Below are 56,059 nucleotides of genomic sequence, written 5' to 3'. Positions count from 1 at the left end.
ACGTCATCCACGCCGGCGCCGCCGGCACGTTCGGCTGGATGGCGCTGGTGCTGCCGTTCATGCTCTTCACCGGTGCCGTGCGCCTGTTCCGCTACCCGGAACGCCACCGCGCCAACAGCCGGATCAGCATCGGCCTGGTGATCATGCTGCTCGCCGGGTCGGGCATCACCCACATTGTCGGCGGCCTGCCCTCCCTGACGGACGGCTTCGAACGGCTCTGGGTATCCGGCGGCATTGTCGGCTTCCTTGTATCCGGCCCGCTCTCCGCCGCGTTGACCAAGTGGCCGGTGCTCATCCTTCTGTCCTTCCTGGTGTTCGTGAGCGTCCTGATCATCACCGCCACACCCTTCCGCCACATTCCCGCACGCCTGCGCGCCCTGTACGAGCACCTCATGGGCCAGGACCTGGCCCCGGATGATCCCGAGGCGCATGACCAGAGCTACCTCTACGGCAACCCCAAGCCCGAGAAGGTCAAAAAGCCGCGCAAGACCCGCCGGGAGAAGGAAGCCGAGGCGGCCGCAGCCGCTGCGCAGGACGGTTTCGCCGGCGATGAAGCCTTTGAACGCGCCCTGTTGGCCGATGAAGAGGAAGAAGCGGCTGCTGCCGCAGCAGCAGCGCCCGTCGTCCCGCCGGGCGTCCGCCGTCCCACCCAGGCCGAACTGGCCACGCAGAAGATCCGCCGCAACCAGGGCCTGCCGGTCGACGGCGACCTGGACCGCGGCATGGACAGCGCGGAACCGCCCACCGAAGCCATCAGCATGGTCCCGGGCGCCACCGAGGTGCTGAACCTTCCCGCGGTTGCCGCTGCCGTTCCTCCGGTCCCGTCCCGCCCGGTGGCGCACACCCCGCCGGCTACCCCCATCCCGCAGCGGACCGAGCAGCTGCAGCTTTCCGGCGACATCACCTACACGCTGCCGCCGTCGGACTTCCTGCCGCCGGGCCCGCCCGCCAAGGAACGCTCCGAAGCGAACGACGCCGTCGTCGCGGCCCTGACGCACACGCTGGAGCAGTTCAACGTGGACGCCAAGGTCACCGGCTTCTCCCGCGGCCCCACGGTTACCCGGTACGAGATCGAACTCGGCGAGGGTACCAAGGTGGAACGGGTTACGGCCCTTTCCAAAAACATCGCCTACGCCGTGGCCAGCTCCGACGTGCGCATCCTTTCGCCCATTCCCGGCAAGTCCGCCATCGGCATCGAAATCCCGAACGCGGACAAGGAAGTCGTGGCCCTGGGCGACGTGCTTCGCTCCAACTCCGCCCGCAAGACCGAACACCCCATGGTGATGGGCGTGGGCAAGGACGTTGAGGGCGGGTTCGTGGTGGCCAACCTGGCCAAGATGCCGCACCTGCTCGTGGCCGGTGCCACCGGCGCCGGTAAGTCCTCGTTCGTGAACTCCATGATCACCTCCATCCTGATGCGCTCCACGCCGGATGAGGTGCGCATGGTCATGGTGGACCCCAAGCGCGTGGAACTGACCGCCTATGAGGGCGTTCCGCACCTGATCACCCCCATCATCACCAACCCCAAAAAGGCTGCCGAAGCGCTGCAGTGGGTGGTCCGGGAAATGGACACCCGCTATGACGACCTCGCCAACTTCGGGTTCAAGCACATTGACGACTTCAACAAGGCCGTCCGCAACGGCAAGGTAGTGCCCCCGGCCGGATCCAAGCGGGTCATCCGCGCCTACCCGTACCTGCTGGTGATCGTGGACGAGCTGGCCGACCTGATGATGGTCGCCCCGCGGGACGTGGAAGACTCCATTGTCCGCATCACCCAGCTGGCCCGCGCCGCCGGCATCCACCTGGTGCTGGCCACCCAGCGGCCTTCCGTGGACGTGGTGACCGGCCTGATCAAGGCGAACGTGCCCTCCCGCATGGCCTTCGCGACGTCGTCGGTCACCGACTCCCGCGTGGTCCTGGACCAGCCCGGCGCTGAAAAGCTGCTGGGCCAGGGTGACGCCCTGTTCCTGCCGATGGGCTCCAACAAGCCCATCCGTGTACAGGGCGCCTGGGTCACCGAGTCCGAAATCCACCGTGTGGTGGAGCACGTCAAGAACCAGCTGCAGGCCGTCTACCGCGAAGACGTTGCGGTCACGGCGCCCAAGAAGCAGATCGACGACGACATCGGAGACGACCTCGACGTGCTGCTGCAGGCCACCGAACTGGTGGTGACCACCCAGTTCGGCTCCACCTCCATGCTCCAGCGCAAGCTGCGCGTGGGCTTCGCCAAGGCAGGACGCTTGATGGACCTGCTTGAGTCCCGCGGCGTCGTCGGGCCCTCCGAAGGTTCCAAGGCACGCGATGTGCTGGTGAAGCCCGACGACCTGGCGGCCACCTTGGCAGCCATCAGCGGCGACGAAGCGCCTGCCCCGTCCGGGGGAGCGGACGCCGCAGCCCTGGCCGAGAACGCCAACGTGAACCACGGGTTCGACGCCGGCGGTCCCGTGGACCTGGTTGCCGCCGACCTGGATGGCCGGCCGCAGGCTGCGGAGTACCACGACGGCGCCGACGACCCGGAGTCCGAGGACGCATGGAACCTCACCGGCCGGTGAATGTTCGCTAGGCTGAAGCTGTGAGCAATTCTCCTAGCGAGAGGGTACCTACCCTCAATATCGCCAATGCACTGACGGTGGTGCGGATCCTGATGGTTCCGCTCTTCATCTGGTTCCTCGCTGCCGACGACGGCCGCGGCGGGCTCTACCGATGGCTGGCGGTGGCAACATTCGCCGTCGCCATCTACACGGACAAGCTCGACGGCGACATAGCCCGCAGCCGCGGCCTGATCACCGACTTCGGCAAAATCGCCGATCCGATCGCGGACAAGCTGCTGATCGGTTCCGCACTGGTGATGCTGTCGCTGCTGGGCGAACTGTGGTGGTGGGTGACCATTGTGATCCTGGTCCGCGAACTGGGTATTACCCTGATGCGCTTCGTGGTGATCCGCTACGGCGTGATGGCAGCCTCCCGAGGGGGCAAGCTCAAGACGGTGGTACAGACCTTCGCCATCTTCGTGTTCCTGCTGCCGCTGGGCAGTTGGCTGGGCAGCTGGGCCTGGTGGATCGGCGCCGTCTTTATGGCCGCCGCACTGGTGATCACCGTGGTGACAGGCATCGACTACGTCCTGCAGGCCGTCCGCCTGCGCCGCAGCGCAAAGAGCGTATGAGCCCGGAGACCGGGGCGGGCGCCCCTGTGGAGGAGAGCTCGGCCGCCCGTGTCCTGCGCGCCGCGAACCGGGCCGGCAAAACCGTAGCCACTGCCGAGTCCCTGACCGCGGGAATGCTCTGCGCGGAGCTTGGATCCGTGCCGGGAGCGTCCACAGTTTTGCAGGGTGGCGTGGTCGCGTACCAAAATGGGATCAAGCATTCCGTCCTCGGGGTTCCGGCCGCGCTCCTGGCCGAAGCCGGGTCCGTGGATGGAAGGGTGGCGGAGCTTATGGCGGTCGGGGCGCGCAAGGCCCTGGACGCCGACGTCGCAGTATCAACCACCGGGGCGGCCGGGCCTGCGGCCCACGACGGCAAACCGGTGGGAACAGTCTTCGTAGGGATCGCCTCTGCCGGAGGATCTTACTTCCGGGAGTTCCTGTTCCCCGGAGACCGCACCGCCATCCGTGCCGCTGCCTGCCGCGAGGCACTCGCGATGCTGGCCGCAGAACTGGAGACCGCCGGTCCCGTTGGAGAAGGACAGTAACCGCCCCATCCGCCGCGGGAACAAAACCGTCAGGGCATCAGTTGTTAGTATCAGGAACCGCCAAGGTTCTTTAAGTACGATCTTTGAACAGTCTGCGGCAACTCGCCGCAGCCCGTACTCATAGGGAGCAGGACGATACACATGGTTAAACAACCCGTATCCGTGAACGGCGTGATCCGCTGGCGGGATGTAGGGTTGGCGGAAGACGCACACCGGGAGCCTAAGGAGCGCAAGATGGTAGTTCTTCGTCACGAGATTGGTGATGTCCTCCGCGACGTGCGCCAGCGCCAGGGCCGTACCCTGCGCGAGGTGTCGCACAGTGCCCGTGTATCCCTCGGCTACCTCAGCGAGGTTGAACGCGGACAGAAGGAAGCATCATCGGAACTCCTGTCTTCAATCTGCACTGCCCTCGATGTGCCCCTGTCCCTGATGCTCCGTGAAGTCAGTGACCGGGTGGCCAGCGCTGAAGGCGTTGCCATTCCAGATACCGTGCCCTCTGAGTTTTCGCGGGAATTCGCACGTGAATTTCCCGAAGACCTGGCCCGGGACCTGGCCCGCACATCCTAGGAACCCCGGCAGCGCCTCTTCGCTTCAGGCGACGGATGCGTTGCCCCCAAGATTTACCAGCTGAACAGCTAGTGACCCCCGCAGGTGCGGTGCCTGCGGGGGTTTGTTCTGTCCGGGGCTGATTTCAAAGACTGTCCCCGGTTCAAAGACTGTCCCCGGTTTCAAAGACTGTCCCCGGCCGGACGGACGGAGGCATTCAGCTTGTGCAGCAGCCGAACCAGGGCGCGCAGCTCTTCGGCCTCCCATCCGGTCCATGTCCGGCGGAAGTGCTCCTTTCGGGCCGTTGCCGTGCCTTCCAACTGTGCCGCCCCCACGTCGGTGAGGTTGATGGGTTGGGCCCGCCCGTCCACCGGGTCCGTATGCTTCTCCACCAGGCCCAGGCTTTGCAGCATCGCAACCTGACGGCTCAACGAGGGCTTACCCACCCCCACCGCCGCGGCCAGGTCCGTCAGGCGCATGGGACCCTGCTGGTGGAGCAGCACCATGAGGCCGTAGGCCGACGGTTCCATGTCGGGGTGGACTTCGCGGGCTATCTGGTGGGAGACGGAGCGCGCGCGGCGCCACAGGACACTCAGTTCCTGTTCCAGGTCCTCAATGGCGGCATCGTTGTCCGGGTCCCCGCCATCGGGCCGGTCCGCGGGACCGGTGGTCTCGGTCATGTCTCCATTCTAGGTTGGTTACTGCGGGGCGCTGCGTGCGTGCGAGAATTAAGCGATGCGTATCAGTGACTTCTGGCGGCTCATGGATGACGAGTTCGGTTCGGCCTATTCCCGGGTCTTGGCCGCGGATCTGGTCCTCGGCCAGCTGGGCGGGGTTACCGCTGCGGAAGCGCTCCGGAAAGGCGTGGAACCAAAAGCGGTATGGCTGGCCGTGTGCGAGATCCAGGACGTGCCGGCTGACCGCAGGCTTGGCCGGGACATCAAACCGAAGGCAACGTAGCGGCGGGAACGCCCGGGAGCCCGGACAGCCGGAACGGAACACGCCGGGGTGAATATTCGAATCTTTGTTCGGATAAAGATATGCTCCTACACAGGGGTCGGCCACAGCAGGCGCGGCCCGGGATATCCACAAGATAATGAGCAACAAGGTCCGGTCAGCCGTTTTGTCAGTGCCGCCGGATAGGGTCGTTACTAAGCAATGGACGACAGGCCTACGGGCCACTCACAACCACAACACGAGGTGAAGAATGGCTGCTCCAGCCGACCGCGCAAAAGCACTTGAGGCAGCGCTGGCCCAGATTGACAAGCAGTATGGCAAGGGATCGATCATGCGTCTGGGCGATGAGGTGCGCGCCCCCGCAGAGACCATCTCAACCAGCTCCGTCGCTCTGGACGTTGCCCTGGGCATTGGCGGGCTCCCGCGCGGACGCGTGGTGGAAATCTACGGTCCGGAATCTTCCGGTAAGACCACGCTGGCCCTCCATGTTGTGGCCAATGCGCAGAAGAACGGCGGCATCGCCGCATTCATCGACGCGGAGCACGCCCTGGACCCCATCTACGCCGCCAAGCTCGGCGTTGATACGGACTCGCTGCTGGTGTCCCAGCCGGACACCGGCGAGCAGGCCCTGGAAATCATGGACATGCTGATCGGCTCCGGGTCCGTCGACGTCGTCGTCATTGACTCCGTTGCCGCACTGGTGCCGCGGGCCGAAATCGAAGGCGACATGGGAGACAGCCACGTCGGCCTGCAGGCCCGCCTCATGAGCCAGGCGCTGCGAAAGATCGCCGGCCGGCTCAGCCACACCAACACCACCGCCATCTTCATCAACCAGCTGCGTGAAAAGATCGGCGTCTTCTTCGGCAGCCCGGAAACCACCACCGGCGGCAAGGCCTTGAAGTTCTACGCGTCCGTACGCATCGACGTCCGCCGCATTGAAACGCTCAAGGAAGGCACCAACCCGGTTGGCAACCGCACCCGCGCCAAGATCGTCAAGAACAAGATGGCACCGCCCTTCAAGCAGGCGGAATTCGACATCATGTACGGCGTCGGCATCTCCCGCGAAGGCGGCTTGATCGACATGGGCGTGGAGCACGGGCTGGTCAAGAAGTCCGGTGCCTGGTTCACCTACGACGGAGACCAGCTGGGCCAGGGCAAGGAGAACGCCCGCAACTTCCTGAAGGACAATCCCGACCTGGCCGACGAGCTGGACCGCCGCATCCGCGAAAAGCTGGGCATCGGCGTTCCGGCCGCAGAGGAACCGGCCGCACCCAAGCTCAAGGCTGTAGCCAAGGACTCCTAGGGCTTACCCCCTCAGGCAACAAGGGCAGCGCCTCCTCAGGAGGTGCTGCCCTTGGGGTTTGACCATCCAGGCAGCAGCTCATTCAACACTGACTCATTCAACCGGAACAGCTATGGCATCCCAAGAAACGCTCGAACAACTGAAGCAGCGGCTCGCCGACATCCAGGCGGGTACTGCCGTGCCTTCGGATACGACGCCGGCAGATGTGCCTCCGGCCTCCCGTGCGCGCTCCCGCCGGAAGCCGAAGGATGCAGGGGATACCTTCCAAGAAGGCGGTTTTGGCGAGGAAGCCCCGGCAGATGAACCGTGGGCAGAACCAGGCGCCGGAGGCGGCACCAAGAAAAAGAAGCGCCGGAGGAACAGCGCGGGGGAGGCGGATTCCGTTTCCGGGCCGGCGCCCGAGCTGACACCTGAGGAAGCCTACTCAGAGGCGAAAGCCATTGTGCTGCGCCAACTCACGGCATCACCCAAAAGCCGGCACCAGCTGGAAGCGAAGCTGGCCGAACGCGAGATTCCGGCGGATGCGGCCGCAGCAGTCCTGGACCGTTTCGAGGAAGTGCAGCTCGTGGACGACGCCGAGTTCGCCCGGTTGTGGGTCCAGAGCAGGTCGCAGGGCAAATCACTGGCCCGCGGTGCACTGCGCCGAGAACTAGCCGAAAAGGGGATTGCGCCGGATCTGGCCGAGGATGCCCTCGAACAGGTCAGCGCCGATGACGAACTTGAGGCCGCCAGGACCCTGGCCCGGAAAAAGCTGCAGTCCTCCGCGGATCTCGCAGACCGCACGGCAAGGGACAAACAAACGCGGCGGCTCGTGGGCATGCTGGCCCGCAAGGGTTACTCGCCGTCGCTGGGTTTCCGCGTGGCCGGAGAAATTATCAGCGAGGCACGCGAGGCCAGAGGCGACAGCGTCTAAAAGCGGACACCCTCGAAGGGCCGGTGTCAATTCGCCGCGCCGTGTCGTATGCTGTGCCAACTATGTTAAAGATGAGCTTGGTGGGGCCCAAGTTAAGGCGTTCCCCGCTGTTTGCCGTGGTGTTTGCCGGAATCCTGGCCTCCGCCGTGCTGACCGCTGGACCTGTCTCGGCTGCGGACCCGTACCCGTCCTGGGAAGATATCCAGCAGGCCAAGTCCTCCGAGGCCGCCAAAGCCTCTGAGGCTGACAAGCTCGAAGGGCTGCTCACGGAGCTGCGCACCGACGCCGGGCAACTGGGCGACGCTGCGGTTAAAGCCACCAGCCGCTACAACGCAGCGAGGGATGCCCTGGCAGAAAATGAGAAGCTCCTGGCCTCGCTATCCGCACAGCGGGAGGCCGCCGAGGCGCAGGCGGATGAAACGCTGCAGCGTGTGGCCGCATTGGCCGCGCAGACGTACAAGTCCGGAGGTGCCGCAGCGGACGGCTTGGGACTTTTGCTCTTGGATACGGAAGCGTCTGCCGACGCCCTGCACGGGGCGGACCTGATGGACCGCGTTTCCTCGCGGGCCGGAACCCTGTATGCGGCAGCGACGGCATCCGAACGGGTAGCGGCCGGCCTTGCCGATCAGGAACAGCAGGCCCGAGATGCCCGTGCAGACCTGCTGGCCGAGGCCAAACGGTATCTTGACGAAGCCGGGGCCTCTGCCACCGCGGCGGATGAAGCGGTCCGGGAGGAGGAAGCCCGGAAAACCGTTTTGCTGGCCCAACTGGCCGATTTGCACGGGACCACCGCCGACGTGGAAAACGCACGGCTGCGCGGAATTGCCGCTGAGCAGGCCTTCCAGGAACAGCAGGCGGCAGCGGAACGGGCGGCACGGAACGCCGGTACCGTGACGCGGCCTGCGGTCGGCTCACCCGTTGCTCCCGGCGCGCCGGAAACAGGGGTTCCGGCCGTGACCCTCCCCATAGCACCTGTGCCGGCACCTGCTCCCGCACCTGCGCCGGCGCCTGGCCCGGCACCCGTTCCGCTTCCGCCGCCGCCCGCCCAACCGGTGGACGATCCGGCCGGGGCCCAGAACTATGCCGCCGGCATGATGGGTGCCTACGGCTGGGACGGCAACGAATTCCGCTGCCTGGTCAGCCTCTGGAACCGGGAGTCCAACTGGCGCACTTCGGCGGCCAATCCGTCCAGCGGCGCCTACGGAATCCCGCAGTCGCTGCCCGGCAGCAAAATGGCCAGCCACGGCAGCGACTGGCAGACAAACTACCGGACCCAGATTAACTGGGGGCTCGAATACATCTCCTGGCGCTACGGCACACCCTGCGGCGCCTGGCAGCATTCCGAAGAGGTCAACTGGTATTAGCCCAATTGGCGGCAACGGTTTGCGGCTGCACGCGATGTCGGGGGAGTCAACGTCGTCGTTACCTTTTTGAGACTTTTCCCAGAAAACTCCGGTAGCGTCCTGCGCTTGTGACTTCACTTGACTCATCACGCCGCGAACAGACCCGCATCCGACGCGCCCTGCGCCGCCGCCGAAGGCTGCGAATGGGGGCCTCGGCAGCACTAGGCTCCCTGGCAATGCTGGGTGTGTCCGGCGCCGCGGTCGGCACTGCCGCAGGTGAGGACCTGCGCGCCGCAGCCGGACTGCAGCTGGTCAATATGGCGGTGCCGCTGCTCGCCACCCAAGAACCCGTCCGGGACGGTGCCACAACCGGGAATGTCACGGAAACCAAGGGTTCAACAGCTGAACAGCACCCCGCAGAGCAGCACCCCGCAGAACAGCAGCCCGCGGAGCAGCCGCCCGCCCGGGAATCCGACGAGCAGGCTGCAGCAGAGCAAGCCGCCGCGGAGCAGGCTGCGGCCCGCGCGGCGGATGAGGCCGCGGCCATGAAGGCCGCAGAGGAAGCAGCCGAGGCCGCGCGTGCGGCCGTGCCTGTGGATGACCCTGCGGCGGCCAAGGCCTACGCTGCTTCCATGCTCGCCTCCCGGGGGTGGGAAGCATCCCAGCTGACGTGCCTGGACCGGCTTTGGACCAAAGAATCGGAATGGCTGACCAGCGCCACCAACTCCAGCAGCGGAGCCTACGGGATTGCACAGTCCCTTCCCGCCGAAAAAATGGCGGCAACCGGAGCTGACTGGGCGGTGAACTACCGCACGCAGATCGACTGGGGACTTCAGTACATCTCATCGCGTTACGGCAGCCCCTGCAACGCACTGAATTTCCACCACGCCAATAACTGGTACTAGCCAGTAACTGGTACTAGCCAAGAACTGGTACTAAGGGCGGCAGCGGAATTGCGCCTCGGTGAGGGATTAGGCCTAGTGGGGGACGGCGGCTGACGTACCCTAGGAGGGTGAGCATGACTGTTTCCTCTCCTTCCCCCGTGCCTTCCCCCGTGGCCTCCGAGGCGACACCGCGTACCTATCAGGTCCGGACGTTCGGCTGCCAGATGAACGTACACGACTCCGAACGCATTTCGGGCCTGCTCCAGGACGCCGGATATGTGGAGGCCGACGGCGAGCAGGCGGACATCGTTGTCTTTAATACCTGCGCGGTCCGGGAGAACGCGGACAACAAGCTGTACGGCAACCTCGGCCTGCTTGCGCCCATCAAGGAACGCCGCCCGGGGATGCAGATTGCCGTGGGCGGTTGCCTGGCACAGAAGGACCGGGAAACCATCCTGCGCAAGGCACCCTGGGTGGACGCCGTCTTCGGCACCCACAACATCGGGTCCCTGCCCGCGCTGCTTGAACGCGCGCGGCACAATGCCAAGGCCGAGTTGGAAATCCTGGAGTCATTGGACGTGTTCCCGTCCACGCTGCCCACCAAACGGGACTCGGTGTACTCGGGATGGGTGTCCATCTCCGTCGGCTGCAACAACACCTGTACCTTCTGCATCGTCCCGTCGCTGCGCGGCAAGGAACGCGACCGGCGCCCGGGGGAGATCCTGGCCGAAATCAAAGCACTGGTCGACGACGGCGCCATCGAGGTCACGCTGCTGGGCCAGAACGTGAACTCCTACGGCGTGGAGTTCGGCGACCGCGGTGCCTTCGCCAAGCTGCTGCGCGCGTGCGGCGACATCGAGGGCCTGGAACGGGTCCGCTTCACCAGCCCGCACCCGGCGGCCTTCACTGACGACGTCATTGACGCCATGGCGGAAACCCCCAACGTGATGCCGCAGCTGCACATGCCGCTGCAGTCGGGCTCGGACAAGGTCCTCAAGGACATGCGCCGCTCCTACCGCTCCAAGAAGTTCTTGGGGATCCTGGACCGGGTGAGGGAACGGATGCCGCACGCCGCCATCTCCACGGACATCATTGTCGGATTCCCGGGCGAGACCGAGGAGGATTTCGCCGCCACCCTCGACGTCGTGGAAAAGGCCCGCTTCGCCAGCGCCTTCACCTTCCAGTACTCCAAGCGCCCCGGCACCCCCGCCGCCGACCTGCCCGGCCAGCTGCCCAAGGCCGTGGTGCAGGAACGCTATGAGCGGCTCACTGCCCTCCAGGACCGGATTGCCGCCGAGGAGAACGCCAAGCAGGTGGGCACCACCGTAGAAGTCATGGTCACTGCCGGTTCGGGCCGGAAGGCTGAAGAGACCGGCCGGCTCTCCGGGCGTTCCCGGGACCAGCGGCTGGTGCACTTCTCGGTGCCCGACGGCGCCCCCGCACCGCGGCCGGGCGACCTCGTCACCGTCCCGGTCACCGCTGCCGCCGCCTTCCACCTGATTTCCGATCCCGCCACAGCCGCTGACTATTCGCTGCGCCGGTCCCGCGCCGGAGATGCCTGGGACCGTTCGCAGGCTGAATCCTGCGGCGTGCCTGCCGCACCGGCCGGCACCCGCACGGGTGTTTCGCTGGGCATGCCCGCGCTGCCCCCGCGTTCCTAAGGGCGCTGCAGCATGAACCCTGCACGTGAGCGTCCGGTGATTGCCGTCGTCGGGCCTACCGGATCCGGCAAGTCGGACCTCGGCGTGAACCTTGCCCTGGAACTGGGCGGGGAAGTCATCAACGCGGATTCCATGCAGTTCTACCGCGGCATGGACATCGGCACGGCGAAGATCCCGGTTGCCGAACGCCGCGGCGTTCCGCACCACCTGCTGGACATCATGGACGTTACTGAAGAGGCCAGCGTCTCGGCGTTCCAGACCCAGGCCAGGGCACTGGTCGAGGACATCCGGGGCAGGGGCATGTTCCCCATCCTCGTGGGCGGTTCGGGGCTGTACGTACGGGCGGCGCTGGACGTACTGGAATTTCCCGGCACCGACCCCGCTGTCCGCGCGGCACTCGAAGCCGAACTGGAAACCGCCGGGCTGCCCGCGCTGATGGCCCGCCTGCGGTCCGCGGACCCGGTCTCGGCAGAACGGATTTCAGATGCCCGCCGCGTGGTGCGGGCCCTTGAAGTCCTCGAACTGACGGGACGGCCGTTCAGCTCCTTTATGCCCGTCCGCCAGTACTTCCAGCCTGCCGTGCAGATCGGCCTGGAGGTGGACCGTCCCGTGCTGCACCAGCGCCTGGCCGGCCGTGTTGACGCCATGGTGGAACAGGGCCTGCTCGAGGAAGTACGGCGGCTGGAACCGGCCGGGCTGCGGACCGGCCGTACCGCCTCGCGTGCGCTGGGCTACGCCCAGTTCCTTGCGGTCCTGGACGGGAAGTCCTCGGTGCGTGAGGCCGCGGAGGCCACCGTTGTTGCCACCCGGCAGTTCGCCCGCCGCCAGCTGACCTGGTTCCGCGCCGACCCGCGGATCACTTGGCTGGGCTTTGACGATCCCGCCCTGGTTGCCCGAGCGGCCGACGCCGTCCGTGCCGCCGTGCGGCCCAGTATCCTTGAAGGGTGACCAACACTTCTGCTTCGACGGCATCTGCCGCGTCCCTGCCCGCCTCCGGCCTGCCCGCTGCCGTTGCCGGCCTGCCCTTCGCCAAGGGCCACGGCACCGGCAATGACTTTGTGCTGCTGGCCGATACAGACGGATCCCGTGACCTGGCTGCCGCAGACGTGGCGGCTGTATGTGACCGGCACCGCGGAATAGGTGCGGACGGGTTCATCCGCGCCGTCCGCTCCGAGTACGTCCCCGAAGGCCGTGCGCTGCTGCAGAACGCACCGGAAGCCGAATGGTTCATGGACTACCGGAACGGGGACGGAAGCGTTTCCGAAATGTGCGGCAACGGTGTGCGGGTTTTTGTGCATTTCCTGCTTGAAGAGCACCTGGTGGAACTGGGAGAGGGTGAAAGCCTGGTTATCGGCACCCGGGCCGGGCTGAAGACCGTCACCCGCACGCCCGGAGGCTATGCGGTGGACATGGGCCCGTGGGAGTTCATCTACCCGGACCACGCTGCCGCCAAGTCCATGGACACCGTGGTGAACGCCGGGGGCCTGGAAGTGCCCCGTCCCGGGCTGTCGGTCAGCATGGGCAACCCGCACACGGTGGTTGCCCTGGCCGAGCTTGACGAACTGGCCGCAACTAATCTCACCACCGCGCCGTCGGTGCAGCCCGAACCCTCCAACGGAACGAATGTCGAGTTCGTTGTCCCGGCCGAGCCGCTCGTGGAGGACGGGGTGGGACTGGTGACCATGCGTGTGCATGAGCGCGGCGTGGGGGAGACCCTGTCCTGCGGTACCGGCGCCTGCGCCGCCGCCGTCGCCACGCGTTTCTGGGCCGGTGCCGGCGCACCCGATGCGTGGGCCGTGACGGTGCCCGGCGGCGTCGTCGGCGTCCGGTTCCTGACCGGTCCCGAAGGCCGCGAACACGTCGAACTCAGCGGACCGGCCGTGCTGGTGGCCCGCGGCATCCTGCTGTAGGAGAAGGCCCGGGCTAGGAGTGCGCGCGTTCCACCTTCAGGATCCGGAAGGACTTGGCGGTGCTGTGGCGGGACACCGCAAAGCCGGCGGGCAGTTCTTCGGCCAGCCAGCGCTGCAGCGAATCCGATCCGAGGTTCTTCTGGACCACCAGCCACGCGGTGCCGCCCGGAGCCAAGCGTGGCAGCCAGAGCAGCAGCAGGGCGTGCAGTTCATCCTTGCCGATGCGGATGGGCGGGTTGGACCAGATGGCGTCAAAGCGCAGCTCCGGATCCACGTCCTCGGGCCGGGCAGCACTAACGTTGGTGCATCCCAGCGAAGCGGCGTTGTCGCGGGTCAGGGCAAGGGAGCGCTCGTTGACGTCCACGGCGTAAACCTGTGCGGCGGGGGACTTCAGCGCCAGGGTGAGGGCCACCGGGCCCCAACCGCAGCCGATGTCCAGGAGATTACCGGTTGCGGGCGGGGCGGGAACTTCGTCCAGCAGTACTGCGGTGCCCTTGTCGATGCCGTCCGGGCTGAAGATGCCGCCCGCGGTCTGGAGCGTCCGTTCGGAGCCGTTGAGCGTGACGCGCAGCGGCCGTCGGACCTCGGGTCCGGACGGTGTGGAAGAGAAATAGTGGTCTGAACCCATAACAGTCCAGATTAGCCGGAACCCGGGCGCGGACAGGAATTTAAGCGGGGCCCGCGGGGTTGGAACAGGTGGAAGTCGGGACAGGAATCCATTGCGCAGACGGTCGGTCTCGCCGGAGAATGTCAGTTCACTGGCCTACCATGTTAAGTACGTTCTCATAAGGAGATTATGACCATCAACAACTCCCGTTCCATGGGTTCCGTCAACGGTGCCGGCTCCGCTTCGGAGCTCAGCGCTTCGGACATCCAAGGGGTCATCGACCGGATCCTTGCGAAGGACAGCGCAGTTGAAGCCAAAACGGTGGAGACCAAGCCGCTGACCCGCACCGGAGTCAACAACGGACGCGCCCAGGCGCTGTCCGACAACACTGAGCATTCCGTCCACGACGGCGAGCAGCAGGACCTCGAGGAGCGGCGCGCGCTGCGCCGCGTCGCCGGCCTGTCCACCGAACTCGAAGACGTCACCGAGGTTGAGTACCGCCAGCTGCGCCTGGAACGGGTTGTCCTCGCGGGACTGTGGAGCGAAGGCACGGCAGAAGATGCCGAAAACTCCCTGAAGGAACTGGCCGCCCTGGCGGAGACCGCCGGATCGGAAGTCCTGGACGGAATCATCCAGCGCCGCCTCAAGCCGGATCCCGGCACCTTCCTCGGCTCCGGCAAGGCCCAGGAACTGAAGGACATTGTCACGGCGACCGGCGCTGACACAGTGATCGTGGACAGCGAGCTCGCTCCGTCCCAGCGCCGCGGACTGGAAGACATTGTCAAGGTCAAGGTCATTGACCGTACGGCCCTGATCCTGGACATCTTTGCCCAGCACGCCAAGTCCCGTGAAGGCAAGGCCCAGGTTGAGCTCGCGCAGCTGGAATACCTCCTCCCGCGCCTGCGCGGCTGGGGTGAATCCATGTCCCGCCAGGCCGGCGGCCAGGTGGGCAGCGCCAGCGCCGGCATGGGCTCCCGCGGTCCCGGTGAAACCAAGATCGAGCTGGACCGCCGGAAGATCCGCACCCGCATGGCCAAGCTGCGTCGCGAAATTGCGGGCATGAAGCCGGCGCGGGAGACCAAGCGTGCCAACCGGCAGCGCAACGCCGTGCCCTCGGTAGCCATTGCCGGCTATACAAATGCCGGCAAATCCTCCCTGCTGAACCGGCTCACCGACGCCGGCGTGCTGGTGGAGAACGCCTTGTTCGCCACCTTGGATCCCACCATCCGCAAGGCACAGACGGAAGACGGGATCGGTTACACGCTGGCGGACACAGTCGGCTTTGTCCGTTCCCTGCCCACGCAGCTAGTGGAGGCCTTCCGCTCCACACTGGAAGAAGTAGCGGACGCAGACCTGATCCTGCACGTAGTTGATGCCTCGCACCCGGACCCGGAAGGCCAGATTGCGGCCGTCCGCACCGTCCTTGCCGAGGTGGACGCCCGCAAGGTGCCTGAGATCATTGTGCTGAACAAGGCCGACGCCGCGGATCCGTTTGTCCTGGAACGGCTGCGCCAGCGCGAAAGCCGGTATGTGGTGGTTTCGGCCCGCACGGGCGAAGGCATCCCGGAGCTGCTCCAGGCGATCTCCGAAGGCATTCCGCGCCCGGGAGTGGAGCTGGAACTGCTGGTGCCGTATGAGCGCGGCGAGATTGTGTCCCGGCTCCACCAGCAGGACGCAGAGATCCTGTCCACGGACCATGTGGAGACCGGTACCCGGCTGCACGTGAAGGTCCGTGAAGGGCTCGCTGCAGAGCTGGAGCCGTTCGTAACCCATGGGTAGGAAGACGCAGCAGGTGTCGGAGCAGGTACTGGAGCTGCTGGACACGGCGGTCACGTCCATGGGCGGACAGAACCGGCCGGGCCAGCACGAGATGGCCCGGCAGGTGGCCGAGGCGATCGAGTCCGGCGAGCACCTGCTGGTCCAGGCCGGCACCGGCACCGGCAAGTCATTGGCGTACCTGGTTCCGCTGATTGCCCATGCCCTCGACAGCGACAAGCCTGCCCTGGTCTCCACGGCCACCCTGGCCCTGCAGTCCCAGATTGTGGGCCGGGACTTGCCGCGCCTGCTGAAGACCCTGGCGCCCAAGCTGCCCCGGGAAGTGGATGTCGCCCTGCTCAAGGGCCGCAGTAACTACGTCTGCGTCCACAAGACCGGCGGCGGGTTCCCCGAGGAAGACGAGGCGGGAACGCTGTTTATGCACGAGCAGGCGGTGTCCCACCCAGCGCCCGCCGGGGGACCCACCTCGGCACTGGGGCGCGACGTCGTCCGCCTGCAGGAGTGGGCACAGGAAACAGAAACCGGGGACCGCGACGAACTGCTGCCAGGTGTCAGCGACCGGGCCTGGCGCCAAGTCTCCGTGACCTCCATGGAGTGCCTCGGGGCGCAGAAGTGTCCCGTGGCGGAACTGTGCTTCAGCGAGCAGGCCCGGGCCAAAGCGGCCGTGGCGGACCTTGTCATCACCAACCACGCCATGCTGGCCATCGCCGCCTTTGAGGGTCTGGCCGTGCTGCCCGATTACGACGTGGTGGTCATTGACGAGGCCCACGAGCTGCAGGACCGCGTCACCGGCGCCGTCACCGGACAGCTGTCCGGGACCGTTATCTCCGCAGCCGTGTCCGCAGCCCGCAAACACACTTCCGCCGCCCTGGAGCCGCTGGCCGCTGCCGGCCGCGCGTTCGACCAGGTCTTCGCACCGGTCCCGTCCGGTCTGCTGGCCGCGGGACTGTCCGAGGACCAGGAGATGGTCCTGGGGCACGTACGCGACTCGGCCCGCACAGCGCTGTCAGATTCCAAGCCCGACGGCGAGAACGTGGACGGCGGGCGCCAGATGGCCCGTTCCCGGCTCATGGCCGTGCAGGAAATGTGCGACCGCATTCTTGATGCCGGCAACTCCGGTGAAGTGGTCTGGGCATCGCGCCCCAGCACGTTCTCTCCCGGCGCCGGATACACGGCGCCCGAAGAAGACTCACCGCCCACCATCAACGTGGCCCCACTGTCGGTGGCCGGCCGGCTGCGCGAAGGGCTCTTCGACGGTCACACCGTGGTCCTGACCTCCGCCACCCTGGCCATCGGAGCAGAATTCGGTCCGGTGGCCGGCGCCCTGGGACTCCTGGGCAGCGGTGCCCCGAAATGGAACGGCACCGACGTCGGCAGTCCCTTTGACTACCCCCGGCAGGGTGTCCTCTACGTAGCCAAGGACCTGCCTAAACCGGGGCGGGGGACATCCCCGGAGCAACTGGACGAGATTGAGGCGCTGATCAAGGCCTCCGGCGGCGGCGCACTGGGTCTGTTCTCTTCCCGGCGTGCAGCCGAGGAAGCGGCTGATGCCCTGCGCACACGGGTGGACTTCCCGATCCTGTGCCAGGGCGAGTCCACCATGTCCGCATTGGTACAGCAGTTCGCCGATGACGACGCGACCTGCCTCTTCGGAACCATGTCCCTGTGGCAAGGCGTGGATGTCCCTGGTGCCTCGTGCCGGCTGGTCATCATGGACCGGATTCCGTTCCCGCGTCCCGATGATCCGCTGATGACGGCCCGCACCCGTGCGGTGGCCAAGGCCGGCGGCAACGGCTTCATGAGTGTTTCGGCAACCCACGCCGCCGTCCGGCTGGCGCAGGGCGCTGGCCGGCTGATCCGGGCCTCCGGTGATAAGGGGGTGGTGGCCGTCCTGGACTCCCGGCTCGCCACCGCCCGTTACGGCAGCTTCCTGAGGGCTGCCCTGCCCCCGTTCTGGTCCACCACGGACCGCGGCGTGGTGCTGCAGGCCCTTGAACGCCTTTCAGCTCAGCCCGCAGGCACCCGGACCTAGGCCGGGCCCCGTCCAGGGGGAAGCGCGAGGCAGGAACGCAGCAGCGCCGTCGGCAGGGAGCCGGCGGCGCTGTATTTAGTGGTGCTGTTTATTGGTGCTGTTTTTCTGCGTGCAGCCCTAGAGAGAACGCATGACCGATACAACCTTGCCCATGATGGTGGCTTCGTCGCCGAGGATGGGCTCATAGCGGGTGTTCTGCGGCAGCAGCCAGGTGTGGCCGTTGCGCTGGCGGAAGGTCTTGACCGTCGCTTCGTCCTCCAGCAGGGCGGCAACAATATCGCCGTTCTCTGCCGTGGGCTGGCGCCGCACCACCACCCAGTCTCCGTCGCAAATGGCAGCGTCCACCATCGAGTCGCCGGACACGCGGAGCATAAACAGGTCGCCGTGGCCAACAAGCTGGCGCGGCAGGGGAATGACTTCCTCCACCTGCTGATCCGCCAGGATGGGCCCGCCGGCCGCAATGCGTCCCACGAGCGGAACCATGGCCGTGTCGATCGCGGTGGTGAGGTCGGAGACATGTGAGCTGCCGGCGCCGGATGCTGCCCCCGCCGTGGACCCTGAGCCGGTTTCCGCCGCTGAACCGTCCGGCGAACCGGATGCGCTGCGGCGGGTTGAAGGCGCGTCGCGAAGCAGCAGGGGGACCAGGATTTCCATGGCCCGGGGCCGTTTGGGATCCCGGCGAATGTACCCCAGCTTTTCCAGCTGGCTCAGCTGGTGGGTAACGCTCGAGAGGCTGGCCAGACCGACGATGTCTCCGATTTCCCGCATAGAGGGCGGGTAGCCGTTGGTACTGACCGAGCGCTGGATGGTCTCGAGGATCTTAGTCTGCCGGGCGGTGAGGCCCTTGGTGCGCACTGCCGGAGCGGGCGCGGCAGGGGCGGGGGTGCTGCCATTGGTAACACGGGCCACGTCGGCTTCCCTTCACGGTAGGCCCGCGGATGCGGACCCGATGGCTTCTTCTTTATGTGCCGGCCGTGCCTGCGGTGCTGGCCGTACCGTTTTGTCGCTTTTCCCGGTTTCCCGGTTTTCTCAGTTTTGTCAGTGCCGGGTGATTAGTTGGTATCACCGCTTTCCCGACAGGTTCAACGCTAAGGGAGCGCGGCAAGTTTTTCAAACATATATTCGAGCGAGTCTCGACAATGTTCGTAGATAAGTGCTAGAAATGTTCGAGTACAACTTAGAACGTATGTTCGAGTATGGTCCTGTGACACCTCGCAGGATCCACCAGATGTTCGAATGCAGTTTCTAGGCCCCGCGCAATACCCGGTCCTGCCGGGGATTGTCCGGACGGCGCGGGAGCTGCTCATCGGACCGGAAAGGTATTGACATGTCAGTACACGTACTTCCCAACGCTTCGGTGCGTCCCAGTGCCCCGGCCGGCGCCTCCGCTGCCGCGCGCAGCCAGGCACCGCTGCGCCTCACCCGCCGCGGACGGCTCGTCCTGGTGGGCGCACCCCTGATGTTCTCCACCGCTGCACTTCTGGTCTTTGCGGGTTTCTTCACCGCCCCTGCCATGGCCACCGGAAACTCACCGGAAACCACACGCACCCTGCAGGTATCCGTTTCCACCGGCGACTCACTGTGGTCCCTCGCCACCGAATACGCACCGGAGCGGGATCCCCGGGACGTCGTTGCGGACATCGTGGAACTGAACAACCTGGAAAACGCCACGGTCCCGGCCGGCCGGCAGCTCTACATCCCCGTCGCCTCCTAGCCTGGAACTTCATGCCGGGACACCGGATTCCGCGCCGGGTGCCGCAGCGCCTTAAGCTGTACGGGTGAGTGAACAGCTGGAAAACCTGAACCGACTTCCCCTGCGGGAAGACCTCCGCGGCCTGAGCCCGTACGGAGCTCCGCAGCTGGATGTGCCGATCCTGCTGAACGTCAATGAAAACACCCACGGGCTGCCCCGGCATGTAAGGGAAGCGATCGTTACCGAGGTCCAGGCGGCCGTTGCCGGCCTGAACCGGTACCCGGACCGCGAGTTCACCCAGCTGCGCGAAAACCTGGCGAACTATCTCGGCCACGGTCTCACCGCCGAAAACATCTGGGCCGGCAACGGCTCCAACGAAGTCCTGCAGCAGATCATGCAGGCCTTCGGGGGCCCCGGCCGGAAGGCCATGAGCTTCCCGCCCACCTACTCCATGTACCCGCTGCTCGCCAGCGGCACGGGCACCGCCTATGTCACCGGCACGCGGGAAGCCGACTTCACCATGGACCCGCAGTCCGTGGCGGAGCAGGTCCGGGCACAGGCACCTACCATCATCATTCTCTGCACCCCGAACAACCCCACCGGCACCGCCCTGGGACTGGACGCCATCGAGGCGGCCTACGATGCCGGCGCCGCCTCCAACGCAGTTGTCGTGGTGGACGAGGCCTACGCGGAGTTCTCCCACACGGAAACCCCCAGCGCCCTGCAGCTGCTGCCCGGACGCGAGCGGCTGATCGTCTCCCGGACCATGTCCAAGGCTTTCGCCCTGGCCGGGGCCCGGATCGGCTACCTGGCCGCGGCGCCGCAGATCGCCGACGCCCTGCGCCTGGTCCGGCTGCCGTACCACCTCTCCGCCATTACCCAGGCCACGGCCAACGCAGCCCTGACGCACGCCGATGCCCTCCTGTCCAACGTTGAGGACATCAAGGCCCAGCGCGACAGGATCGTCCGGGAACTCACCATTATGGGACTGGCCCCGGCGCCGTCGGATGCCAACTTTGTCCTGTTCGGCGGGATGGAGAATCCGCGGGCCGTCTGGGAAGGGCTGCTGGAAGCCGGTGTCCTGGTCCGTGACATCGGCATTGAGGGGCACTTGCGGGTTACCGCCGGTACTGAAGCGGAAACCACGGCGTTCCTGACCCGGCTGCAGGAACTGCTCGCCGCCTGAGCCGCCCGTCCGGCCCTGCATCCACCTCCCGGCCCCCGGTTCCAGTTCCGGGTGTTGCCCGCTTCGGGACTAAACTGATCACCTGCCGGGGCTTTGCCTATTGCTTCGGCTCCAACCTTCGCGAAGGAACCTCATGACTGTGGAGACCGCCACCGGACGCACCGCCCGCCTTGAGCGGACCACCAGCGAATCGTCCGTCGTCGTCGAACTTGATCTGGACGGCACGGGCCGCGCGGATATCAGCACCTCGGTGCCGTTCTACGACCACATGCTGACCGCGCTGGCCAAGCACTCACTGATGGATCTCACCGTGCGAGCCACGGGGGACACCCACATCGATGTCCACCACACGGTGGAGGACATCGCCATCAGCATCGGCGAGGCGCTGAAGACCGCGCTCGGCACCAAGGCCGGCATCCGCCGTTTCGGCGAAGCCACTGTTCCGCTGGATGAAGCACTGGCGCAGGCGGTCGTCGATATCTCCGGCCGCCCCTACCTGGTGCACTCCGGGGAGCCCGCGGGGCAGGAATACCACCTGATCGGCGGGCATTTCACCGGATCCCTGACGCGGCATGTCTTCGAAGCGATCACGCTCCACGCGCAGATCTGCCTGCACATGCGGGTGCTGTCCGGACGGGATCCGCACCACATTGTCGAGGCCCAGTTCAAGGCCTTCGCCCGCGCCCTGCGCGCGGCGGTTGAATCCGATCCGCGCGTTGAGGGCATCCCCTCCACGAAGGGAGCACTGTGAGTCCCCGCAACGTCACCGTCCTGGACTACGGTTCCGGCAACATCCGCTCCGCCGTGCGCGCCCTTGAGCACGCCGGCGCCAACGTCACGCTTAGCGCCAAGCCGGATGACGTCCTGAACGCCGACGGGCTCGTGGTCCCCGGCGTCGGCGCGTTCGCCGCCGTGATGCAGGGCCTCAAGGACGTGGATGCCCTCCGCATGATCGGCCGCCGCGTGGCCGGCGGCCGCCCGGTGCTGGGTATCTGTGTAGGCCTGCAGGTGCTCTTTGATGAGGGCGTGGAGCACGGGGTCCGGACCAAGGGGATGGGCGAGTGGCCCGGCGTGGTTGAACGGCTCGCGGCCGACGTCGTGCCGCACATGGGCTGGAACACCGTAAAGCCCCCGGCCGGTTCGGCCCTCTTCGACGGTATCGAGGACGAGCGGTTCTACTTCGTGCACAGCTACGGCGTGCAGAAGTGGGACTTCGACGTCACCCAGCCGGCCATGCGACCGCCCCAGGTCACCTGGGCGGACCACGGCGGCCCGTTTATTGCCGCGGTGGAGAACGGTGCGTTGTCGGCTACCCAGTTCCACCCGGAGAAGTCCGGCGACGCCGGCGCAGCACTGCTGAACAACTGGCTTAAGACGCTGGGCTGAGCGCTATGTGGAGCATTCTTCTGATGGGCCTGGCCGGTCTCCTCATTGGCGGCGCGGTGTCTTTCCGCAGCCAGGGCATGTCCAAAATCATTGTCATCAGCTTCTGGGTCCTGGCCGGAATGGCCCTGCTGGGCGCCTACCTGCTGACCCTCGACCTTTCCTGACCCCACCACCGAAAGCACAAGAGATGCCCTTCAGCGAAACCCCCGTCCTAGAACTGCTGCCCGCCGTGGATGTGGCCGACGGACAGGCCGTGCGCCTGGTCCAGGGTGAAGCCGGCAGCGAGACCAGCTACGGCGATCCGCTGGAGGCGGCCCTGGCCTGGCAGAACGACGGCGCCGAGTGGGTCCACCTGGTGGACCTGGACGCCGCGTTTGGCCGCGGCTCGAACCTTGACCTGCTCAGCCGCGTGGTGAAGTCCCTCGATATCAAAGTGGAGCTTTCCGGCGGCATCCGTGACGACGAGTCGCTGGACAAGGCGTTGGAGCTCGGCGCAGAACGCGTGAACCTGGGCACTGCGGCACTGGAGAACCCGGAATGGACCGCCAGCGCGATTGCCCGCTACGGGCAGGCAATCGCCGTGGGCCTGGACGTGCGCGGAACCACCCTGGCGGCCCGCGGCTGGACCAAGGAGGGCGGCGACCTGTGGGAGGTGCTCGCCCGGCTCGAAGAGGCCGGTTGCCCCCGCTACGTAGTCACCGATGTCACCAAGGACGGCACCCTGCGCGGACCGAACGTGGACCTGCTGCGGGAAGTGCTCAAACGCACCGACCGTCCGGTGGTGGCTTCCGGCGGAATTTCCAGCCTGGACGACCTCGCCGCCCTGCGCGAGCTGGTTCCGCTGGGGCTGGAAGGAACCATTGTGGGCAAGGCCCTCTATGCCGGCGCCTTCACGCTGCCCCAGGCCTTCAACGTCGCCGGACACCCGGCCCGCTGACCATGGCATCGCGCGAACTCCCGGGCCACATTGCCGCCGCCCTGGCAGGAGCCGGCGGTCCCGCGGACTCAGCCGGCCGGTCCTGGTCCGGACGGGACCTGACCGGCGACGGGAATCCGCTGCATAACTTTGACAGCGACGACGGTCGGGCCGACGCCGGCTACGCCGCCGCCGTCGCGCGCCTCGTTGCCGGGACCGGCAGCGAACGGGAGGTTGTGGCCGCCCTGGCCACCGCCCGTGTGTTCGTGCCCATCGTCGCCGTGTTGGGGGAGGAAGCCGAATCCAACCACGGCCTGACTGCCGACAAACAGGCGGACATGGCGCTCGTGTCGCTGACGGCGCCGGACGGGCGGAAGGCGCTGCCGGTGTTCACCTCGGTGGACGCCCTGGAAAAGTGGCATCCGGAAGCACGGCCCGTGGCCGTTTACACGCCACGCGCCGCACTGTCCGCCGTTTCCGAGGACGCTCAGCTGCTGGTCATCGATCCCGGCGCCGATTTCACTTTTGTGGTGCGCCGGCCGGCCATGTGGGCGCTGGCCCAGCAGCGGGAATGGGTGCCCTCCTACGCCGACGCGGAACTGGTGGACTTTGCCCGGGCCGCCGCGGAAGCGGACCCGCGGATCCTGGGCATTACCCTCCAGCAGGGCCAGGGCACCGCGTCACGTACAGCCGCCGGTGAGCCGGTGGGCGGGGGAGGCGCCGGTCCTGAGCTTACAATGGTCGTTCAGCTTGCGCCCGGACTTGGTCCGCAGGACGTCTCTGCCCTGATGGCAGTCCTGCAGGAGCGCCTGACTGCCAACCCCGAGTTTGTTGAGCGTGTGGATTCACTGGATCTGTTGACCACGCGCTGACCCGTCAGGCGTAGCCCGCCAGAAGAGAACCGCCGTGAATTTTGGCCTGTACCGCGAGATGCTGCGGATTGCCCCCATCCGCCGACTTTTGCTGGTGGGAATGGTGGCGAGGTTCCCGCATTCCGCCGCAGGCGTGCTGCTGACGCTGCATGTGGTGAACACCATGGACAAGGGCTACGCGGCAGCCGGCGCGGTGGCCGCGGTGGTGACCATCGGCATTGCCGTGGGTGCGCCGTGGCGCGGGCGACGCGTGGATACCGTGGGGCTGCGCCGGGCGCTGATCCCGTCAGTGATCGCCGAGGCAACCATCTGGAGCATCGCGCCGCACGCCAGTTTCGAGTGGCTGCTGGTACTCGCGCTGATCGGCGGCGTCTTTACCCTGCCGGTCTTCAGCGTGGTGCGGCAGTCCCTGGGCGTGCTGGCCACCGGCGAGCAGCGGCGCACAGCCTTCGCCCTGGATTCAATTGCCACCGAGCTCGTCTTTATGGTGGGTCCTGCCCTCGGAGCCGTCATCGCCACACAGATCTCCTCCGTGGTGGGCCTCACCGCGGTAGGTCTGTCCGCTGCGGTGTCCGGACTGCTGCTCATCTGGTTCAACCCGCCAACGCGGACTGCCGAACCGAAGGACGCCGTGACCGCCGTCGACGAGCAGGAGGCCGCGGCCTCCGCCGTCATCAACGTCGCACCCGCAAATGTGCAGGACGCTCCCATGGAGCTCACCGGAGCCGGCCTCCCCGGCGGTCCGCAGAACCTCCTTACCCGGCTGGGCAGGGGACTGGCCGGCAACTTCGGCTGGCTAACCGCCAGTGTGGCCGTGGTGTTCGCCGTTGCCGTGGGTGCCGGGCTGCTGCTCTCCAGCACCGACGTCGGGATTGTGGCCCTCGTGGAAGCCGGCGGCAACCCGTCCGAGGTCGGCATTGTGTTTGTGGCCTGGTGCGCTGCCTCGGCCGTGGGCGGCGTCGTGTACGGCGCCATGAACAAGCGGATTTCACCCATGGTGCTCCTGCTGGCCATGGCGGTGCTGACCATGCCGATGGGGTTGGCGACCGGCACCCTCAGCCTCGCATTGCTCTCCATTCCGGCCGGGTTGCTCTGCGCGCCCGTGCTGTCCTCGGCATCCGAACGGGTCGCGGACCTGGTGTCCGAGGACCGTCGAGGGGAAGCCATGGGCTGGTACGGTTCGGCGATGACCGCCGGAACCGCACTGGGCGCCCCGGTGGCCGGACTGGCCATCGACGTGATCGGTCCGTGGGCCGGTTTCCTGATGGCGGGCGGCGCGGCCGGGGTGCTTGTCCTGGTGACGCTCTCGGTTCGCCGGCTCGTTCGCCGGCCGGCCGCCCTCTAGCGAAGACAAAAAGACCCGGAGCGCCTGCCGCAGGGGCAGGCGCTCCGGGTCTGTAGCGGTAGCCGGGCCTCTAGCTGACGGGGCCGGTGAACTTCTCGCCCGGACCCTTGCCGGGGGCATCCTGAATGACGGATGCTTCCCGGAAAGCCAGCTGCAGCGAACGCAGGCCGTCGCGCAACGGCCCGGCGTGCTGGCTGCCGATCTCGGGGGCTGCGGCGGTAACGAAGCCGGCCAGGGCGGTGATCAGCTTGCGTGCTTCGTCCAGGTCCTTCAGCTCTTCGGCGTCGTCGCCTTCAGCCAGGCCGCACTTAACGGCGGCGGCGCTCATCAGGTGGACGGCAGCGGTGGTGATGACCTCGATGGCCGGCACCTCGGCAATGTCGCGCATCTGCTCGGCGACTTCCTGCTGCGCTGCAGCGGCGGATTCGGTCTCTGCGGGTGTTCCCGGGAAGGAGTGGCGGGTTGCCTCGCCTGCCGGATTGCTCTGTGGGGTACTCATACTGGTAAGCTTGTCACAGACCGACTGGTTGTCGTTACTTTCAATGCCCCTTGCGGGCAGGATGAAAATCACACTTTCCTCCTGAAGGCGGCGTCACCGGTATGCAAGCGGAGACCCCTCCCACCCGCGTCAGCCTGACTGCCATTGTGGCGGCAGAGTTGCCGGGTTCAGGTCGGCCCCGGCGGGCCAGCAGCACGGATATTCCGCGCCTGCCAGCACTGCCGGGAGCTAACTGCCTTACGGGCAGTTGATGCCGACCCCTCACGGGCCTTCGATTGCGCTTGCAATTGGAGGCCTTCTTCATTTGCAGGCGGTAGCCGTTTTGAAGAACACAGGAGCTGCAACATTAGCGAGCCAAGAATCAATGATCGAATCCGCGTCCCTGAGGTGCGGCTGGTAGGTCCGGCAGGTGAGCAGGTAGGAGTTGTCCGTATTGAGGACGCGCTTCGACTGGCTGCTGAGTCGGACCTGGATCTTGTTGAGGTAGCACCGCAGGCGAAGCCGCCGGTGTGCAAACTAATGGACTTCGGCAAGTACAAGTACGAAGCCGCCGTCAAGGCACGTGAAGCACGGAAGAACCAGACGAACACCGTTCTGAAGGAAATCCGCTTCCGCCTGAAGATCGACACCCACGACTACGAGACCAAGCGCGGCCACGCCATGCGCTTCCTCGCCGCCGGGGACAAGGTCAAGGCCATGATCCAGTTCCGCGGCCGTGAGCAGCAGCGTCCTGAAATGGGTATGCGGCTGCTGAACAAGTTCGCTGAGGATGTAGCCGAGGTGGGTGTGGTTGAGTCCACGCCGCGCATCGACGGCCGCAACATGGTGATGGTCATCGGTCCGCTGAAGAACAAGGCTGAGGCCAAGGCCGAAGCCCGCCGCGCAACGCAGCGGGCAGATGCCAAGGCTGCTAACGAGGCGATCAAGAACGGCGAGGCACCTGCTCGGGTGGATACCTCGGCGGACAAGGCTCCCATGACGCAGAGCCTGGCGGATCTGCTGCCGGACGGCCTGCGTTTGGGTTCCTCCGCTGCCGAAGCCGATAAGGCCCGTGCAGAGCAGGAACAGGCAGAGAAGGAACAGGCCGCAAAGCGGGCCAAGGCTGCGGCTGCTGAAAAGGCCGCAACCGAAGCACGCCGTGTGGCTGCAGCCAGCAAGCCGGCCGCTGCGCCTGCCGCACCGGCTCAGCCTGCCAAGCCCGCAGAGGCAGCCGCACCGGCCGCAGCACCGAAGCCGGTGTCTGCACCCAAGCCGGCCGCGGTTCCGAAGCCGACTGCTGCACCCAAGCCCGCTGCCCGGCCCAAGCCGGCCGCGGCACCGAAGCCTGCCGGCAAGCCGTCCACCCCTCGGGGAACGTCCGGCCAGCCCAAGCCCGGAACCGCAGAGTAGTTCCACTGCACTGCGACGCCCCGGCGTCCAGTAACAATGCCCTGGCACCCAACGGGTGCCTGAAGCCCCGCGGGCCTGCCCGCGGAAACCTAAAGGAGATCGGTAGACATGCCGAAGATGAAGACCCACAGTGGCGCCAAGAAGCGCTTCAAGCTGACCGGTACCGGCAAGCTCAAGCGCCAGCAGGCTAACCGCCGCCACTACCTGGAGCACAAGCCCTCCACGCTGACGCGCCGCCTGGCCAACGACAAGCTCGTGGCACCGGCAGACGCCAAGGTCATCAAGAAGATGCTGGGCATCTAACTAATTCCCTGATGGCCGTCCCGTCCGGGCCGGTCTCACCCATCAAAGCTTTCCCCGCTCCTGGGCCTTCCAGGCGCAGTGACTTACCAAGTCGGGGAGATTTACCAAAAGGAGTACGCACGTGGCACGTGTGAAGCGGGCGCTTAACGCCCACAAGAAGCGTCGGGTTATTCTCGAGCGCGCCAAGGGTTACCGCGGACAGCGTTCGCGCCTGGTCCGTAAGGCCAAAGAGCAGCTGCTGCACTCGTTTGTGTACAGCTACGGTGACCGCCGCAAGCGCAAGGGCGATTTCCGCCGCCTCTGGATCCAGCGCATCAACGCTGCTTCCCGCGCCAACGGCCTGACCTACAACCGCCTGATCCAGGGCCTCAAGCTGGCCGAGATCCAGGTTGACCGCCGCATGCTGGCCGAACTGGCCGTCAACGACGCCGCTGCGTTCGCCGCACTGGTCCAGATCGCCAAGGATGCCCTGCCGTCCGACACCTCCGCTCCGGCTGTCCAGGCTGCTCCGGCCGCCAAGGCTGCTCCCGTTGCTGACACCAAGCCGGCTGCTGCCGTTGCCACCGCCAAGGGTGGCTTCAAGGCTTCCGAGGGCGACGCCCCCGAAGGTTTCGTTATCAAGGGCAACCTGGGCTCGGGCAAGTACCACGTCCCCGGTTCCACCTGGTACGAGCAGACTGTTGCTGAATACTGGTTCGATTCCGTTGAAGCAGCCAAGGCTGCCGGTCTGGAACCCGCTGGCGGAGAATCCCGCCAGAAGTTCCAGGGCTAAGGGAATCGGTCTCTAAAAGACGATGAACCTTGAAGGGCGCCCGCAGGCACCGCTGATGTCCAACCCCCGAGCTGATCGGGTCCGTGATGTTGCGAGACTTGCCGGGCGCTCTTCGCGCTTAAAATCCGGCCGTTTCCTGGCCGAGGGGCCGCAGGCCGTCCGGGAGGCGCTGAGCGCACACCGAGCGGCCGCGGCCAACGGCGGCTCCGCCGTCGTGCACGAGGTTTATGCCACCCAGGCGTGCCTGGACCGGCTGCCCGAGCTGGCGGATCTGGCCCGCGGCCTGACGTTGCGCCTGGCCACGGACGAAGTCCTGGCCGCTATGGCAGACACCGTGTCCCCGCAGGGCATCGTCGCCGTCTGCAACATGTCCACAGCGCGCCTGCAGGATGTCCTGGCCGGCGGAGCAAAACTGGTGGCCGTCCTGTGCGAGGTCCGGGACCCCGGCAACGCCGGGACCGTGCTGCGCGCCGCTGATTCCGCCGGCGCCGACGCGGTGGTGCTGACCGCTTCCAGCGTGGACATCTACAACCCCAAAGCCGTGCGCTCCACGGCAGGGTCCTTGTTCCACCTGCCGGTGGTCACCGGAGCCGACTTCGGCGCCGTCATCGAGGCCCTGGGCACAGCCGGAGTGACGGTCCTCGCGGCCGACGGCTACGGCAGCGTGAACCTCGACCGCCTGCAGGACCTCAGTGCGGTGCGCAGGCTTGCTCCTGCCGCTGACCGCCACAACGACGACGCCGGCCTGCCGCAGCTGGAGGCTCCTACCGCCTGGCTGTTCGGCAACGAGGCCCAGGGGCTTTCCGACGCCGAACTTGCCGCCGCCGACCACCGTGTGGCGGTCCCTCTGTACGGCAGCGCCGAGAGCCTGAACGTGGGCACAGCGGCGACTGTTTGCCTGTACGCCTCCGCCCGCGCCCAGAACCGGTAGGACCGGCTGCCGCCGTCGCTGCCGCAGCGCATACCCCGCAGTTAGCGGATCTTCAACCCCGCCGAATTGCGCAGCGTCGACTCCAACGCAACGTCAAAGGGCGTAGCCCGAACGCCCAGGGCTGCTTCGGTCCGGGCGGAATCTGCAGTGAACGACGACGTGAACTGATAGGACGAAGCACCGATCTCCCGTACTTCGGGCAGGAACTTCCCGCCGATTCGGAACAGCGCGGCGGGATAGGTGCGTACCCTGCCCGCGGAACCCAGCAGTTCGTTGACCCGGCGCGCAATGGTGAGCCGGTCCAGGTGCGAGGAATGCGGAACATGCCAGGCGGTCCCGGACGCGCCGTCAGCTGACGCAGCGGCCAGCGTTGCCGCGATGTCCGGCAGATAAGCCCAGCTATGCGCCAGCGACGGATTCCCCACCACCCAGGTAGTTTTCGAAGCCGCCAGCGGCTTGAGGAAACGCGGACCCAGATGGGCGTTGGCACCGGCGCCCGGGCCGAAGTAGTCGCTGGCCCGCACCTCCGTTGCCTGGATGCGTCCTGCCGTATGCGCCGCCAGCAGTTCCTCCCACATGCGCCGGCGTACTTCGCCCTTCCGGTCGGCCGGATTCAGCGGACTGTCTTCCCGCATGGGCATGTGCGCGCGGCCGTAAGCGTAGAGGTTTCCCATCAGGACGACCCGGGCGCCGGTGGCCTCCGCCGCGGAAATGACGGCCGCAGTGATGGGTGGCCACTCGCGCTCCCAGGCTGGGTAAGGCGGATTGCTGCAAACGTACAGCGCTTCCACGCCGCGCGCTGCCCGCGTGAGGGCTTCGGCGTCCGACGCCTGCAGGCGCACGGCCTCGGTGCCTGGCACCTCGGTTCCGGAACGGGTGCCCACCAGGACGCGCTGGTCCCGTTCGGTGAGATGGGCGGCCAAGGCCCGGCCGACGGCGCCAGCGCCAATGATGAGTGATACCGCCATGTTTCGTCCTTTTCCAGTCTGGTGGTCAGTGCGTGTTGCTTACCGGCTCGACGCTAGACCGCCATGCAGTCAAAAACAAGAGCACTGCTCACAATTGTGTGCACTGATTACTTGAGGCAGGATGAGTGGATGACGAGTTCCACTTCGCCCCAATCGGGGGAGGGGCCCCGGGCAATGGCCCGGCGGCTGCACACCGCCCGTATCCTCGACGCCGCTGAACAACAGCTGGCCGAGGGCGGTCCGGCAAATCTTTCCCTCCGGGCCATCGCCCGCGGCCAGGGGATGGCTTCGTCTGCCATCTACCGTTACTTCGCCAGCGCAGACGAACTGCTCACAGCGCTTATCCTTCGCGCCTATTCGGACCTGGGCGACGCCGCCGAACGCGCTGCATCGAATGCGGCGCCAGGCGAGAAGGGGTTTATGGCCGTCTGCCACGCAGTGCGGGACTGGGCACTGGCCCAACCCCACCGATATGCGCTGATCTACGGCTCACCGGTTCCGGATTACCACGCGCCCGAATCCACGGTGGAACAGGCCGCCCGGGTGCCGGTGGCGCTCCTGCGGCTGCTGCCGCCGGCAAGCGGCCAAGCCGGAGCCAACGGGCTCGACCTGCTGGATCCGGGACTCGTTGCCCTGGCCGAGGGCATCGGAGCCGACCCCCGGCAGCTGCCTGCCGGGGTAGCCGTTTGGAGCCAGCTCTTCGGGCTGGTCAACTTTGAGCTGTTTGGCCACTTCCGCAATGTGGTCGCGGCACAAAGGTCCTTTTTTGATGACACCCTGCGGGCGGCCTACCGCCGGATGAACGGCTGACTGCCGGCCTGCGGCACGTACGGCCCCTGCGGCGGATGTAGCGTATTGGTAACGGCCGCTTTCGGCGAGCCGGTCCACTACACCAAAGAGAAACGGGTTTTACATGTCTGCCAGCGGCGGTAATAAGGCGGTTGTCGCGGCACTGAGCGCCAATCTGGCCATCGCGGCCTTGAAGTTCATTGCTTTCGCCCTAACGCGCTCCTCCTCGATGCTCGCTGAGGCCATCCACTCCGTTGCCGACTCAGGCAACCAGGTGCTGCTGCTTTTGGGCGGCAAACGGTCCAGGCGCCAGGCCAGCCCGGAGCACCCCTTCGGCTATGGCCGTGAGCGCTACATTTACGCTTTCATTGTTTCCATTGTCCTGTTCAGCGTCGGCGGACTCTTCGCCCTGTACGAGGCCTACCACAAGTACCAGGACCCGCACCCGATCGAGGGCAAGTGGTGGTGGGTGCCCCTTGCCGTGCTTGTGGGCGCCATGATCGCGGAGGGCTCCTCCCTCCGTACCGCAGTCCGCGAGTCCAACCACACCCGCGGCAAGCAGGGGTGGGTGCAGTTCGTGCGGACCGCCAAGGCCCCTGAACTGCCCGTTGTCCTGCTCGAGGATTTCGGGGCCCTGCTCGGCCTGCTCTTCGCCCTGTTCGGCGTCAGCATGACCCTCGTGACCGGAAACGGCGTTTGGGACGCCTTCGGCACCGCCATGATCGGCATCCTGCTGGTGGCCATTGCCGCTGTCCTGGCGGTGGAGACCAAGTCGCTGCTGCTCGGGGAATCCGCAACGCAGGCTGATGTGCGCCGGATCGAAGAGGCCATCCAGGCCGACCCCGACACCCGCATCATCCACCTCAAGACCATGCACCTGGGTCCGGAGGAGCTGCTGGTAGCGGCGAAGATCGCCATCCCCAAGTGCGAGACCGGACAGGAGATTGCCGACGGCATCAACGCTGCGGAGGAACGGATCCGTGCAGCGGTCCCGGTCGCGCGCTCTATTTACCTGGAGCCGGATGTGTTTTCGGCGAAGAAGGCCGGCGATCCAGCACCCCGCTGATCAGGGCAACTGCCAAACCAAGCAGGGCGAGTACCGCTCCCACCACAGCGGGGGAGCGGTACCCCCAGCCCCAGGCAATGACGACGCCGCCCAGCAGGGCGCCCAGCGCGTTGGCAAGGTTCAACGCGGCATGATTCAGCGACGAAGCCAGCGACTGCGCGCCGGGCGACACGTCCAGCAGCCGGGTCTGCAGCGGCGGGGTGAGCATGGAACCGATCAGGCCGACCAGGAACACCAGCACCATGGCGGTCGCGGCGTACTGCACCGCCCACGCGTAGGCGAGCAGGACCACTACCGTCCCGCCCAGGACCGCGTAAATGCTGCCCATGACGTTGATGTCCGCAATCCGTCCGCCGGCAACGTTGCCGATCACCTGTCCCACACCGTAGAGGCCGACGACGACGGGCAGGACGTTCTCCGATATGCCTGCTACTTCGGTCATAGTGGGTGCAATGTAGGTGTAAACGGCGAAGAACCCGCCGAACCCTACCGTTCCCACCAGCAGTGCCAGCCAGACCTGAACCCGTCCCAGCGCGCTCAGCTCCGATTTGATGCTGGCTTCCGCCAGGGCGGGCTGGTAGGGAACAAACCGTGCCACGAGTGCCACTGTCAGCAGTGCAAGCGCCCCCACGAGGACGAACATCCAACGCCAACCGGCCTGCTGGCCCAGCCAGGTGGCAAAAGGAACACCCACCACATTGGCGATGCTCAGCCCCAGCATCACCATGGAGATGGCCCACGCCCTGCGGGTAGGTGCCACCAAGGAGGCGGCAATGACCGCGGCCACACCAAAGAAGGCGCCGTGCGGCAGCCCGGAAAGGAAGCGCGTGAACAGCAGCCAGGAATAGTCCGGGGCGAGGAAGGACGAGAGGTTGCTCAGGGCGAAGAACGCCATCAGCCCCATCACCAGCAGCTTCCGGGGCATGCGCGCGCCCAGGGCGGCGAGCACGGGGGCTCCGACAACGACGCCAAGCGCGTAGGCGGAAATCACGTGCCCGCCGGAGGGTACGGAAATGCCGAGGTCGTCGACCATCTCCTGGAGCAGGCCCATGATGCTGAATTCCGTGGTGCCGATGGCAAACCCGCCCACGGCCAGGGCAGTAATGGCCTTGGCAACAGTGGTGCGGCGGGAACCGGAGAAACGCTGGTTGGACAGTGGCATGGGCGCGGAGGTGCTGCGGGTCAAGGCTTCGCTTTCAAGTGGGGTGCGGCTGTGGAGTGCAGCTGCAGCGACGTGGTACAGCTGCGGATGCGGCGTTGCGGAGCAGCCGGCCCGGGGAAGTGATCCGCACGGGCCGAAGGCCGGGACGGCATTGTCCCCTCCAGCCTAGTGCAGGGCCGAACCGCGCGGGGCCCGGAGGAAACGACCCGGAGTGCACATAGACTTTTCCCGTGGCCAACAAACCAGCGCAGGACCAGCAGACGGTTATCCCCGCAGTACAGGAACACCCGGATCAACACCCGGTGGGCCTCAAGCAGGTGGTGGGGGCGGCCGTGGTGGACCGCCTCGAATCGCCCTCCCTGCTGCTGGCAGCACGCCGCAGCGCTCCTGTCGCCCTTGCCGGACTGTGGGAATTCCCCGGCGGCAAGGTCGAACCCGGTGAAGGATGCACTGAAGCCCTGCACCGCGAGCTGGCGGAGGAGCTGGGTATCCGGGTTCGGCTGGGTGCGGAAGTCGAGGGGCCGCTGGCCCAGGGCTGGCAGCTCAACCGGAACGCTGCCATGCGGGTGTGGCTGGCCGAAGTTACGCACGGGTCCCCGGAGCCGTTGGAGGACCACGATGAGCTGCGGTGGGTGGAGCTGGAGCGCAGCGCGTTGAGCCGACTGGAGTGGATACCCGCCGACCTGCCGATCGTGGGTGCGCTGCTGGATGCAGTTGCCGCCCGGCAGGACTAGGTTCCTAGAACAGGGCGGCCTGGTCGGCGGCCGCTACACCTGCCGGGGCAGCCGGCGAGGCTTTCGCTGCCGCGGGCCGCAGGAACCGGGCTCCGCCGGTAAAGCCGTACTTGGCCTTAAAGAAGCGGATGCGTCCGGCCAGCCAGTCCCGGTATTCCTGGGACGCATAGGTTCCCTTCCCGTACAGGCGTTGGTACCGGGCGGTGAGGTCCGGGTAGTGGCGTGCCAGGAATTCCATGTACCACTCCCGCGCGCCGGGGCGCAGGTGCAGGGCTCCGGCGGTGACGCCGGTGGCTCCCGCCTCGGCGAGGGCCGAGAACAGTGCGTCCAGGGACTCATCGCCGTCCGTCAGCCACGGCAGGATGGGCATGGCCATGACCGAGCAGGGCAGTCCGGCGTCGCGGAGGCGCCGAATCAGGTCCAACCGGGCACGGGGCGTGGGTGTTCCGGGTTCGGCCACCTTGGCCAGTGCGGGGTCAACCAGTGCCAGCGAGATGCCCATGCCGATTTCCGTGGACGCAGAGGCTTCCTTGAGCAGCGGGATGTCGCGCGCCAGCAGGGTCCCCTTGGTCAGGATGGAGAAGGGGGTGCCGCTGTCCGCCAGGGCGCGGATAATTCCGGGCATCAGCTTGTAGCGGCCCTCGGCCCGCTGATAGGGGTCGGTGTTGGTGCCCATTGCCACGTGGTGGTGCTGCCAGGACGGGCGGGCAAGTTCCCGGCGCAGAACCTCTGCCGCATTGACCTTTACCACCAGCTGGCTGTCGAAATCGGCACCGCTGTCCAGGTCCAGGTACGTGTGGGTCTTGCGGGCGAAACAATATACGCACCCGTGGCTGCAGCCCCGGTACGGGTTCACCGTCCACTCAAACGGCATGTTGGAGCCGCCGCCCACCTTGTTCAGCACCGATTTGGCGGCCACCTCATGGAAGGTCACGCCGGCGAAGTCGGGAGTGCGGACTGTGCGGACGAGTCCCTGCAGCGGGATCAGCGCATCGGCAGGCGCCGGTAGGAGCTGCGGGGCGGGTTCCTCCGCCGGTGCTGTAGTTGGAGCGTTCAGTTCCTGGCCTTGCCACCTCATTCCCTCATTAGAACATACGTTCTAATGCCGGGCTACCCTTTGTGGCCCCGGATACCTTCCGGGCGGTAGCCGCCGTCATGAAGGCCTGCCAACCGTTCAAAGGGATTCGCCGACGCCGGATCGCCGGCTGCCGCGCGCGACAGGACCGACGCGGCGGCATACAGGGGCAGGAAAAACGGGCCCAGCAGGGCGTACTGCGTGCTGTGCCGCATCTCGTGGCGGAGCAGGGGGCTGTTGTCCGCGGTGATGCGCCGGGCCGTGGACCCGGGGTAGAGGATCACGTTGCCAACCGTGAAGGCGGCGGCTCGGGGAAGGGCAAGCGGATATCCTTCGGCGAGCAGTACTCCATTGGGCCCGGGCCGTACCCGGCAGCCGGTGAACCGGGCTAGGGCCAGACCGGCAGGCGTGGAGAGGTTCACGATATTGGCCCAGCGGCGAACCCGCAGCGCCCTGCTCCGCGGTCCGGTGCGGCGGGGACGAGCCGAATGCAGTCGAAAACGCGGCATAGATTCAGACACGGGACCTCCTCAATGGCACCCGGACCGGTTGCATGACGGCCCCCGCAGGGGGCGTCTACTAGACTTGCCATGATAAGCCAGAACCCAACTAGGGCCGGAAACAGGTAAGAACCGTACATGTCTAACTCCACACCGGGGACTGGTTCCCCAGACACCTCCCCTGAGGGCGCCCTGCCCGAGCCGCCGAATCCGCTGGATGAAGCCGCAATTGCTGCTGCCGTCGAGCAGGCGCTCGCCGCCATTGCCGCTGCCGCGGACCTCGACGGCCTGAAGGAAGTCCGTATTGCCGTCACCGGCGAAAAGTCTCCGCTCAGCCTCGCCAACCGGACCATCGGCAAGCTGCCCAAGGACCAGAAGGCGGCAGCCGGAAAGCTGGTAGGCCCGGCACGCGGCCGGATCAATGCGGCGCTCGCCGCCCGGTCCGTTGAACTCGAAGCCGAGCGTGATGCGCGGATCCTCGTGGAAGAGGCCGTTGACGTCACGGCCGCCCCGCGCCGCCGCCGCATCGGCGGCCGCCACCCCATCTCCACGCTGCAGGACCGTGTGGCGGATGTGTTTGTGGGGATGGGCTGGGAGATCGCCGAAGGCCCCGAGGTGGAATCCGAGTGGTTCAACTTCGATGCCCTGAACTTCAAGCCGGACCACCCCGCACGCGAAATGCAGGACACCTTCTTCGTTGAGCCGCCGGAAGCCCACCTGGTGATGCGCACGCACACCTCGCCGGTCCAGGTCCGGTCCATGCTGGAACGCGACCTGCCGATCTACGTGCTGTGCCCGGGCAAGGTGTTCCGCACCGACGAGCTCGATGCCACGCACACCCCGGTCTTCCACCAGTTCGAGGGCCTGGCCATCGACAAGGGGCTGACCATGGCGGATCTGGTGGGCACCCTGGAGCACTTCACCCGTGTGCTGTTCGGCGACGAGGCGAAGGTTCGATTGCGGCCGAACTACTTCCCCTTCACCGAGCCCAGCGCCGAGCTGGACATCTGGCACCCCGGTGCCAAGGGCGGCCCGCGCTGGATCGAGTGGGGCGGCTGCGGCATGGTCAACCCCAACGTGCTCCGCGCCGCCGGGATCGATCCCGAGGTCTACTCAGGTTTTGCCTTCGGCATGGGCATTGACCGTGCCCTCATGTTCCGCAACGAAGTTTCGGACATGCACGAAATGATCGAAGGCGACGTACGTTTCAGCGAACACTTCGGGATGGAGATCTAAGTGAGAATCCCACTTTCCTGGCTGCGCGAGTATGCCCAGGTTCCGGCGGACGCAACCGCCGAAGACATCATGGAAGACCTTGTGAAGGTTGGCCTGGAGGAAGAGGACGTCCACCGTCCCGCCGACGAGCTGCAGGGTCCCATTGTGGTGGGCCAGGTGCTCAGTATGGAGCCCGAGCCCCAGAGCAACGGCAAGACCATTAACTGGTGCTCGGTCCGCGTGGTCCCCGAAGGCGCCGAACAGAGCCTGACCGGCAAGGGCATTGAGCCTACCGGTGTACAGGGCATCGTTTGCGGCGCGCACAACTTCAAGGTGGGGGACAAGGTTGTAGTCACCCTGCCCGGCGCCGTGCTGCCCGGAGACTTCAGGATCAGCCCGCGCAAGACCTACGGCCACGTTTCCGCCGGCATGATCGCCTCCGTGCGTGAACTGGGTATTGGTGATGACCACGACGGCATCCTGGTTCTTTCCACCCTGGGGCTTGATCCCGAGGTGGGCGCCGACGCCATGGAGCTGCTGGGCCTGTATGACCAGGCCGCGGAAATCAACGTCACCCCGGACCGCGGCTACGTCTTCTCCATCCGCGGCGCCGCACGCGAATACGCGCACGCCACCGGCACCAAGTTCACCGACCCGGCCGCCGCCGTCGCCGTGCCCATCGCCGACGGCATGGGCTACCCCGTCCGCCTGCAGGATGAGGCGCCCATATATGGCAAGCCTGGCTGCGACCGGTTCGTGGCCCGTACTGTGCGCGGTGTGGATCCGTCCCGGCCCACCCCGCCGTGGATGTCCTCCCGCCTGCGCCTGGCCGGCATGCGCTCCATCTCCCTGGTGGTGGACATTTCCAACTACGTGATGCTCGAGCTCGGCCAGCCGCTGCACTTCTACGACCTGGATAAGCTCACCGGCGAAATCGTGGTCCGCCGCGCCGCCGACGGTGAAACCCTGAAGACCCTGGATGAGAAGGAGCGCCGGCTATCTCCGGAGGACCTGCTCATCACCGACGGCTCCGGTGCCATCGGCATTGCAGGTGTGATGGGCGGAGCGACCACGGAGGTGTCCGGCAGCACCCAGAACGTCCTGATCGAGGCTGCGCACTTCGAGGAAGTGAGCATTGCCCGCTCCCGCCGCCGTCATCGGCTGCCCTCCGAAGCGTCCAAGCGCTTCGAACGCGGCGTGGACTGGAACGTGGCCGACGTCGCCGCCCAGCGCGCGGTGGACCTGCTGGTGGAACTGGCAGGGGGCACCGCCGATGAGTCCATTACCGACGTCGGCGCCGCTCCGGCGCCGCGCCGCATCGAGCTGCCGGCGGACTTCCCGTCCCGCTTGATCGGACTGGACTTCACCGAATCCCAGATCACCGGCACGCTGGAAGACCTGGGCGCCTCCGTGGAGAAGACCGACGCCGGTTACCTGGTCACACCGCCGAGCTGGCGCCCCGACCTGGAGACCCGCGAGGACCTGACCGAGGAAATCATCCGGCTGGTCGGTTACGACAAGATTCCTTCCACCCTGCCCGTGGCCCCTCCCGGGCGGGGACTGACCCGGCTGCAGCAGCAGCGCCGCCGGTTGATGCAGTCCCTGGCGGCCGCCGGGCTCACCGAAGTGCTGTCCTACCCGTTCGTCACCGAAGCGGAGAACAACACCTTCGGTACGCCGGAGGGCGGTGTGCAGGCACTGAAGCTGGCCAACCCGCTCAGCGCCGAATACGGCTACCTGCGCACCTCGGTGCTGCCGGGCCTGTTCGAGGTGGCCAAGCGCAACATGTCGCGCGGCTTCCGCGACTTGGCCCTGTTTGAATCCGGCACGGTCTTCCTGCCGGGCGAACACCTGGGCACCAAGAGCATCCCGCCGCTGGGGGCCAAGCCGTCCGAAGAGGTCCTGGACGAGCTGTACGCCGGCATCCCCGACCAGCCGCTGCACGTGGGTGTCCTGCTCGCCGGACACGAGTCCGCCCCGGGCGCCGGCAACACGCCGCGCACCTGGGACTGGGCCGACGCCGTCGACTTCGCCCGGCTGATGGGCGATGTCCTGGGTGTGGAGCTGGTGGTGGAGCAGGGCAGCCACCAGGCCTTCCACCCCGGCCGCACCGCCCGCATTGCGCTGCGCAGCGGTGGAACCGTGGGCTACGCCGGCGAGCTGCACCCGAAGCTGCTCGCAGAGCGGGACATGCCGGCCCGGACGGTTGCTGCTGAGCTGGATGTCGACGCTCTCTTTGATGCCGCGCCGGACGTCATTGTGGCGCGGCCGATCTCCAGCTTCCCCATCTCCACGCAGGACGTGGCGCTGGTGGTGGCTGAGGATGTTCCCGCCGAGCACGTCCGCGAGGCCCTGCGTGAAGGTGCCGGCGAGCTGCTCGAAGACGTGGCGCTGTTCGACGTTTACGCCGGCTCCGGCATCGAGCCCGGGCATAAGTCGCTGGCGTTCGCACTGCGCTTCCGCGCTGCTGACCGGACGCTGACCGCCGATGAGGCCTCGGAGGCACGTGCTGCCGCCGTCGCCCTGGCGGCCGAACGCTTCGGCGCCGTCCAGCGCTAGCCGCAGCCGCACCGCCTAGAAGGGCCCCGCCGGAGCACTCCGGCGGGGCCCTTCGCTGTTTAGCTAGGGCACCAGGATCACCTTTCCGGTGGTCTTCCGGCCCTCCAGATCAGCCTGGGCGCGTGCCGCTTCGGCCAGCGGGTACGTTTGGCCGATCCGTACCTTCAGCGATCCGGCCAGCACCGCCTCGAAAAGCTCCCGCGCCCGCCACTGCCGTTCTTCCTTGGTCAGGAGATAGTGCGCCAGCGTGGGACGGGTCAGGAACAGGGAGCCGGAGGAATTCAGCCGCTGGATGTCGAACGGGGGCACCTGCCCGGACGCACCGCCGAAGAGCACCAGCATGCCGCGGGGGCGCAGGCTGGCCAGGGAGCCGTCGAACGTTGCCGCGCCGACGCCGTCGAACACCACATCCACGCCGGTGCCGCCGGTCAGCGCACGGACCTGGCCGGGGAATCCGTCATAGCGCAGCACATGGTCCGCCCCGGCGCCGCGCGCCAGGGCTTCCTTCTCCTCGGTGGAGACCGTGGTGATCACGGTGGCACCCTTGGCCTTGAGCAGCTGGATCAGCAGCAGGCCCACCCCGCCGGCGCCGGCATGCACCAGTACCGTTTGCCCTACCTGCACGGGAAAGGTGGAGTTGCACAGGTAATGCGCCGTCATGCCCTGCATCATCAGGGCGGCCGCCGTCTCGTCATCCACGCCGGCGGGGACGGGCAGCGCGGCGTCGGCGTCCATCAGGGTGTACTGGGCGTAGGTCCCGCCGCCCTCGGCCGTGGCCACCCGGTCACCTTCCCGGAACCCGGATTCCAGACCTGCGGAAACAACCGTTCCTGCCGCCTCGGCACCCGGTATGAAGGGATATGACATCGGATAGACGCCGCCGCGCTTATAGGTGTCGATGAAGTTCACACCGGCGGCGGCCACCTTCACCAGGACCTCGCGCGGCCCCGGTTCGGGCAGGTCAACGTCCTCATAGCGCAGGATTTCGGGCCCGCCGGCCCGCGGGACAACAATGGCTTTGTGCATGGCAGAACCTCTTTGCTTGGCTCGTACGGGCTGGCTTGATGTGCTTCCTATCATACGGTTTGCATAATTATTGGGAGTCATGCATAAATGTGCTGTAGGGTGATGGCATGACGATTTCCGTAGCAGTATCCGGCGCCAGCGGCTATGCCGGCGGGGAAGTGCTGCGCCTGCTGGCCGGCCACCCGGAGGTAAGCATCGGCGCCATCACCGCGCACAGCAATGCCGGGACCCGGCTGGGCGAGCTCCAGCCGCACCTGCATTCGCTGGCCGACCGTGTACTGGCAGAAACCACCGTGGAGAACCTTGCCGGCCACGACGTCGTGTTCCTGGCCCTGCCGCACGGTGCCAGCGCCGCCATTGCCGCGCAGCTGGATCCGGACACCCTGGTGATCGATGCCGGCGCTGACCACCGGCTGGAGGATCCGCAGGCCTGGGAAAAGTTCTACGGCTCCGCGCATGCCGGCACCTGGCCCTACGGCCTGCCGGAACTGCCCGGGCACCGCGACCGGCTCAAGGGTGCACGCCGGATTGCCGTTCCCGGCTGCTATCCCACCAGTTCACTGCTGGCCCTGGCACCTGGTTTCGCCGCCGGGCTGCTGGAGCCCGACGACGTCGTGATCGTTGCCGCGTCCGGCACCTCAGGCGCCGGCAAAGCCGCCAAACCGCACCTGCTCGGCTCCGAAGTCCTGGGCGGCATGAGCCCGTACGGCGTAGGCGGCGGGCACCGGCACACCCCGGAAATTGAACAGGGCCTTTCCGCAGCCGCAGGTGTTGCCGTGGCAGTGTCCTTTACGCCCACCCTGGCACCGATGGCCCGCGGCATCCTGACCACCGCCACCGCCAAGGTCCGCCCCGGCGTCGACCCGGCAGCGCTGCGCACGGCCTGGGAAGCGGCCTACGCCGGCGAGCAGTTTGTCCGCGTGCTGCCGGAAGGGCAGTGGCCGGCCACCAAAATGGTGGTGGGCTCCAACTACGCCGCGCTGCAGCTGGCCTATGATCCGCACGCCAACCGCGTGGTGGTTAGCTGCGTCATCGACAACCTCACCAAGGGAACTGCCGGCGGTGCCGTGCAGTCCATGAACATAGCCCTCGGCCTGGATGAAGCCGCGGGACTGACGCAGCAGGGGATGGCTCCGTAATGAGTGCCGCAGCAACAGCAACCAGCACCGGCCGGGCCACCGGAGTCACCGCCCCGGCCGGGTTCCGTGCCGCCGGCGTGACCGCCGGCCTGAAGGACTCCGGCGGACGCGACGTCGCCCTGGTGGTCAACGACGGACCGGTGAAGTCCGCCGCGGCAGTGTTCACCCGCAACCGGGTAGCCGCGGCCCCCGTGCTGTGGTCCCGGCAGGCCGTCTCCGACGGACGGGCCGACGCCGTCATCCTGAACTCCGGCGGGGCCAACGCCTGCACCGGCGCCGAGGGGTTCCGGAACACCCACGCCACCGCCGAGAAAACCGCTGAACTGCTCGGGATCAGCGCCTCGGATGTACTGGTCTGCTCCACCGGGCTGATCGGCGTGCAGCTGCCGATGGACCGGCTCCTGCCCGGTGTCCAGGCCGCCGTGACGGAACTGGACGCCGACGGCGGGGCGGACGCCGCGCACGCCATCATGACCACCGACACCGTGGCCAAGCAGGCCGTCTTCACCGGCACGGACAGCTCCGGCCGCGGCTACAGCATTGGCGGAATGGCCAAGGGCGCCGGCATGCTCGCCCCGGGGCTGGCCACCATGCTGGTGGTGCTGACCACCGACGCGGAACTTGCCGCTGAAGAGCTGGACGCCGCGCTCCGTGCCGCCACCGCCGTCACGTTCGACCGCACCGACTCCGACGGCTGCATGTCCACCAATGACACCGTGGTCCTGATGGGCTCCGGCGCATCCGGTGCCGTGCCGGACCGGGAAGCGTTCATGGCCGGACTGGCCGAGGTGTGCCATTCCCTGGCGCAGCAGCTGATCACCGACGCCGAGGGCGCCAGCCACGACATCGCGATCACCACGGTCAACGCGGCCACCGTGGCCGATGCCGAAACGGCCTCCCGCGCCGTCGCCCGCTCCAACCTCTTCAAGACCGCCATCTTCGGCAACGACCCGAACTGGGGACGTGTGCTCTCCGCTGTGGGTACAACCGACGCTGCATTCGAACCGGACCGGATCGATGTAAGCATCAACGGGGTGCAGGTCTGCCGCGACGGCGGGATCGGCGAACCCCGCGAGGGTGTAGACCTGGCGCCGCGTGCCGTGAGCGTGCAGATCGACCTGCACGCCGGCACGGAAAGCGCCACCATCTGGACGAATGACCTGACCACGGACTACGTCCACGAGAATTCGGCCTACAGCAGCTGAGCGGGGGAGAACCATGAGCACACCAGCAGCAGCCGGGGAACGGCTGCAGGCACAGGACAAGGCGGCAACGCTGATCGAGGCACTGCCTTGGATCCAGCGGTTCGCCGGCACCACCATGGTGATCAAATACGGCGGCAACGCCATGGTCAACGAGGAGCTGCGCCGCGCCTTCGCCGAGGACATTGTTTTCCTGCACCATGCCGGTGTGCACCCGGTGGTGGTGCACGGCGGCGGTCCGCAGATCAACGCCTTCCTGGAGCGGCTCGGAATCGAATCGGAGTTCCGCGGCGGCCTGCGCGTGACCACTCCTGAAGCGATGGACGCTGTCCGGATGGTGTTGACCGGCCAGGTGGGGCGGGAACTGGTGGGACTGATCAATTCCCACGGCCCCTACGCCGTTGGGCTGTCCGGGGAAGACGCCGCACTGCTGCAGGCAACACGGACCGGCGTGGTGATTGACGGAGAAGAAGTCGACCTCGGCCTGGTCGGGGAGGTGGTGGGCGTCAACCCGGGGTCCATCCTGGACCTCCTGGCCGCTGGACGCATCCCGGTCATCAGCACCGTGGCTCCCGAGGTCAACGCCGACGGCGAACCCACCGGCCAGGTGCTCAACGTCAACGCCGATACCGCCGCTTCGGCACTGGCCGTTGCCCTGCGGGCCTCCCGCCTGGTGGTGCTCACCGATGTGGAAGGGCTGTACGAGCAGTGGCCGGACAAGTCCTCGCTCATCTCCTCGCTGACCACCGGGGAACTGCGGGCCATGCTGCCGTCGCTCGAATCCGGGATGATCCCCAAGATGCAGGCCTGTCTGGCCGCCGTGGACGGCGGGGTGGAGCGCGCCGCCGTCGTGGACGGGCGGATGGCGCACTCGATGCTGCTGGAAATCTTCACCGAGGCCGGAATCGGCACCCAGGTTGTCCCCGAGGAGGCGAAATGAGCAGCTCCGCAGACTGGCTGCACCGCTACGACACGGCCCTGATGGGTGTCTTCGGTGCCCCGCAGCGCGTCCTGGTGCGCGGCAGCGGCTGCTACGTGGAGGACGCCGATGGAAAGCAGTACCTGGACCTGCTTGCAGGGATAGCGGTCAACGCCCTCGGGCACGCCCATCCGGCCCTGGTTTCGGCCGTCTCCGGGCAGCTGGGAACACTCGGACACGTCTCCAACTTCTTCACCAGCCCGGCCCAGGTGCTCCTGGCCGAGCGCCTGCTGGAACTGGCCGGCGCACCGGAGGGCTCCAAGGCGTTCTTCGTGAACTCCGGCACCGAGGCCAACGAGGCGGCCTTCAAGCTGGCCCGCCGCAACGCGGACCCCGCGGCCGGCCGGACCCGCTTCCTTGCCCTGGAAGGCGCATTCCACGGCAGGACCATGGGGGCACTGGCACTCACCGCCAAGCCGGCCTACCGCGAGCCGTTCGAACCGCTGCCCGGGGGAGTGGAGCACCTTCCCTTCGGTGGCACCGACGCCCTGGTCAACGCGGTGGATTCCACCGTCGCGGCGGTGTTCCTGGAACCCATTCAGGGCGAGGCCGGCGTACGGATGCTCCCCGACGGCTACCTGCAGGCGGCACGTGAGGCCACCCGCGCCGCCGGCGCGCTGCTGATCATCGACGAGGTGCAGACCGGTATCGGCCGGACCGGCAAGTGGTTCGCCTCCGAGGGCGTCCAGCCGGACGCGATGACCCTGGCCAAGGGGCTGGGCGGCGGATTCCCCGTGGGGGCGCTGCTGACCTTCGGTGAACAGGTTTCCGGCCTGCTCAGCCCCGGCATGCACGGGACTACGTTCGGCGGAAACCCCGTAGCAGCCGCAGCTGCGCTGGCCACGCTCTCGGTCCTGGAGTCGGAGGAACTGCTGGCCAACACCGCGGCCACCGGCAAGTACCTGCGCCGGGAACTGGCCGCACTGGACGGTGTGGCTCAGGTGCGCGGCGATGGGTTCCTGATCGGCATCGACCTGGATGCCCCGATTGCTCCGGCTGCAGTTGCAGCGGCACTGGAAGCCGGGTTCATCATTAACAGCACCGGACCGGCAACGCTGCGCCTGGCACCGCCGCTGATCCTCACCGCCGAGCAGGCCGGGACCTTCCTGGCCGCACTGCCCGGCATCCTGCACCGCGCCGCCACCGTCCCCGGCCCGTCCGGCACAACCCCTGAAGGAAAACCATGACCCGTCATTTCCTGGTCGACACCGACCTCACCCAGGCGGAGCAGGCCGAGGTCCTCGATCTGGCTGCCGTCCTGAAAAAGGACCGTTACAAGTACCAGCCGTTCGCCGGCGAGTCCACCGGCCGGAAGACCGTGGCCGTCATCTTCGACAAAACGTCCACCCGCACCCGGGTCTCCTTTGCCGCCGGCATTTCGGACTTGGGCGGCGTACCCCTGATCATCGGCGCGGGGGATTCCCAGCTGGGGCACAAGGAAAGCGTGGCGGACACCACCAAGGTGCTCGACCGCATGGTCTCCACCATCGTCTGGCGCACCTACGCGCAGTCCGGCCTGGAGGAAATGGCCGCGAACTCCGCGGTGCCCGTCATCAACGCGCTTTCCGACGACTACCACCCCTGCCAGCTGCTTGCGGACCTGCTGACCATCCGCGAGCACAAGGGCACCCTCGCCGGACTGACCCTGACCTACCTGGGCGACTGCGCCAACAACATGGCCAACTCCTACCTGCTCGCCGGTGTCACCGCCGGCATGCACGTGCGGGTGGCCGGGCCGCTGGGCTACCTGCCGGATCCCAAGATTGTCGACGCCGCAGCCGCCCGCGCCGAAGAGACCGGCGGATCGGTGATGATCACCACCGACGCCGCCGAAGCGCTGGCGGGAGCCGACGTCGTCGCCACCGACACGTGGGTGTCCATGGGCCAGGAAGCCGAAAAGGCTGCCCGGCAGGAACTGTTCCGCAGCTACGCCGTGGACGGCGAGGCCATGGCACAGGCCGCGGACGACGCCGTCGTCCTGCACTGCCTGCCCGCCTACCGCGGTTACGAGATCTCCGCCGACGTGATTGACGGGCCGCAGTCCCTGGTGTGGGAAGAGGCCGAAAACCGCCTGCACGCGCAGAAGGCCCTGATGGTCTGGTTGATGGCGCGTTCGGGCCTGACCGGAACCCCGGAGGCACGCGCATGACCATGCCAGCCACAAAGACTGCGCGCCAGGCGCGCATCCGCACGCTGCTGACCGGGCTTTCGGTCCGGTCCCAGGCCGAACTCGCCGCGCTGCTTGCCGACGACGGCGTGCAGGTCACGCAGGCGACGCTGTCCCGCGACCTCGTGGAACTGGGCGCCGTGCGCATGCGCGGCAAGGACGGCGCCCTGGTGTACGCCGTCCCGTCCGAGGGCGGGGAGCGGGCCCCGAAGTCCGGGGTCACCCAGGAGGTGCTGGACGCCCGGTTGGCCCGGCTATGCGGGGAACTGCTGGTCACCGCCGAAGCGTCCGCGAACATCGTGGTGCTGCGCACCCCGCCGGGAGCGGCCAACTTCCTGGCCCTGGCGATTGACCACTCCGTGCTTCCGTCGGTCCTGGGCACCATTGCCGGCGACGACACCGTCATGATGGTGACGCGTGACCCCGACGGCGGACCGGATCTGGCGGCCCGCTTCCTGCGGATAGCCGACGAAGCCAGCAACAACGGCTCGGCACCCGAGAGCCGGATCCTGTAGCTGCTTCCCGGCAGCTGCAACCCCATACTTCAACCAACCAGCGGCCCCGCGGGCCGCGAACCAATGCAAGAGGAGCATTTCGTGAGCGAACGTATTGTTCTGGCCTACTCAGGTGGCCTGGATACGTCAGTGGCCATCGGCTGGATTGCCGAGGCAACCGGCGCCGAAGTCATCGCCGTGGCGGTGGACGTGGGACAGGGCGGCGAGTCCCTGGAAACCATCCGCCAGCGCGCCCTGGACTGCGGTGCCGTGGAAGCCTACGTGGCGGACGCCCGCGAAGAGTTCGCCAGCGAATACTGCATGCCGGCACTGAAGGCCAACGCCCTGTACATGGACGCCTACCCGCTGGTCTCCGCGCTGTCCCGCCCGGTGATCGTCAAGCACCTGGTTGCTGCAGCCCGCCAGTTCGGCGCCACCACCGTTTCCCACGGCTGCACCGGCAAGGGCAACGACCAGGTCCGCTTCGAAGTTGGCATCCAGACGCTGGGCCCGGACCTGAAGTGCATCGCCCCGGTCCGTGACCTCGCGCTGACCCGCGACAAGGCCATTGCCTTCGCCGAGGAGAAGAACCTGCCGATCGTCACCACCAAGAAGAACCCGTTCTCCATCGATGCCAACGTCTGGGGGCGCGCCGTGGAGACCGGCTTCCTGGAAGACATCTGGAACGGCCCCACGCCGGACGTCTACGAGTACACCTCGGACCCGGCGTCCGCTCCGGCGCCCGACGAAGTGGTCATCACGTTCAAGGAAGGTGTGCCGGTGGCCATCGACGGCAAGCCCGTCACTCCGTTGCAGGCCATCGAGGAAATGAACCGCCGTGCCGGCGCACAGGGCATCGGCCGGATCGACATCGTCGAGGACCGCCTGGTGGGCATCAAGAGCCGCGAAATCTACGAAGCGCCCGGCGCCATGGCACTGATGGCCGCGCACCGCGAACTGGAAAACGTCACGGTGGAGCGCGAGCAGGCCCGCTTCAAGAAGACGGTTGGCCAGCGCTGGACCGAACTGGTTTACGACGGCCAGTGGTTCTCCCCGCTGAAGCAGTCCCTGGATGCCTTCATCGGCGACACCCAGAAGTACGTTTCCGGCGACATCCGCATGACGCTGGATGCCGGCCGCCCGGTAGTGACCGGCCGGCGTTCGGATTCCTCGCTGTATGACTTCAACCTGGCCACCTACGACACCGGTGACAGCTTCGACCAGTCCATGGCCCGCGGCTTCATTGAGCTGTTCGGCATGTCCTCCAAGGTGGCCTCCGGCCGCGACCAGCGCCTAGCAGAAGGTAAGTAAGAAGATGACAGACGGCAAGTCGCCAGAAGAAGCAACGGGTTCCGGGTCCGCCGGATCAACCGTCCAGGGCGCGCTGTGGGGCGGCCGGTTTGCCGGCGGTCCGGCGGACGCCCTTGCCGCGCTGAGCAAATCCACCCACTTCGACTGGCGGCTTGCCGGCTATGACATCGCCGGTTCCCGTGCCCACGCCCGCGTGCTGCACAAAGCCGGCCTGCTCGACGACGGCGAGCTGGCGGGGATGCTCGCAGCCCTGGACCAGCTCGACGCCGACGTGAAGTCCGGCGCGTATGTCCCGGCCGCGTCCGACGAGGATGTGCACGGATCCCTGGAGCGCGGCCTGATTGAGCGCGCCGGTGCCCAGCTGGGGGGCAAACTGCGGGCCGGACGGTCCCGCAATGACCAGATCGCCACGCTCGGCCGGATGTACCTGCGGGACCACGCACGGATCATCGGCGCCGGGGTGCTGTCCGTGATCGATGCCCTGGTGGGCCAGGCGCAGGCGCACCTCGGGGTGGCCATGCCGGGCCGCACGCATCTGCAGCATGCCCAGCCCATCCTGCTCAGCCACCACCTGCTGGCCCACGCGTGGGCCCTGCTGCGTGATGTGCAGCGGCTGGCGGACTGGGACAAGCGTGCCGCGGTATCTCCCTACGGTTCCGGCGCCCTGGCCGGTTCCTCCCTGGGCCTGGATCCGAACGCCGTCGCCGCGGACCTCGGGTTCGACTCCGCGGTGTGGAACTCCATTGACGGCACCGCCTCGCGCGACGTGTACGCGGAATTTTCCTGGGTGGCGGCTATGATCGGCGTGGATCTGTCCCGGATCAGCGAGGAAGTCATTCTCTGGGCCACGAAGGAATTCTCCTTCGTCACCCTGGATGACGCCTACTCCACCGGCTCGTCCATCATGCCGCAGAAGAAGAACCCGGACGTGGCCGAACTGGCCCGCGGCAAGGCGGGACGCCTGATCGGCGACCTGACCGGGCTCCTAGCCACCCTCAAGGGACTGCCGCTGGCCTACAACCGCGACCTGCAGGAAGACAAGGAACCGGTCTTCGACGCGGCGGACACCCTGGAACTGCTGCTGCCCGCCGTCTCCGGCATGATCGCCACGCTCAAGTTCAACACCGGCCGGATGCAGTCGCTGGCCCCGCAGGGCTTTGCCCTGGCTACGGACATTGCCGAGTGGCTGGTCCGCCAGGGCGTCCCCTTCCGCCAGGCACATGAACTATCCGGTGCGGCCGTGCAGCTGGCCGAGGGACGCGGCGTCGAATTGTGGGACCTGACCGACGAGGATTACGCCGGGATCTCGCCCCACCTGACACCGGAGGTGCGTACCGTGCTCAGCACCGAAGGCTCACTCGACAGCCGCAGCTCCCAGGGCGGCACCGCGCGGTCCGCCGTCGAAGCGCAGCTCGCTGAGCTCCACCGGCAGCTGGAGGCAGTGCGCGGCTACGCCGGCTGACGCTGACAGGCTACGCTCGGCCCATGATCAGCGACTTCCGCGCCCAGCTGCGTGCCCTGCCGGACTTTCCAGACGATATGCCGTCCTTCGATCCGCAGACGGCGCCCGGGGATCCCGCGGAACTTTTCCGGAGCTGGCTGGCCGATGCACTGGCGGCCGGAGTGCGGCAACCGCACGCCTTTTCGCTGGCCACGGCCGACGCTGCCGGGCACCCCTCGGCACGGATGCTGATCCTCAAGGACATTAACGACGACGGCTGGCAGTTCGCCACGGCACGCACCTCGCGCAAGGGCGGGGAACTGGCGGAGAACCCGAACGCCGCCATGAATTTCTACTGGCCCGAACTGGGCCGGCAGGTGCGGGTGGCCGGCGGCGTAGTGCTGCTCTCCGCGCAGGCCTCGGCTGCCGACTGGCAGGCGCGGCCGGCGGCGGACGGCAGCCCGAATCCGAACTGGCAGCTGTACGCGTTGCAGCCGCGGGAAATCGAGTTCTGGCAGGCCCGCGCCGACCGGCACCATATCCGGCACCGCTTGGCCCGCTGATCTTGCTGCCGTGCCGATCTTGCTAACGTCGGAGTATGGCTTATGCGAGTGAAAGAGAACGGCTGGCCGTGCCGGCCACCGAAGCGGCACGCCACCTGCTGGGGGCGGTGCTGACCCACGACGTCGACGGAGAGCGCGTGAGCGTGCGCATTACCGAGGTTGAGGCCTACATGGGCGACGTGGACCCCGGCTCGCACGCCTTCCGTGGACAGACCGCACGGAACGCCACCATGTTCGGGCCGGCCGGGCACCTGTACGTCTACCTCACCTACGGCATGCATTACTGCGCCAACGTGGTCTGCGGCACCGAAGGCTTCGCGACCGGGCTGCTGCTGCGTGCCGGTGAGGTGGTCGAGGGGGCCGAGGCGGCGGCGCTGCGGCGCGGGAACCCGCGCACGCACCTGGATCTGGCGCGCGGCCCGGCCCGGCTCGCCCAGGCCCTGGGGATAGCACGGCCACTGGACGGTGCAGATGTCTTCGCCGATCCGCTGCGGCTCACGCTGCCCGACGAACCCGTGCCCGACGAGCTGGTATCCACCGGTCCGCGGGTCGGCGTCAGCGGCCCCGGGGGGACAGACGAGTATCCCTGGCGGTACTGGCTGACCGGGGATCCAACTGTCTCGAAGTACCGTCCGGCAGTGCCCCGGCGCCGGCCGGCAGCAGCTGCGCCGGCCGGGAATCCGCAAAACGCATAACGGCGTCCGGGATGGAATCATCCCGGACGCCGTTCGGCGGTGCTGCCCCTTAGGGGGTTAGCTGCTTCCCGCTACGAGCGGGGCAGGGGAGCGTGAGCGGAAATGAGCTTCTGCTCGAGCAGCTCGTCCCAGAACGCACCCGGGATGTCAGCCTTCATCGCGGCGATATCCTCCCAGACCCGTTCGGGCCGGCTGGAACCCGGGATGACCGCAGTTACGGCGGGGTGGGCGGTGGAGAACTGCAGGGCAGCAGCCTTCAGGCTCACGTCGTGCCGCCGGGCGATCTCAGTCATCGCGGCGATCTTCTGCTTGATTACCGGGGGGATGTCTCCGTAGTCGAAGTGGTCGCCGCCCAGCAGGGCACCGGAGTTGAAGGGGCCGCCGACGACGATGCCCACGCCCTTTTCCTGCGCAGTGGGCATCATGCGCTGCAGGGCACGGTCGTGCTGCAGCAGCGTGTACTGGGTGGCGGAGAGGCTCATCGTCGGTGCGGCCTCGTCCATGTCCATGGCCAGCTCGATGGGCTCGGTGGTGTTTACACCCAGGCCCCAGCCGTTGATGACGCCCTCATCCTGCAGCCGGGCGAGGACGCGGAAAGCGCCGGTTCGAGCCTCGTTGAACTTGGCCACCCACTCATCACCGAGGAAGTCCCGGGAGGTGTCGTGGATGAACACGAAGTCCAGCCGGTCGGTCTTCAGCCGTGCAAGGCTTTCCTCGATGGAGCGCAGCGTGGCATCGGCGGTGTAGTCCGTGGCGATCTTGTTCGAGCGTCCGTGGTTGAAGAGGCCGTCGCTCTTTTCCTCTTCTTCATCCAGGATCAGCCGTCCCACTTTGGTGCTCAGCACATACTCATCGCGGTTGTGCTGGGAGATGACCTCACCCAGCCGGGATTCTGCGAGGCCGGCGCCGTAGAACGGGGCGGTGTCGAAGTAACGGATGCCTGCGTTCCAAGCGGCCTCAACCGTGGCCAACGCTTCGTCCTGGGGAATGTCCCGGAACATGTTTCCCAGCGGGGCTGTGCCGAATCCGATCTTGTTCTTGAGCACTTCGTGCAGGTTAGACATATGTTCCAATCCTTGACTTCTTATCGAAAATCCGGGGCCCGGTGAGGGGCCCCTTATCTGTCGGCAACTGTCTTTAGGCACCCTTTATTCCGGCAACCTGCCCGGATATCCCCGCGAGACAAGTGCCACAGCGTGCCGGTCCGGTCAGGGGACGCCGGGCCTGAGCGGGTAAGGTGGACGCGTGAAAGATGCCCCGGCAGAACCGGTAAACAACGAGTCCATTGCACAAACCATCGAACGCCTGGGCGCTGTCATTCCCGATTACCCCAAGCCCGGCGTCGTGTTCCGCGACCTCACCCCGGTGTTTGCCGACGGTCCGGCGCTGCGCGGCGTGGTGGACGCACTGATCGCCCCGTTCGAGGGCCAGTTCGATTTCGTGGCAGGCGTTGAAGCGCGCGGCTTCCTCCTGGCCGCAGCTGCCGCCTATGCCTCGGGCAAGGGCGTCATCACCGTCCGCAAGCCCGGGAAGCTGCCCCGCGAGGTCTTCTCTGAGAGCTACTCGATGGAGTACGGCGAGAGCACCCTGGAACTGCACCGCGACGATATGCCCGCCGGCTCCCGCGTCCTCATCCTCGATGACGTGCTGGCCACCGGCGGAACCCTGGGGGCCGCGGCCCGCCTGATCCGCAAGGCCGGCGCGCAAGTGGCCGGGTTCGGCGTCGTGCTGGAACTGGGCGAGCTGGGCGGCCGCGAACGCCTAGGTGACACCCCCGTCACCGCGCTCGTCCGCTACTAACCGCGCCCGGCGCGGCCGCCGGCACGACACGCGTGGGAGCAGGCAGCAGCTGAGAGAGAAACCGCATACATTAGTGACCTGCAAAAGTCCAAATGCACTGTAAGATTGACGCTCTGCCTTTGCGAGAGGGAACGCGAACATGTCTGAAACACCTTCAGCTTCAAACGAGCTGGAACACGAGCGTCAGTACGTGGCCGGTCTATACCATCGGCTGGACGAACTGCGCGCCGAAAAGATGGAGCAGCTCGCCGCGATCCGGCGCAGCCACTCCGCGGGTTCCCACCAGAACCGGTCCGAGCGGGACGCCTTCGCCACTATGTACGAGGACCGCCTGGCGCAACTGAACGCCGTCGATGAACGGCTGGTGTTCGGGCGCCTGGACCTCGACGACGGCGAGAAGCGCTACATTGGCCGCATCGGTCTGTCCACGGAGGACCTGCAGCGGCTGATGGTGGACTGGCGTGCCCCCGAGGCAGGCACCTTCTACCAGGCCACCGCATTTGAACGCCAGGGCGTCCGGCGGCGCCGGCACCTGATCCTGAAGGGCCGCGATGTGCAGGCCATCGAGGACGACGTGCTGGATTACTCCATGCTGGAAGACGAGCAGGCGCTGCAGGGCGAAGGCGCGCTGCTGGCGGCACTGAACTCCAAGCGGACCGGCCAAATGTCCGACATCGTCGGCACCATCCAGGCCGAGCAGGACCGCATCATCCGTGCACCCCTGGCCGGGACGCTGGTGGTGCAGGGCGGGCCGGGCACCGGCAAGACCGCCGTCGCGCTGCACCGTGCGGCGTACCTGCTGTACACGCACCGCGAACGGCTGAAGTCCGCCGGCGTGCTGCTGGTCGGCCCCTCCAACGCCTTCATCCGCTACATCGAGCGGGTCCTGCCTTCGCTGGGCGAGACCGGCGTGGTGATGTCCAGCCTGGGCCAGCTGATGCCCGGCATCAGCGCCGCCCATGAGGAAGACGCCGCTGCCGCGGAGGTCAAGGGCCGGCTGTATATGGCCGACGTCGTGGCCCGCGCGGTGGCCAACCGTCAGCGCCTGCCCGCGGGTCCGCGGAAACTCAATGTCGAAGGCACCATCCTTACGCTGACGCCCAGGCAGGTCCAGCGTGCCCGGGACAAGGCCCGTGCCACCGGCAAGCCGCACAACGAGGCGCGCGTAACGTTCGTGAAGATCCTGCTGCGTGAGCTCACGGAGCAGCTGACCGAACAGCTCGAAGAGTCCGCAGGAGCGGGCAACAGCACCGACCGGGCGTACCTGGCCGAAGACGTGCGCAGCGCCCGCGACGTACGCGTGGCGCTGAACCTGTGCTGGATGCCCATGACGCCGGAGAAGCTGATTTCGGACCTGTTCAGCAAGCCCGGCCAGCTCGAAGCCGCCGCACCGGACCTTAGCGACGCTGAGCTGGACCTGCTGCGCCGCAGTGCGGATGCACCGTGGACGGAGTCCGACGTACCGCTGCTGGATGAGGCCGCCGAACTGCTGGGCGAGCTGGACGCATCTGCCGGACGGGAGAACGCCGCGCGGGAAGAACAGCGCAAGCGGGACCTCGCCAACGCCGAAAGCGCCATCGCGAATACCGAGGGGTTCCTCGAGGACTCCGGTGCCCATGGCATCCTGTCCGCCGAGGACCTCGCCGACCACAACGCGGTGGGGGAGCAGCGGCTCACCGCCGCCGACCGTGCCGCCGTCGACCGCACCTGGGCCTTCGGGCACATAGTGGTGGACGAGGCGCAGGAACTGTCCGCCATGCAGTGGCGCCTGCTGATGCGCCGGTGCCCGCTGAAGTCCTTCACCGTCGTGGGCGACATCGCCCAGACCAGCTCCGCTGCGGGCGCCACCTCCTGGCAGGGAGCGCTGGCTCCCTTTGTAGGGGAGCGGTGGACGCTGGAAGAGCTGACGGTCAACTACCGCACCCCGGCGCAGATTGCCGAGGCTGCCGTGCGCATGGCCAACGCCGCCGGACTGGTGGTGTCCGCGCCCAAGGCCGTCCGTGAGGGACGCTGGGCGCCGTTCATTGATGAGGTGCCCCACGGAGGGCTCATCGAGCGCCTGCTCGAAACCCTCCCATCAGACCTCGAAGCGCTCGACGGCGGATTGCTGGCAATCATTGCCGAGGATCACCGGCTCGCGGAGGTACGGCGTGCGGTGACTGAAGCCTACGGTCCGCGCGTGGGTTCCGGTGCCGGTGGCCTGGAGCAGGACATCGTGGTGACGTCGCCCCGGGAGGCCAAGGGCCTGGAGTTCGACGGCGTCGTGATCCTCGAGCCGTCGGAACTGCTGACGGCTGCCGCCGGCAAGGTCGGAGACCTCTACGTGGCCATGACCCGGCCCACCCAGCGGCTGCGCCTGATCGCCGCCAACGGTATCCCCGCAGGCATTCCCGAAGAAGAATCCTGATAATTTAGAAAGCGTGTCAGAAAACGTGAACTCCCGGGGCCTTGTAGCCCAGCAGAACGATCCGTCCTTTGCCAACATCTGGCAGGAGCTCAAGTGGCGGGGCCTGGTCCAGGTCTCCACCGATGAGGCGGAGCTGGAAAAGCTCCTCGCCGGGGGACCCGTCACGTATTACTGCGGGTTTGACCCGACGGCGCCGAGCCTGCACCTGGGCAATCTGGTGCAACTGCTGACCATGCGCCGTCTGCAGTTGGCCGGACACCGGCCGCTGGCGCTGGTGGGCGGATCCACCGGGCTGGTGGGGGATCCCCGGCCGACGGCCGAGCGCACCATGAACACCAAGGAAACGGTCAGCGAGTGGGTGGGCTACCTGCAGGGCCAGGTCCAGCGCTTCCTGAGCTTCGAGGGTGACAATGCCGCCCGCATGGTGAACAACTTGGACTGGACGGCGCCAATGAGCGCCATCGACTTCCTGCGTGACATCGGAAAGCACTTCCGTGTGGGCACCATGATCAAAAAGGAAATCGTCTCCTCCCGCCTGAACTCCGATGAAGGCATCAGCTACGCCGAGTTCAGCTACCAGGTGCTGCAGGGGATGGACTACCTGGAGCTGTTCCGCAACTACAACTGTGTGCTGGAAACCGGCGGCTCGGATCAGTGGGGCAACCTCACCAGCGGAACCGAACTGGTCCGCAAGGTTGAGGGTAAGACTGTCCACGCACTGGGCACCCCGCTGGTCACCAACAGCGACGGCACCAAGTTCGGCAAGAGCGAGGGCAATGCCGTGTGGCTCGACGGGGAAATGACCAGCCCGTACGCCATGTACCAGTTCTGGCTCAATACCTCGGACAAGGACGTGGTGGACCGTCTGAAGGTCTTCACCTTCATGAGCCGGTCCCGGATCGAGGAGCTGGAACGCTCGGTCGCCGAAGCGCCGCATAAGCGCGAAGCGCAGCGTGCCCTGGCGTTCGACGTGACTTCGCTGATCCACGGAGCGGAGGCAACCGAAAAGGTTATTGCCGCTTCCGCCGCGCTCTTCGGCCAGGGCGAAGTAAAAGACCTGGACGAGGCAACCCTCAAGGCTGCCACGGCTGAACTGCCGGCCGTGACGGTATCCGCGGACGGGCTGGGGATCATCGACCTGCTGGTCGCCTCCGGCCTCTCGGGCAGCAAGTCCGAAGCCCGCCGGACCGTTTCCGAAGGCGGTGCCTATGTCAACAACGTCAAGGTGGCCGATGCGGACACCGTGGTGGACCCGGCTGAGCTGCTGCACGGCAAGTACCTGCTGCTGCGGCGCGGCAAGCGGAACCTTGCAACGGTTGAAGTGACCGCCGTATAGTTTTATTGCCTCCTTCGGGAGGCGAAGATCTTCCGCTTCGCGTCCCCGGCAGCTGCCGGGGGAGCGTGCGGCAGGTCACCTCGGAACGGTTTGCAAGGACCGGGCCGGGTGTGCAAAGATAGACGAGTCGCCGCGGCCGGGACGCTGAAATAAGCGCCCGAAGCATGGCGGCCAAACCCACCAAAAAACAGAGTTCCTCTGGTGCGCCCTTCACGGGGCCGGCAGGAAAGACTCCGGCTTTTTGCTGGGCCGGAACGGCGGTAGACACGCCTTCCCGGGGCTTCCGATAAGGATAACCGGGAATTGCGGAAAACGCCGGAATGGAATAAGATGGAAAACCTTGCAGCGAAGAAGAAAAGGAAAACATTGTTTTCCTGAGTATTTTCGGATTGCGTCTGTTGTTTGAGAACTCAATAGTGTGCCAAGTTTATTGATACCAATTTATTTTAATTGGTTGAATCGACTGTTCCGCCCACCCCGTGGGCTGGAATGGTTTTTTTAGCTGGTTTCGAATTTAGTG

Annotated in this window: 54 protein-coding genes (1 of these 54 cut by a window edge); 44 read left to right on the top strand and 10 right to left on the bottom strand. The window is 66.8% G+C overall.

Going from position 1 to position 56,059, the window contains the following annotated elements; genetic code table 11:
• From QNN98_RS14595 to QNN98_RS14580, 4 genes are all read left to right on the top strand, one after another.
• Window positions 1-2,552: the 3' portion of an FtsK/SpoIIIE family DNA translocase gene (locus tag QNN98_RS14595; RefSeq protein ID WP_283998079.1), read on the top strand. 358 nt of this gene lie to the left of the window's left edge; only the last 2,552 of its 2,910 coding nucleotides appear in the window; the start codon falls outside the window, past its left edge; the stop codon is at window positions 2,550-2,552.
• Window positions 2,553-2,572: 20 nt separating this feature from the next.
• A complete protein-coding gene (gene pgsA, locus QNN98_RS14590; protein WP_227914015.1) occupies window positions 2,573-3,163 on the top strand; it encodes a CDP-diacylglycerol--glycerol-3-phosphate 3-phosphatidyltransferase in 591 nt (196 codons plus the stop codon).
• Complete coding sequence (locus tag QNN98_RS14585) at window positions 3,160-3,687, top strand: CinA family protein (RefSeq protein ID WP_283998076.1); 528 nt, start codon at window positions 3,160-3,162, stop codon at window positions 3,685-3,687. The genes pgsA and QNN98_RS14585 overlap by 4 nt, the downstream gene beginning before the upstream one ends.
• Before the next feature lie 141 nt (window positions 3,688-3,828).
• Window positions 3,829-4,254 (top strand): helix-turn-helix domain-containing protein, encoded by a 426-nt coding sequence (locus QNN98_RS14580; RefSeq protein ID WP_269437448.1) that lies wholly within the window; start codon window positions 3,829-3,831, stop codon window positions 4,252-4,254.
• Between the two features lie 161 nt (window positions 4,255-4,415).
• Here QNN98_RS14580 and QNN98_RS14575 read toward each other — a convergent pair whose 3' ends face one another.
• On the bottom strand, window positions 4,416-4,913 hold the full coding sequence (locus QNN98_RS14575; RefSeq protein WP_227914017.1) for a MarR family winged helix-turn-helix transcriptional regulator: 498 nt from the start codon (window positions 4,911-4,913) through the stop codon (window positions 4,416-4,418).
• Window positions 4,914-4,968: 55 nt separating this feature from the next.
• On the opposite strand from QNN98_RS14575, the gene QNN98_RS14570 reads away from it, so the two are divergent.
• The 8 genes from QNN98_RS14570 (at window position 4,969) to dapF (ending at window position 13,204) form a co-directional block, all read left to right on the top strand.
• On the top strand, window positions 4,969-5,193 hold the full coding sequence (locus QNN98_RS14570; protein ID WP_227914018.1) for a DUF3046 domain-containing protein: 225 nt from the start codon (window positions 4,969-4,971) through the stop codon (window positions 5,191-5,193).
• Between the two features lie 247 nt (window positions 5,194-5,440).
• Window positions 5,441-6,493, top strand: a complete 1,053-nt coding sequence (gene recA, locus QNN98_RS14565) for a recombinase RecA (RefSeq protein ID WP_227914019.1) — start codon at window positions 5,441-5,443, stop codon at window positions 6,491-6,493.
• Between the two features lie 112 nt (window positions 6,494-6,605).
• Entirely contained in the window at window positions 6,606-7,406 is an 801-nt protein-coding gene (locus tag QNN98_RS16490; RefSeq protein WP_331461481.1) for a regulatory protein RecX, read from the top strand.
• 80 nt (window positions 7,407-7,486) lie between these two features.
• Window positions 7,487-8,770: an aggregation-promoting factor C-terminal-like domain-containing protein gene (locus tag QNN98_RS16485; protein WP_331461482.1), complete on the top strand. Its 1,284-nt coding sequence runs from the start codon at window positions 7,487-7,489 to the stop codon at window positions 8,768-8,770.
• Between the two features lie 107 nt (window positions 8,771-8,877).
• A complete protein-coding gene (locus tag QNN98_RS14550; RefSeq protein WP_283998073.1) occupies window positions 8,878-9,654 on the top strand; it encodes an aggregation-promoting factor C-terminal-like domain-containing protein in 777 nt (258 codons plus the stop codon).
• A gap of 113 nt (window positions 9,655-9,767) precedes the next feature.
• On the top strand, window positions 9,768-11,294 hold the full coding sequence (gene miaB, locus QNN98_RS14545) for a tRNA (N6-isopentenyl adenosine(37)-C2)-methylthiotransferase MiaB (RefSeq protein WP_283998071.1): 1,527 nt from the start codon (window positions 9,768-9,770) through the stop codon (window positions 11,292-11,294).
• A gap of 12 nt (window positions 11,295-11,306) precedes the next feature.
• A complete protein-coding gene (gene miaA / locus QNN98_RS14540; RefSeq protein ID WP_283998069.1) occupies window positions 11,307-12,242 on the top strand; it encodes a tRNA (adenosine(37)-N6)-dimethylallyltransferase MiaA in 936 nt (311 codons plus the stop codon).
• 35 nt (window positions 12,243-12,277) lie between these two features.
• On the top strand, window positions 12,278-13,204 hold the full coding sequence (dapF, locus tag QNN98_RS14535) for a diaminopimelate epimerase (RefSeq protein ID WP_227927362.1): 927 nt from the start codon (window positions 12,278-12,280) through the stop codon (window positions 13,202-13,204).
• Between the two features lie 13 nt (window positions 13,205-13,217).
• On the opposite strand, the gene QNN98_RS14530 is transcribed toward dapF, so the two are convergent.
• On the bottom strand, window positions 13,218-13,832 hold the full coding sequence (locus tag QNN98_RS14530; RefSeq protein ID WP_283998067.1) for a class I SAM-dependent methyltransferase: 615 nt from the start codon (window positions 13,830-13,832) through the stop codon (window positions 13,218-13,220).
• 192 nt (window positions 13,833-14,024) lie between these two features.
• On the opposite strand from QNN98_RS14530, the gene hflX reads away from it, so the two are divergent.
• The gene (hflX, locus tag QNN98_RS14525; RefSeq protein WP_442860194.1) at window positions 14,025-15,590 is read left to right on the top strand and encodes a GTPase HflX; all 1,566 of its coding nucleotides are present in this window, start codon (window positions 14,025-14,027) and stop codon (window positions 15,588-15,590) included.
• Window positions 15,583-17,619 (top strand): ATP-dependent DNA helicase, encoded by a 2,037-nt coding sequence (locus QNN98_RS14520; RefSeq protein ID WP_283998064.1) that lies wholly within the window; start codon window positions 15,583-15,585, stop codon window positions 17,617-17,619. Before hflX ends, QNN98_RS14520 begins: the two co-directional genes overlap by 8 nt.
• A 117-nt stretch (window positions 17,620-17,736) precedes the next feature.
• Here the strand turns inward: QNN98_RS14520 and lexA are convergent, their stop codons facing one another.
• On the bottom strand, window positions 17,737-18,528 hold the full coding sequence (lexA, locus tag QNN98_RS14515; protein ID WP_442860342.1) for a transcriptional repressor LexA: 792 nt from the start codon (window positions 18,526-18,528) through the stop codon (window positions 17,737-17,739).
• Window positions 18,529-18,946: 418 nt separating this feature from the next.
• Here lexA and QNN98_RS14510 point away from each other — a divergent pair, with 418 nt between their 5' ends.
• From QNN98_RS14510 to QNN98_RS14475, 8 genes are all read left to right on the top strand, one after another.
• Window positions 18,947-19,333: a LysM peptidoglycan-binding domain-containing protein gene (locus tag QNN98_RS14510; protein ID WP_227914025.1), complete on the top strand. Its 387-nt coding sequence runs from the start codon at window positions 18,947-18,949 to the stop codon at window positions 19,331-19,333.
• 64 nt (window positions 19,334-19,397) lie between these two features.
• Window positions 19,398-20,498: a histidinol-phosphate transaminase gene (locus QNN98_RS14505; protein ID WP_283998062.1), complete on the top strand. Its 1,101-nt coding sequence runs from the start codon at window positions 19,398-19,400 to the stop codon at window positions 20,496-20,498.
• A 133-nt stretch (window positions 20,499-20,631) separates the two neighbouring features.
• On the top strand, window positions 20,632-21,249 hold the full coding sequence (gene hisB / locus QNN98_RS14500; RefSeq protein WP_227914027.1) for an imidazoleglycerol-phosphate dehydratase HisB: 618 nt from the start codon (window positions 20,632-20,634) through the stop codon (window positions 21,247-21,249).
• Entirely contained in the window at window positions 21,246-21,884 is a 639-nt protein-coding gene (gene hisH, locus QNN98_RS14495) for an imidazole glycerol phosphate synthase subunit HisH (RefSeq protein WP_227914028.1), read from the top strand. Before hisB ends, hisH begins: the two co-directional genes overlap by 4 nt.
• A gap of 5 nt (window positions 21,885-21,889) precedes the next feature.
• Window positions 21,890-22,048 (top strand): CG2302 family histidine operon protein, encoded by a 159-nt coding sequence (locus tag QNN98_RS14490; RefSeq protein ID WP_227914029.1) that lies wholly within the window; start codon window positions 21,890-21,892, stop codon window positions 22,046-22,048.
• Between the two features lie 23 nt (window positions 22,049-22,071).
• The gene (gene priA, locus QNN98_RS14485; RefSeq protein WP_283998059.1) at window positions 22,072-22,821 is read left to right on the top strand and encodes a bifunctional 1-(5-phosphoribosyl)-5-((5-phosphoribosylamino)methylideneamino)imidazole-4-carboxamide isomerase/phosphoribosylanthranilate isomerase PriA; all 750 of its coding nucleotides are present in this window, start codon (window positions 22,072-22,074) and stop codon (window positions 22,819-22,821) included.
• A 2-nt stretch (window positions 22,822-22,823) separates the two neighbouring features.
• The gene (locus QNN98_RS14480) at window positions 22,824-23,672 is read left to right on the top strand and encodes an SseB family protein (RefSeq protein ID WP_227927269.1); all 849 of its coding nucleotides are present in this window, start codon (window positions 22,824-22,826) and stop codon (window positions 23,670-23,672) included.
• Between the two features lie 34 nt (window positions 23,673-23,706).
• Entirely contained in the window at window positions 23,707-25,017 is a 1,311-nt protein-coding gene (locus tag QNN98_RS14475) for an MFS transporter (RefSeq protein ID WP_227927268.1), read from the top strand.
• Window positions 25,018-25,087: 70 nt separating this feature from the next.
• Here QNN98_RS14475 and QNN98_RS14470 read toward each other — a convergent pair whose 3' ends face one another.
• Window positions 25,088-25,516, bottom strand: a complete 429-nt coding sequence (locus tag QNN98_RS14470) for a DUF1844 domain-containing protein (protein WP_227914033.1) — start codon at window positions 25,514-25,516, stop codon at window positions 25,088-25,090.
• Window positions 25,517-25,903: 387 nt separating this feature from the next.
• On the opposite strand from QNN98_RS14470, the gene infC reads away from it, so the two are divergent.
• The 4 genes from infC (at window position 25,904) to QNN98_RS14450 (ending at window position 28,911) form a co-directional block, all read left to right on the top strand.
• Window positions 25,904-26,905, top strand: a complete 1,002-nt coding sequence (gene infC, locus QNN98_RS14465; protein ID WP_229960529.1) for a translation initiation factor IF-3 — start codon at window positions 25,904-25,906, stop codon at window positions 26,903-26,905.
• A gap of 108 nt (window positions 26,906-27,013) precedes the next feature.
• Window positions 27,014-27,208 carry a 50S ribosomal protein L35 gene (gene rpmI / locus QNN98_RS14460; RefSeq protein ID WP_146363238.1) on the top strand — a complete coding sequence of 65 codons (195 nt, stop codon included), beginning with the start codon at window positions 27,014-27,016 and terminating at the stop codon, window positions 27,206-27,208.
• Between the two features lie 121 nt (window positions 27,209-27,329).
• Window positions 27,330-27,980 carry a 50S ribosomal protein L20, sunset domain variant gene (gene rplT, locus QNN98_RS14455; protein WP_227914034.1) on the top strand — a complete coding sequence of 217 codons (651 nt, stop codon included), beginning with the start codon at window positions 27,330-27,332 and terminating at the stop codon, window positions 27,978-27,980.
• 22 nt (window positions 27,981-28,002) lie between these two features.
• A complete protein-coding gene (locus QNN98_RS14450) occupies window positions 28,003-28,911 on the top strand; it encodes a TrmH family RNA methyltransferase (protein ID WP_227914035.1) in 909 nt (302 codons plus the stop codon).
• 41 nt (window positions 28,912-28,952) lie between these two features.
• Here the strand turns inward: QNN98_RS14450 and QNN98_RS14445 are convergent, their stop codons facing one another.
• Window positions 28,953-29,879 carry an NAD-dependent epimerase/dehydratase family protein gene (locus QNN98_RS14445; RefSeq protein ID WP_283998054.1) on the bottom strand — a complete coding sequence of 309 codons (927 nt, stop codon included), beginning with the start codon at window positions 29,877-29,879 and terminating at the stop codon, window positions 28,953-28,955.
• Between the two features lie 129 nt (window positions 29,880-30,008).
• Here QNN98_RS14445 and QNN98_RS14440 point away from each other — a divergent pair, with 129 nt between their 5' ends.
• The gene (locus QNN98_RS14440) at window positions 30,009-30,689 is read left to right on the top strand and encodes a TetR/AcrR family transcriptional regulator (RefSeq protein WP_283998052.1); all 681 of its coding nucleotides are present in this window, start codon (window positions 30,009-30,011) and stop codon (window positions 30,687-30,689) included.
• Between the two features lie 103 nt (window positions 30,690-30,792).
• Window positions 30,793-31,734, top strand: coding sequence for a cation diffusion facilitator family transporter (locus tag QNN98_RS14435; protein WP_283998050.1), 942 nt, complete (start codon window positions 30,793-30,795; stop codon window positions 31,732-31,734).
• Here the strand turns inward: QNN98_RS14435 and QNN98_RS14430 are convergent.
• On the bottom strand, window positions 31,673-32,896 hold the full coding sequence (locus tag QNN98_RS14430; RefSeq protein ID WP_227914069.1) for an MFS transporter: 1,224 nt from the start codon (window positions 32,894-32,896) through the stop codon (window positions 31,673-31,675). The genes QNN98_RS14435 and QNN98_RS14430 overlap by 62 nt on opposite strands.
• 302 nt (window positions 32,897-33,198) lie before the next feature.
• Between QNN98_RS14430 and QNN98_RS14425 the strand changes: the two genes are divergently transcribed.
• Window positions 33,199-33,630: a (deoxy)nucleoside triphosphate pyrophosphohydrolase gene (locus QNN98_RS14425; protein WP_283998212.1), complete on the top strand. Its 432-nt coding sequence runs from the start codon at window positions 33,199-33,201 to the stop codon at window positions 33,628-33,630.
• Window positions 33,631-33,634: 4 nt separating this feature from the next.
• Here QNN98_RS14425 and QNN98_RS14420 read toward each other — a convergent pair whose 3' ends face one another.
• Both QNN98_RS14420 and QNN98_RS14415 read right to left on the bottom strand, forming a co-directional pair.
• Complete coding sequence (locus QNN98_RS14420; RefSeq protein ID WP_227914039.1) at window positions 33,635-34,708, bottom strand: Rv2578c family radical SAM protein; 1,074 nt, start codon at window positions 34,706-34,708, stop codon at window positions 33,635-33,637.
• A 32-nt stretch (window positions 34,709-34,740) separates the two neighbouring features.
• The gene (locus QNN98_RS14415) at window positions 34,741-35,226 is read right to left on the bottom strand and encodes a hypothetical protein (protein ID WP_229960522.1); all 486 of its coding nucleotides are present in this window, start codon (window positions 35,224-35,226) and stop codon (window positions 34,741-34,743) included.
• Window positions 35,227-35,343: 117 nt separating this feature from the next.
• On the opposite strand from QNN98_RS14415, the gene pheS reads away from it, so the two are divergent.
• Window positions 35,344-36,441, top strand: coding sequence for a phenylalanine--tRNA ligase subunit alpha (gene pheS / locus QNN98_RS14410; RefSeq protein ID WP_283998046.1), 1,098 nt, complete (start codon window positions 35,344-35,346; stop codon window positions 36,439-36,441).
• A complete protein-coding gene (pheT, locus tag QNN98_RS14405) occupies window positions 36,442-38,979 on the top strand; it encodes a phenylalanine--tRNA ligase subunit beta (RefSeq protein ID WP_283998044.1) in 2,538 nt (845 codons plus the stop codon).
• 63 nt (window positions 38,980-39,042) lie between these two features.
• Here the strand turns inward: pheT and QNN98_RS14400 are convergent, their stop codons facing one another.
• Window positions 39,043-40,005, bottom strand: coding sequence for a quinone oxidoreductase family protein (locus QNN98_RS14400; RefSeq protein ID WP_283998042.1), 963 nt, complete (start codon window positions 40,003-40,005; stop codon window positions 39,043-39,045).
• A 107-nt stretch (window positions 40,006-40,112) separates the two neighbouring features.
• Here QNN98_RS14400 and argC point away from each other — a divergent pair, with 107 nt between their 5' ends.
• The 10 genes from argC (at window position 40,113) to QNN98_RS14350 (ending at window position 49,996) form a co-directional block, all read left to right on the top strand.
• Window positions 40,113-41,144 (top strand): N-acetyl-gamma-glutamyl-phosphate reductase, encoded by a 1,032-nt coding sequence (gene argC / locus QNN98_RS14395; protein ID WP_283998041.1) that lies wholly within the window; start codon window positions 40,113-40,115, stop codon window positions 41,142-41,144.
• Window positions 41,144-42,349, top strand: coding sequence for a bifunctional glutamate N-acetyltransferase/amino-acid acetyltransferase ArgJ (gene argJ / locus QNN98_RS14390; RefSeq protein ID WP_283998040.1), 1,206 nt, complete (start codon window positions 41,144-41,146; stop codon window positions 42,347-42,349). Before argC ends, argJ begins: the two co-directional genes overlap by 1 nt.
• A gap of 13 nt (window positions 42,350-42,362) precedes the next feature.
• Window positions 42,363-43,286, top strand: coding sequence for an acetylglutamate kinase (gene argB / locus QNN98_RS14385; RefSeq protein WP_227914046.1), 924 nt, complete (start codon window positions 42,363-42,365; stop codon window positions 43,284-43,286).
• Complete coding sequence (locus QNN98_RS14380) at window positions 43,283-44,512, top strand: acetylornithine transaminase (RefSeq protein ID WP_283998037.1); 1,230 nt, start codon at window positions 43,283-43,285, stop codon at window positions 44,510-44,512. Before argB ends, QNN98_RS14380 begins: the two co-directional genes overlap by 4 nt.
• On the top strand, window positions 44,509-45,474 hold the full coding sequence (gene argF, locus QNN98_RS14375; protein ID WP_227914048.1) for an ornithine carbamoyltransferase: 966 nt from the start codon (window positions 44,509-44,511) through the stop codon (window positions 45,472-45,474). The genes QNN98_RS14380 and argF overlap by 4 nt, the downstream gene beginning before the upstream one ends.
• Window positions 45,471-46,007, top strand: a complete 537-nt coding sequence (locus QNN98_RS14370) for an arginine repressor (protein ID WP_227914049.1) — start codon at window positions 45,471-45,473, stop codon at window positions 46,005-46,007. Before argF ends, QNN98_RS14370 begins: the two co-directional genes overlap by 4 nt.
• A gap of 81 nt (window positions 46,008-46,088) precedes the next feature.
• The gene (locus QNN98_RS14365) at window positions 46,089-47,297 is read left to right on the top strand and encodes an argininosuccinate synthase (RefSeq protein ID WP_227914050.1); all 1,209 of its coding nucleotides are present in this window, start codon (window positions 46,089-46,091) and stop codon (window positions 47,295-47,297) included.
• 4 nt (window positions 47,298-47,301) lie between these two features.
• Window positions 47,302-48,759, top strand: coding sequence for an argininosuccinate lyase (argH, locus tag QNN98_RS14360; RefSeq protein ID WP_227927253.1), 1,458 nt, complete (start codon window positions 47,302-47,304; stop codon window positions 48,757-48,759).
• A 23-nt stretch (window positions 48,760-48,782) separates the two neighbouring features.
• A complete protein-coding gene (locus tag QNN98_RS14355) occupies window positions 48,783-49,301 on the top strand; it encodes a pyridoxine/pyridoxamine 5'-phosphate oxidase (protein WP_227914052.1) in 519 nt (172 codons plus the stop codon).
• Window positions 49,302-49,336: 35 nt separating this feature from the next.
• Window positions 49,337-49,996 (top strand): DNA-3-methyladenine glycosylase, encoded by a 660-nt coding sequence (locus QNN98_RS14350; RefSeq protein WP_283998032.1) that lies wholly within the window; start codon window positions 49,337-49,339, stop codon window positions 49,994-49,996.
• 71 nt (window positions 49,997-50,067) lie between these two features.
• On the opposite strand, the gene QNN98_RS14345 is transcribed toward QNN98_RS14350, so the two are convergent.
• Window positions 50,068-51,060: an aldo/keto reductase gene (locus QNN98_RS14345; protein WP_227914054.1), complete on the bottom strand. Its 993-nt coding sequence runs from the start codon at window positions 51,058-51,060 to the stop codon at window positions 50,068-50,070.
• A 181-nt stretch (window positions 51,061-51,241) separates the two neighbouring features.
• Between QNN98_RS14345 and QNN98_RS14340 the strand changes: the two genes are divergently transcribed.
• The 3 genes from QNN98_RS14340 (at window position 51,242) to tyrS (ending at window position 55,539) form a co-directional block, all read left to right on the top strand.
• Window positions 51,242-51,796 (top strand): adenine phosphoribosyltransferase, encoded by a 555-nt coding sequence (locus tag QNN98_RS14340; RefSeq protein ID WP_227914055.1) that lies wholly within the window; start codon window positions 51,242-51,244, stop codon window positions 51,794-51,796.
• Window positions 51,797-51,935: 139 nt separating this feature from the next.
• Window positions 51,936-54,203 (top strand): HelD family protein, encoded by a 2,268-nt coding sequence (locus QNN98_RS14335; protein ID WP_283998029.1) that lies wholly within the window; start codon window positions 51,936-51,938, stop codon window positions 54,201-54,203.
• 13 nt (window positions 54,204-54,216) lie between these two features.
• Complete coding sequence (gene tyrS, locus QNN98_RS14330; RefSeq protein WP_283998027.1) at window positions 54,217-55,539, top strand: tyrosine--tRNA ligase; 1,323 nt, start codon at window positions 54,217-54,219, stop codon at window positions 55,537-55,539.
• The last annotated feature ends 520 nt before the right edge of the window (window positions 55,540-56,059 follow it).

The organism is Arthrobacter sp. zg-Y1143 (genome assembly GCF_030125565.1).
In the GTDB taxonomy this organism is placed as follows: domain Bacteria; phylum Actinomycetota; class Actinomycetes; order Actinomycetales; family Micrococcaceae; genus Arthrobacter_B.
Note: the sequence above shows the minus strand (reverse complement) of the source record. Positions and strands in the feature narration are given on the sequence as shown.

What these genes read in the sequence shown, in the direction of transcription:
- QNN98_RS14440 (WP_283998052.1), top strand. Translation starts at nt 30,009, where the DNA reads ATGACGAGTTCCACTTCGCCCCAATCGGGGGAGGGGCCCCGGGCAATG.
- hisB (WP_227914027.1), top strand. Translation starts at nt 20,632, where the DNA reads ATGACTGTGGAGACCGCCACCGGACGCACCGCCCGCCTTGAGCGGACC.
- argJ (WP_283998040.1), top strand. Translation starts at nt 41,144, where the DNA reads ATGAGTGCCGCAGCAACAGCAACCAGCACCGGCCGGGCCACCGGAGTC.
- QNN98_RS14510 (WP_227914025.1), top strand. Translation starts at nt 18,947, where the DNA reads ATGTCAGTACACGTACTTCCCAACGCTTCGGTGCGTCCCAGTGCCCCG.
- QNN98_RS14480 (WP_227927269.1), top strand. Translation starts at nt 22,824, where the DNA reads ATGGCATCGCGCGAACTCCCGGGCCACATTGCCGCCGCCCTGGCAGGA.
- pheS (WP_283998046.1), top strand. Translation starts at nt 35,344, where the DNA reads ATGTCTAACTCCACACCGGGGACTGGTTCCCCAGACACCTCCCCTGAG.
- argB (WP_227914046.1), top strand. Translation starts at nt 42,363, where the DNA reads ATGAGCACACCAGCAGCAGCCGGGGAACGGCTGCAGGCACAGGACAAG.
- miaA (WP_283998069.1), top strand. Translation starts at nt 11,307, where the DNA reads ATGAACCCTGCACGTGAGCGTCCGGTGATTGCCGTCGTCGGGCCTACC.
- argH (WP_227927253.1), top strand. Translation starts at nt 47,302, where the DNA reads ATGACAGACGGCAAGTCGCCAGAAGAAGCAACGGGTTCCGGGTCCGCC.
- QNN98_RS14445 (WP_283998054.1), bottom strand. Translation starts at nt 29,879, where the DNA reads ATGGCGGTATCACTCATCATTGGCGCTGGCGCCGTCGGCCGGGCCTTG.
- argF (WP_227914048.1), top strand. Translation starts at nt 44,509, where the DNA reads ATGACCCGTCATTTCCTGGTCGACACCGACCTCACCCAGGCGGAGCAG.
- QNN98_RS14350 (WP_283998032.1), top strand. Translation starts at nt 49,337, where the DNA reads ATGGCTTATGCGAGTGAAAGAGAACGGCTGGCCGTGCCGGCCACCGAA.
- QNN98_RS14400 (WP_283998042.1), bottom strand. Translation starts at nt 40,005, where the DNA reads ATGCACAAAGCCATTGTTGTCCCGCGGGCCGGCGGGCCCGAAATCCTG.
- QNN98_RS14450 (WP_227914035.1), top strand. Translation starts at nt 28,003, where the DNA reads ATGAACCTTGAAGGGCGCCCGCAGGCACCGCTGATGTCCAACCCCCGA.
- QNN98_RS14355 (WP_227914052.1), top strand. Translation starts at nt 48,783, where the DNA reads ATGATCAGCGACTTCCGCGCCCAGCTGCGTGCCCTGCCGGACTTTCCA.
- QNN98_RS14575 (WP_227914017.1), bottom strand. Translation starts at nt 4,913, where the DNA reads ATGACCGAGACCACCGGTCCCGCGGACCGGCCCGATGGCGGGGACCCG.
- QNN98_RS14530 (WP_283998067.1), bottom strand. Translation starts at nt 13,832, where the DNA reads ATGGGTTCAGACCACTATTTCTCTTCCACACCGTCCGGACCCGAGGTC.
- QNN98_RS14580 (WP_269437448.1), top strand. Translation starts at nt 3,829, where the DNA reads ATGGTTAAACAACCCGTATCCGTGAACGGCGTGATCCGCTGGCGGGAT.
- QNN98_RS14430 (WP_227914069.1), bottom strand. Translation starts at nt 32,896, where the DNA reads ATGCCACTGTCCAACCAGCGTTTCTCCGGTTCCCGCCGCACCACTGTT.
- QNN98_RS14435 (WP_283998050.1), top strand. Translation starts at nt 30,793, where the DNA reads ATGTCTGCCAGCGGCGGTAATAAGGCGGTTGTCGCGGCACTGAGCGCC.
- QNN98_RS14345 (WP_227914054.1), bottom strand. Translation starts at nt 51,060, where the DNA reads ATGTCTAACCTGCACGAAGTGCTCAAGAACAAGATCGGATTCGGCACA.
- QNN98_RS14585 (WP_283998076.1), top strand. Translation starts at nt 3,160, where the DNA reads ATGAGCCCGGAGACCGGGGCGGGCGCCCCTGTGGAGGAGAGCTCGGCC.
- QNN98_RS14380 (WP_283998037.1), top strand. Translation starts at nt 43,283, where the DNA reads ATGAGCAGCTCCGCAGACTGGCTGCACCGCTACGACACGGCCCTGATG.
- priA (WP_283998059.1), top strand. Translation starts at nt 22,072, where the DNA reads ATGCCCTTCAGCGAAACCCCCGTCCTAGAACTGCTGCCCGCCGTGGAT.
- QNN98_RS14370 (WP_227914049.1), top strand. Translation starts at nt 45,471, where the DNA reads ATGACCATGCCAGCCACAAAGACTGCGCGCCAGGCGCGCATCCGCACG.
- hflX (WP_442860194.1), top strand. Translation starts at nt 14,025, where the DNA reads ATGGGTTCCGTCAACGGTGCCGGCTCCGCTTCGGAGCTCAGCGCTTCG.
- QNN98_RS14570 (WP_227914018.1), top strand. Translation starts at nt 4,969, where the DNA reads ATGCGTATCAGTGACTTCTGGCGGCTCATGGATGACGAGTTCGGTTCG.
- miaB (WP_283998071.1), top strand. Translation starts at nt 9,768, where the DNA reads ATGACTGTTTCCTCTCCTTCCCCCGTGCCTTCCCCCGTGGCCTCCGAG.
- QNN98_RS14490 (WP_227914029.1), top strand. Translation starts at nt 21,890, where the DNA reads ATGTGGAGCATTCTTCTGATGGGCCTGGCCGGTCTCCTCATTGGCGGC.
- QNN98_RS14335 (WP_283998029.1), top strand. Translation starts at nt 51,936, where the DNA reads ATGTCTGAAACACCTTCAGCTTCAAACGAGCTGGAACACGAGCGTCAG.
- QNN98_RS14520 (WP_283998064.1), top strand. Translation starts at nt 15,583, where the DNA reads ATGGGTAGGAAGACGCAGCAGGTGTCGGAGCAGGTACTGGAGCTGCTG.
- QNN98_RS14420 (WP_227914039.1), bottom strand. Translation starts at nt 34,708, where the DNA reads ATGAGGTGGCAAGGCCAGGAACTGAACGCTCCAACTACAGCACCGGCG.
- recA (WP_227914019.1), top strand. Translation starts at nt 5,441, where the DNA reads ATGGCTGCTCCAGCCGACCGCGCAAAAGCACTTGAGGCAGCGCTGGCC.
- QNN98_RS14470 (WP_227914033.1), bottom strand. Translation starts at nt 25,516, where the DNA reads ATGAGTACCCCACAGAGCAATCCGGCAGGCGAGGCAACCCGCCACTCC.
- QNN98_RS16490 (WP_331461481.1), top strand. Translation starts at nt 6,606, where the DNA reads ATGGCATCCCAAGAAACGCTCGAACAACTGAAGCAGCGGCTCGCCGAC.
- argC (WP_283998041.1), top strand. Translation starts at nt 40,113, where the DNA reads ATGACGATTTCCGTAGCAGTATCCGGCGCCAGCGGCTATGCCGGCGGG.
- rpmI (WP_146363238.1), top strand. Translation starts at nt 27,014, where the DNA reads ATGCCGAAGATGAAGACCCACAGTGGCGCCAAGAAGCGCTTCAAGCTG.